64 protein-coding genes and 2 pseudogenes (1 of these 66 only partly in view) are annotated in these 56,342 nt (G+C 46.2%); 12 read left to right on the top strand and 54 right to left on the bottom strand.

Annotated elements, in window-relative coordinates; translation table 11 throughout:
• From KNO66_RS03270 to KNO66_RS03245, 6 genes are all read left to right on the top strand, one after another.
• A protein-coding gene (locus tag KNO66_RS03270) for a DNA topology modulation protein (protein ID WP_214740387.1) crosses the window boundary here: on the top strand, positions 1–228 show its final stretch. 294 nt of this gene lie to the left of the window's left edge; only the last 228 of its 522 coding nucleotides appear in the window; the start codon falls outside the window, past its left edge; its stop codon occupies positions 226–228.
• Complete coding sequence (locus tag KNO66_RS03265; protein WP_214740385.1) at positions 225–575, top strand: VOC family protein; 351 nt, start codon at positions 225–227, stop codon at positions 573–575. Before KNO66_RS03270 ends, KNO66_RS03265 begins: the two co-directional genes overlap by 4 nt.
• A complete protein-coding gene (locus KNO66_RS03260) occupies positions 563–1,126 on the top strand; it encodes a GNAT family N-acetyltransferase (protein ID WP_214740383.1) in 564 nt (187 codons plus the stop codon). The genes KNO66_RS03265 and KNO66_RS03260 overlap by 13 nt, the downstream gene beginning before the upstream one ends.
• A gap of 41 nt (positions 1,127–1,167) precedes the next feature.
• Positions 1,168–1,677, top strand: coding sequence for a P-loop nucleotide/nucleoside kinase family protein (locus tag KNO66_RS03255; RefSeq protein WP_214740381.1), 510 nt, complete (start codon positions 1,168–1,170; stop codon positions 1,675–1,677).
• A 123-nt stretch (positions 1,678–1,800) separates the two neighbouring features.
• Positions 1,801–2,568, top strand: a complete 768-nt coding sequence (locus tag KNO66_RS03250) for a transporter substrate-binding domain-containing protein (RefSeq protein WP_214740379.1) — start codon at positions 1,801–1,803, stop codon at positions 2,566–2,568.
• Positions 2,565–3,578 (top strand): pyridoxal phosphate-dependent aminotransferase, encoded by a 1,014-nt coding sequence (locus tag KNO66_RS03245; protein WP_214740377.1) that lies wholly within the window; start codon positions 2,565–2,567, stop codon positions 3,576–3,578. Before KNO66_RS03250 ends, KNO66_RS03245 begins: the two co-directional genes overlap by 4 nt.
• A 22-nt stretch (positions 3,579–3,600) precedes the next feature.
• On the opposite strand, the gene KNO66_RS03240 is transcribed toward KNO66_RS03245, so the two are convergent.
• Positions 3,601–4,155, bottom strand: a complete 555-nt coding sequence (locus KNO66_RS03240; RefSeq protein ID WP_214740375.1) for a maltose acetyltransferase domain-containing protein — start codon at positions 4,153–4,155, stop codon at positions 3,601–3,603.
• A gap of 86 nt (positions 4,156–4,241) precedes the next feature.
• Here KNO66_RS03240 and KNO66_RS03235 point away from each other — a divergent pair, with 86 nt between their 5' ends.
• Positions 4,242–5,165: a DUF7916 family protein gene (locus KNO66_RS03235; RefSeq protein ID WP_214740373.1), complete on the top strand. Its 924-nt coding sequence runs from the start codon at positions 4,242–4,244 to the stop codon at positions 5,163–5,165.
• A 38-nt stretch (positions 5,166–5,203) separates the two neighbouring features.
• Here the strand turns inward: KNO66_RS03235 and hisIE are convergent.
• The 9 genes and pseudogenes from hisIE to KNO66_RS03185 form a co-directional block, all read right to left on the bottom strand.
• A pseudogene (gene hisIE, locus KNO66_RS14845) lies at positions 5,204–5,841 on the bottom strand (bifunctional phosphoribosyl-AMP cyclohydrolase/phosphoribosyl-ATP diphosphatase HisIE).
• The gene (gene hisF / locus KNO66_RS03220) at positions 5,790–6,557 is read right to left on the bottom strand and encodes an imidazole glycerol phosphate synthase subunit HisF (RefSeq protein WP_214740369.1); all 768 of its coding nucleotides are present in this window, start codon (positions 6,555–6,557) and stop codon (positions 5,790–5,792) included. Before hisF ends, hisIE begins: the two are co-directional and overlap by 52 nt.
• Positions 6,550–7,263 (bottom strand): 1-(5-phosphoribosyl)-5-[(5-phosphoribosylamino)methylideneamino]imidazole-4-carboxamide isomerase, encoded by a 714-nt coding sequence (gene hisA, locus KNO66_RS03215; protein ID WP_214740367.1) that lies wholly within the window; start codon positions 7,261–7,263, stop codon positions 6,550–6,552. The genes hisF and hisA overlap by 8 nt, the downstream gene beginning before the upstream one ends.
• A complete protein-coding gene (gene hisH, locus KNO66_RS03210; RefSeq protein WP_214742365.1) occupies positions 7,241–7,828 on the bottom strand; it encodes an imidazole glycerol phosphate synthase subunit HisH in 588 nt (195 codons plus the stop codon). Before hisH ends, hisA begins: the two co-directional genes overlap by 23 nt.
• Positions 7,825–8,412, bottom strand: a complete 588-nt coding sequence (gene hisB, locus KNO66_RS03205) for an imidazoleglycerol-phosphate dehydratase HisB (protein WP_214740365.1) — start codon at positions 8,410–8,412, stop codon at positions 7,825–7,827. The genes hisH and hisB overlap by 4 nt, the downstream gene beginning before the upstream one ends.
• Complete coding sequence (locus KNO66_RS03200; RefSeq protein ID WP_214740363.1) at positions 8,399–9,415, bottom strand: pyridoxal phosphate-dependent aminotransferase; 1,017 nt, start codon at positions 9,413–9,415, stop codon at positions 8,399–8,401. Before KNO66_RS03200 ends, hisB begins: the two co-directional genes overlap by 14 nt.
• Positions 9,412–10,629 carry a histidinol dehydrogenase gene (gene hisD, locus KNO66_RS03195; protein ID WP_214740360.1) on the bottom strand — a complete coding sequence of 406 codons (1,218 nt, stop codon included), beginning with the start codon at positions 10,627–10,629 and terminating at the stop codon, positions 9,412–9,414. Before hisD ends, KNO66_RS03200 begins: the two co-directional genes overlap by 4 nt.
• Positions 10,626–11,234 (bottom strand): ATP phosphoribosyltransferase, encoded by a 609-nt coding sequence (gene hisG, locus KNO66_RS03190; RefSeq protein WP_214734168.1) that lies wholly within the window; start codon positions 11,232–11,234, stop codon positions 10,626–10,628. Before hisG ends, hisD begins: the two co-directional genes overlap by 4 nt.
• Positions 11,231–12,154, bottom strand: coding sequence for an ATP phosphoribosyltransferase regulatory subunit (locus tag KNO66_RS03185; protein ID WP_214740358.1), 924 nt, complete (start codon positions 12,152–12,154; stop codon positions 11,231–11,233). The genes hisG and KNO66_RS03185 overlap by 4 nt, the downstream gene beginning before the upstream one ends.
• 110 nt (positions 12,155–12,264) lie before the next feature.
• On the opposite strand from KNO66_RS03185, the gene hisJ reads away from it, so the two are divergent.
• Entirely contained in the window at positions 12,265–13,083 is an 819-nt protein-coding gene (gene hisJ / locus KNO66_RS03180) for a histidinol-phosphatase HisJ (protein ID WP_214740356.1), read from the top strand.
• Positions 13,084–13,234: 151 nt separating this feature from the next.
• Here the strand turns inward: hisJ and KNO66_RS03175 are convergent, their stop codons facing one another.
• The 13 genes and pseudogenes from KNO66_RS03175 to KNO66_RS03115 all read right to left on the bottom strand — a co-directional run bounded on the left by KNO66_RS03175 (position 13,235) and on the right by KNO66_RS03115 (position 24,700).
• Positions 13,235–13,585: a hypothetical protein gene (locus tag KNO66_RS03175; protein WP_214740354.1), complete on the bottom strand. Its 351-nt coding sequence runs from the start codon at positions 13,583–13,585 to the stop codon at positions 13,235–13,237.
• 199 nt (positions 13,586–13,784) lie between these two features.
• Positions 13,785–14,360: a deoxycytidylate deaminase gene (locus KNO66_RS03170; protein ID WP_214740352.1), complete on the bottom strand. Its 576-nt coding sequence runs from the start codon at positions 14,358–14,360 to the stop codon at positions 13,785–13,787.
• A 51-nt stretch (positions 14,361–14,411) separates the two neighbouring features.
• The gene (locus tag KNO66_RS03165) at positions 14,412–15,641 is read right to left on the bottom strand and encodes a toxic anion resistance protein (protein ID WP_214740350.1); all 1,230 of its coding nucleotides are present in this window, start codon (positions 15,639–15,641) and stop codon (positions 14,412–14,414) included.
• A complete protein-coding gene (locus KNO66_RS03160) occupies positions 15,625–16,347 on the bottom strand; it encodes a 5-bromo-4-chloroindolyl phosphate hydrolysis family protein (RefSeq protein ID WP_214740348.1) in 723 nt (240 codons plus the stop codon). The genes KNO66_RS03165 and KNO66_RS03160 overlap by 17 nt, the downstream gene beginning before the upstream one ends.
• Positions 16,348–16,544: 197 nt before the next feature.
• Positions 16,545–17,897, bottom strand: a complete 1,353-nt coding sequence (locus tag KNO66_RS03155; RefSeq protein WP_214740346.1) for a sodium-dependent transporter — start codon at positions 17,895–17,897, stop codon at positions 16,545–16,547.
• Between the two features lie 122 nt (positions 17,898–18,019).
• Positions 18,020–18,892, bottom strand: a complete 873-nt coding sequence (locus KNO66_RS03150) for a diacylglycerol/lipid kinase family protein (RefSeq protein WP_214740344.1) — start codon at positions 18,890–18,892, stop codon at positions 18,020–18,022.
• On the bottom strand, positions 18,889–20,394 hold the full coding sequence (locus KNO66_RS03145; RefSeq protein WP_214740342.1) for an ABC transporter permease/substrate-binding protein: 1,506 nt from the start codon (positions 20,392–20,394) through the stop codon (positions 18,889–18,891). The genes KNO66_RS03150 and KNO66_RS03145 overlap by 4 nt, the downstream gene beginning before the upstream one ends.
• A gap of 10 nt (positions 20,395–20,404) precedes the next feature.
• Positions 20,405–21,121 (bottom strand): annotated as a pseudogene (locus KNO66_RS03140) (ABC transporter ATP-binding protein); the annotation flags it as partial.
• Positions 21,122–21,227: 106 nt separating this feature from the next.
• Positions 21,228–21,947 carry a 3D domain-containing protein gene (locus KNO66_RS03135; protein ID WP_251127417.1) on the bottom strand — a complete coding sequence of 240 codons (720 nt, stop codon included), beginning with the start codon at positions 21,945–21,947 and terminating at the stop codon, positions 21,228–21,230.
• A 238-nt stretch (positions 21,948–22,185) separates the two neighbouring features.
• Positions 22,186–22,638 (bottom strand): GDYXXLXY domain-containing protein, encoded by a 453-nt coding sequence (locus KNO66_RS03130; RefSeq protein ID WP_214740340.1) that lies wholly within the window; start codon positions 22,636–22,638, stop codon positions 22,186–22,188.
• Complete coding sequence (locus KNO66_RS03125) at positions 22,635–23,819, bottom strand: DUF2157 domain-containing protein (RefSeq protein WP_214740338.1); 1,185 nt, start codon at positions 23,817–23,819, stop codon at positions 22,635–22,637. The genes KNO66_RS03130 and KNO66_RS03125 overlap by 4 nt, the downstream gene beginning before the upstream one ends.
• Before the next feature lie 16 nt (positions 23,820–23,835).
• Positions 23,836–24,036, bottom strand: coding sequence for a DUF2187 family protein (locus KNO66_RS03120; protein WP_214740336.1), 201 nt, complete (start codon positions 24,034–24,036; stop codon positions 23,836–23,838).
• A 40-nt stretch (positions 24,037–24,076) separates the two neighbouring features.
• Complete coding sequence (locus KNO66_RS03115) at positions 24,077–24,700, bottom strand: NUDIX hydrolase (protein ID WP_251127416.1); 624 nt, start codon at positions 24,698–24,700, stop codon at positions 24,077–24,079.
• 112 nt (positions 24,701–24,812) lie between these two features.
• Between KNO66_RS03115 and KNO66_RS03110 the strand changes: the two genes are divergently transcribed.
• Positions 24,813–26,354: an FAD-dependent monooxygenase gene (locus KNO66_RS03110; protein ID WP_214740332.1), complete on the top strand. Its 1,542-nt coding sequence runs from the start codon at positions 24,813–24,815 to the stop codon at positions 26,352–26,354.
• A 44-nt stretch (positions 26,355–26,398) separates the two neighbouring features.
• Here the strand turns inward: KNO66_RS03110 and KNO66_RS03105 are convergent, their stop codons facing one another.
• Entirely contained in the window at positions 26,399–26,656 is a 258-nt protein-coding gene (locus tag KNO66_RS03105; RefSeq protein WP_214740330.1) for a hypothetical protein, read from the bottom strand.
• Between the two features lie 95 nt (positions 26,657–26,751).
• On the opposite strand from KNO66_RS03105, the gene KNO66_RS03100 reads away from it, so the two are divergent.
• Positions 26,752–27,039, top strand: a complete 288-nt coding sequence (locus KNO66_RS03100; protein WP_214740328.1) for a hypothetical protein — start codon at positions 26,752–26,754, stop codon at positions 27,037–27,039.
• Between the two features lie 32 nt (positions 27,040–27,071).
• Here KNO66_RS03100 and KNO66_RS03095 read toward each other — a convergent pair whose 3' ends face one another.
• The 8 genes from KNO66_RS03095 to recU form a co-directional block, all read right to left on the bottom strand.
• Positions 27,072–27,647 (bottom strand): nuclease-related domain-containing protein, encoded by a 576-nt coding sequence (locus KNO66_RS03095; protein ID WP_214740326.1) that lies wholly within the window; start codon positions 27,645–27,647, stop codon positions 27,072–27,074.
• 19 nt (positions 27,648–27,666) lie between these two features.
• A complete protein-coding gene (gene gpsB, locus KNO66_RS03090; protein ID WP_074034598.1) occupies positions 27,667–27,963 on the bottom strand; it encodes a cell division regulator GpsB in 297 nt (98 codons plus the stop codon).
• Positions 27,964–27,967: 4 nt separating this feature from the next.
• Positions 27,968–28,513 (bottom strand): SLOG family protein, encoded by a 546-nt coding sequence (locus tag KNO66_RS03085; protein WP_214740324.1) that lies wholly within the window; start codon positions 28,511–28,513, stop codon positions 27,968–27,970.
• Positions 28,510–29,673: a ribonuclease H-like domain-containing protein gene (locus KNO66_RS03080; protein WP_214740322.1), complete on the bottom strand. Its 1,164-nt coding sequence runs from the start codon at positions 29,671–29,673 to the stop codon at positions 28,510–28,512. Before KNO66_RS03080 ends, KNO66_RS03085 begins: the two co-directional genes overlap by 4 nt.
• Positions 29,670–31,919: a DEAD/DEAH box helicase gene (locus KNO66_RS03075; RefSeq protein ID WP_214740320.1), complete on the bottom strand. Its 2,250-nt coding sequence runs from the start codon at positions 31,917–31,919 to the stop codon at positions 29,670–29,672. Before KNO66_RS03075 ends, KNO66_RS03080 begins: the two co-directional genes overlap by 4 nt.
• Positions 31,920–31,936: 17 nt before the next feature.
• Complete coding sequence (locus KNO66_RS03070) at positions 31,937–32,497, bottom strand: hypothetical protein (protein ID WP_214740318.1); 561 nt, start codon at positions 32,495–32,497, stop codon at positions 31,937–31,939.
• Between the two features lie 80 nt (positions 32,498–32,577).
• On the bottom strand, positions 32,578–35,199 hold the full coding sequence (locus KNO66_RS03065; protein WP_214740316.1) for a transglycosylase domain-containing protein: 2,622 nt from the start codon (positions 35,197–35,199) through the stop codon (positions 32,578–32,580).
• A gap of 20 nt (positions 35,200–35,219) precedes the next feature.
• On the bottom strand, positions 35,220–35,846 hold the full coding sequence (gene recU / locus KNO66_RS03060) for a Holliday junction resolvase RecU (protein WP_214740314.1): 627 nt from the start codon (positions 35,844–35,846) through the stop codon (positions 35,220–35,222).
• Positions 35,847–36,186: 340 nt separating this feature from the next.
• On the opposite strand from recU, the gene KNO66_RS03055 reads away from it, so the two are divergent.
• Positions 36,187–37,038 (top strand): DUF3800 domain-containing protein, encoded by an 852-nt coding sequence (locus KNO66_RS03055; protein WP_214740312.1) that lies wholly within the window; start codon positions 36,187–36,189, stop codon positions 37,036–37,038.
• A gap of 39 nt (positions 37,039–37,077) precedes the next feature.
• Here KNO66_RS03055 and nth read toward each other — a convergent pair whose 3' ends face one another.
• The 15 genes from nth to bshB1 all read right to left on the bottom strand — a co-directional run bounded on the left by nth (position 37,078) and on the right by bshB1 (position 50,713).
• The gene (gene nth / locus KNO66_RS03050; protein ID WP_214740310.1) at positions 37,078–37,737 is read right to left on the bottom strand and encodes an endonuclease III; all 660 of its coding nucleotides are present in this window, start codon (positions 37,735–37,737) and stop codon (positions 37,078–37,080) included.
• A complete protein-coding gene (locus KNO66_RS03045; RefSeq protein ID WP_214740308.1) occupies positions 37,737–38,321 on the bottom strand; it encodes a DnaD domain-containing protein in 585 nt (194 codons plus the stop codon). Before KNO66_RS03045 ends, nth begins: the two co-directional genes overlap by 1 nt.
• Positions 38,322–38,383: 62 nt before the next feature.
• Positions 38,384–39,685, bottom strand: a complete 1,302-nt coding sequence (asnS, locus tag KNO66_RS03040) for an asparagine--tRNA ligase (RefSeq protein WP_214740306.1) — start codon at positions 39,683–39,685, stop codon at positions 38,384–38,386.
• A 20-nt stretch (positions 39,686–39,705) separates the two neighbouring features.
• Complete coding sequence (locus tag KNO66_RS03035) at positions 39,706–40,893, bottom strand: pyridoxal phosphate-dependent aminotransferase (RefSeq protein WP_214740304.1); 1,188 nt, start codon at positions 40,891–40,893, stop codon at positions 39,706–39,708.
• A 20-nt stretch (positions 40,894–40,913) separates the two neighbouring features.
• Entirely contained in the window at positions 40,914–41,399 is a 486-nt protein-coding gene (locus KNO66_RS03030; protein ID WP_214740302.1) for a hypothetical protein, read from the bottom strand.
• Entirely contained in the window at positions 41,396–41,581 is a 186-nt protein-coding gene (locus KNO66_RS03025) for a YpmA family protein (protein ID WP_015881492.1), read from the bottom strand. Before KNO66_RS03025 ends, KNO66_RS03030 begins: the two co-directional genes overlap by 4 nt.
• 65 nt (positions 41,582–41,646) lie before the next feature.
• A complete protein-coding gene (gene dinG / locus KNO66_RS03020; protein ID WP_214740300.1) occupies positions 41,647–44,457 on the bottom strand; it encodes an ATP-dependent DNA helicase DinG in 2,811 nt (936 codons plus the stop codon).
• 106 nt (positions 44,458–44,563) lie between these two features.
• Positions 44,564–44,947, bottom strand: coding sequence for an aspartate 1-decarboxylase (gene panD / locus KNO66_RS03015; protein WP_214740298.1), 384 nt, complete (start codon positions 44,945–44,947; stop codon positions 44,564–44,566).
• A gap of 5 nt (positions 44,948–44,952) precedes the next feature.
• The gene (gene panC, locus KNO66_RS03010; RefSeq protein ID WP_214740296.1) at positions 44,953–45,783 is read right to left on the bottom strand and encodes a pantoate--beta-alanine ligase; all 831 of its coding nucleotides are present in this window, start codon (positions 45,781–45,783) and stop codon (positions 44,953–44,955) included.
• A complete protein-coding gene (gene panB / locus KNO66_RS03005; protein WP_214740294.1) occupies positions 45,783–46,616 on the bottom strand; it encodes a 3-methyl-2-oxobutanoate hydroxymethyltransferase in 834 nt (277 codons plus the stop codon). Before panB ends, panC begins: the two co-directional genes overlap by 1 nt.
• Before the next feature lie 91 nt (positions 46,617–46,707).
• Complete coding sequence (locus KNO66_RS03000; protein WP_214740292.1) at positions 46,708–46,848, bottom strand: hypothetical protein; 141 nt, start codon at positions 46,846–46,848, stop codon at positions 46,708–46,710.
• Positions 46,841–47,803 (bottom strand): biotin--[acetyl-CoA-carboxylase] ligase, encoded by a 963-nt coding sequence (locus tag KNO66_RS02995; protein ID WP_214740290.1) that lies wholly within the window; start codon positions 47,801–47,803, stop codon positions 46,841–46,843. The genes KNO66_RS03000 and KNO66_RS02995 overlap by 8 nt, the downstream gene beginning before the upstream one ends.
• Positions 47,776–48,915, bottom strand: a complete 1,140-nt coding sequence (locus tag KNO66_RS02990) for a CCA tRNA nucleotidyltransferase (RefSeq protein WP_214740288.1) — start codon at positions 48,913–48,915, stop codon at positions 47,776–47,778. Before KNO66_RS02990 ends, KNO66_RS02995 begins: the two co-directional genes overlap by 28 nt.
• Positions 48,912–50,033 carry an N-acetyl-alpha-D-glucosaminyl L-malate synthase BshA gene (gene bshA, locus KNO66_RS02985; protein WP_214740287.1) on the bottom strand — a complete coding sequence of 374 codons (1,122 nt, stop codon included), beginning with the start codon at positions 50,031–50,033 and terminating at the stop codon, positions 48,912–48,914. The genes KNO66_RS02990 and bshA overlap by 4 nt, the downstream gene beginning before the upstream one ends.
• Entirely contained in the window at positions 50,030–50,713 is a 684-nt protein-coding gene (bshB1, locus tag KNO66_RS02980; RefSeq protein WP_214740285.1) for a bacillithiol biosynthesis deacetylase BshB1, read from the bottom strand. Before bshB1 ends, bshA begins: the two co-directional genes overlap by 4 nt.
• A gap of 112 nt (positions 50,714–50,825) precedes the next feature.
• On the opposite strand from bshB1, the gene KNO66_RS02975 reads away from it, so the two are divergent.
• On the top strand, positions 50,826–51,701 hold the full coding sequence (locus KNO66_RS02975; protein ID WP_214740283.1) for a YitT family protein: 876 nt from the start codon (positions 50,826–50,828) through the stop codon (positions 51,699–51,701).
• A gap of 39 nt (positions 51,702–51,740) precedes the next feature.
• Here KNO66_RS02975 and KNO66_RS02970 read toward each other — a convergent pair whose 3' ends face one another.
• From KNO66_RS02970 to KNO66_RS02940, 7 genes are all read right to left on the bottom strand, one after another.
• Entirely contained in the window at positions 51,741–52,199 is a 459-nt protein-coding gene (locus KNO66_RS02970) for a GreA/GreB family elongation factor (RefSeq protein ID WP_214740280.1), read from the bottom strand.
• Between the two features lie 57 nt (positions 52,200–52,256).
• Positions 52,257–52,940, bottom strand: coding sequence for a zinc metallopeptidase (locus KNO66_RS02965; protein WP_214740278.1), 684 nt, complete (start codon positions 52,938–52,940; stop codon positions 52,257–52,259).
• A gap of 38 nt (positions 52,941–52,978) precedes the next feature.
• Positions 52,979–53,596 carry a DUF1405 domain-containing protein gene (locus KNO66_RS02960; protein ID WP_214740276.1) on the bottom strand — a complete coding sequence of 206 codons (618 nt, stop codon included), beginning with the start codon at positions 53,594–53,596 and terminating at the stop codon, positions 52,979–52,981.
• Between the two features lie 88 nt (positions 53,597–53,684).
• Positions 53,685–54,479, bottom strand: a complete 795-nt coding sequence (locus tag KNO66_RS02955) for a menaquinol-cytochrome c reductase cytochrome b/c subunit (protein ID WP_214740273.1) — start codon at positions 54,477–54,479, stop codon at positions 53,685–53,687.
• Between the two features lie 33 nt (positions 54,480–54,512).
• Entirely contained in the window at positions 54,513–55,184 is a 672-nt protein-coding gene (qcrB, locus tag KNO66_RS02950) for a menaquinol-cytochrome c reductase cytochrome b subunit (protein WP_214740272.1), read from the bottom strand.
• A 15-nt stretch (positions 55,185–55,199) separates the two neighbouring features.
• The gene (locus tag KNO66_RS02945; protein ID WP_214740270.1) at positions 55,200–55,703 is read right to left on the bottom strand and encodes a QcrA and Rieske domain-containing protein; all 504 of its coding nucleotides are present in this window, start codon (positions 55,701–55,703) and stop codon (positions 55,200–55,202) included.
• A 110-nt stretch (positions 55,704–55,813) separates the two neighbouring features.
• Positions 55,814–56,254: a DUF2487 family protein gene (locus tag KNO66_RS02940; protein ID WP_214740268.1), complete on the bottom strand. Its 441-nt coding sequence runs from the start codon at positions 56,252–56,254 to the stop codon at positions 55,814–55,816.
• Positions 56,255–56,342 lie beyond the last annotated feature (88 nt).

Raw genomic sequence — 56,342 nt, 5'->3', positions numbered from 1 at the left:
CGAGTCGTCCGATATCGTGGTACGACACGACCGGATATGGGCGCATCCTGTGAGGAAAAACTCGATTTCGCATTCCTGAAATGGGTTTGGAATTTTCCTGACATTCAAAAGCCAGAGATGGTCAAACGAATCAAACAATATTCTCACGAGAAACAGATCATCGTCTTAAAATCTCGGAAAGATGTTGCAAACTTCATTAATCAAATGAAAAGGCAGGAATTCCTATGAACCCTATCCTTCACAAAATCGGCACCATCTTTATTCCGGTAAGTGATATTCAAAAAGCGCGTGACTGGTATTGTGATTTATTCGATCTTTCAACAAAAAGAGAGATCTTATTCGACCATTTATATGTCATTCCATTAGAGGGTACCAACCTCGTTTTAGATAGCAAAATCTACTCAAAAGATAACATCATCCAGACACCACTGTTTCACTTAAATACGCACGATATTCATCAAGCTTATTCTTATATGATTCAAAGCGATATTAATGTCATTACACCCATTGAGCACGAACATTGGCTCAATTTCAAAGATCTTGACGGGAACGTCATCATGGTATGCAAATGCTAACATCGGACCAAACCTTTAATCAGCGATATCAGGTTATTCAAGTCGATTGTATCGAAGACTATCTTGAGGAAATGAGCCATTTATTGATTCATGTCGTTGAAGGTGGAGCTTCAATAGGGTTTCTTCCAGATATGACGCTTGAAGATGCAATGACTTATTGGTCTAACGTCATTCAACCCGAGATTCAATTATTAATCGCTGTACAAGATGAAATGATCGTCGGCACTATCCAATTACATATGTGTATGAAACCGAACGGCGTTCATCGTGTTGAAATTGCAAAATTAATGGTACATCCAGATTTTCGACGATTAGGAATCGGACGAGCACTTATGCTCTCTGCCGAAAATGTCGTCAGAAACTTAGGAAAAGAAGTAATCATTCTCGATACAAGGAAAGGAGACTCTTCTAATCACCTGTACCTTTCACTCGAGTACATTTTAGCGGGATCAATACCGTACTATACAAAATCTAGTGAGGGATTTGAATCAACGAATATTTACTATAAAGCATTAACAAAGAACACCATGGAATATCAAGATTTAGATTGATTTCTATTTAGTTGGGAGGTGATCATCTGTTTTTTCTTCAAATGTCTGGAACACCTGGATCAGGAAAATCTACATTAGCTAAACGAATCATCCAACACGTACATGCGGTCGTCATCGATCATGATGTTTCAAAGACCGCCTTACTCCATACGCTTCCTATTGGCAACTTCTCAGATGGAGAAATCGGGAAGATGGCTTATGATGTCGATTGGTCCCTCGTCGAGTATCACCTATCACTTGGACAAAACGTCATTCTCGACAGTCCTTGTCTCTATGACGAAATGCTCGATAAAGGGATAGCGATTTCCACCAAGTACGGAGCGACTTATCGTTATATCGAGTGTCGTCATGAAGAATACGAAGAAATTAACGCACGACTTCGAAACCGTGTCAGACGACCGAGTCAAATTGATCAAGTTTCGTATGAGAATTGGTCTAAGATGAATGAACACTGCAAACGGCCTACTAACCATCCTTACTTACAAATTTATACGATGGACAATCGAGAAATTCCGATTGAGCGAATTATGTCGTATCTTTTGAAAAACTAAGAAGAGAACGCTTTCATCTTGAAAGTGTTTCTTTTTTTAATAATTTTGTATATTTATGCTTTACAATTAATAATCATACATTTACACTTAGTCTCATCTACAACAGGGAGGCATTATACACATATGAAAAAATGGTTATTAGCAGGTACACTTATGTTGAGCGCGGCTTTACTCGGTGCATGTAGTCAAGAAACAGAAGGTGAAGCGACAGAACAAAAAACGATCGTCATGGGGACGAGCGCCGATTACTTCCCATATGAATTTGTCGATACGGCAAACGGGGATGCGATTGTCGGATTTGATATTGAAATCGCGGAGACGATTACAGAACGTCTCGGTTACGAATTGAAGATTGAAGATATGGACTTCGGTAGCTTACTTGGGGCCTTGAATAGCGGGCGTGTCGACTTCGTCATGGCCGGGATGACGCCAACAGAAGAGCGTAAAGAGAATGCGGACTTCTCAGACATCTATCTTTCCGCGACAAACTTGATCATGACAAAAGACGAGTCACTTCAAGCGATCGAAGATTTGTCTGGTAAGAAAATCGGTGTCCAAACGGCTTCGATTCAAGAAAATATCGCTAAAGAACAAGCACCTGACGCTGAACTCGTATCGTTGAACAAAATCCCTGAAATCGTTCAAGAGTTGAACACAGGTCGAATCGATGCGATGGTCATCGAAGACACGGTCGCACAGAAATATTTAGACCAAGATGACAGCTTCTATACATTCGCTTTGAAAGAGGATGGCGAAAAAGGCTCAGCTGCTGCCTTCAAATTAGATGATGAGTTACGAGACCAGTTCAACGAAGAGTTGAACAAGATGATGGAGTCAGGTGAAATCGATGAATTGGTGAAAAAATGGTTCTCGATGGAGCCAACTGAATGAGACAAATCGAGCTTCCGATCTATCCCGTCGTTTATCCGACGGGACATCGGTTAAACCAAAATGAAAGTCAGTTCCCATTACCTGACCGAATCAAGAGTCAGCTTGATTCGTTGACGTACCATGACTTACACGAATATCCCGTCGAACCAATCAATGAATTGTTCGAACGATACGCTACATACGCCGGCGTCACACCTGAGCAATTACTCGTCGGTTGTGGGAGTGATGAAATGATTCATGTTGTAACGCAAGCATTGCTCACACCACATGACATCGTCTTGTCCCCGGCACCTGACTTTTCGATGTATCCCATCTTCACGACCATTGCCCACGGGCAACATGTTCAAGCCAATGATTTATCATATGAGGGGATTTTAGAGGCAATCGAGACGCATCATCCGAAGCTTCTTCTCCTTTCGAATCCGAACAATCCAACTGGGAAGCTGTGGACCGTAGAAGAGTTGACGCATCTCGCCTCACTTGTGCCATATATCGTAGTAGATGAGGCGTATATGGACTTCACACCAGATGCAAGCACGATTCCGTTCATTGCCACCCTTCCGAATCTCATCGTGCTTCGCACGATGTCAAAAGCGTTTGGATTGGCAAACGTTCGAATCGGATTCATGGTGACAAACACAGAACTCGCACACTATTTCCGTCAATTCATCCCACCGTTTAACATTAGCGGGGTGAGTGCAAAAATTTGCAACATCTTCTTAAAAGATGCCACTTATCTTCAAGAAACAATTGAATGGCATGACGAGATGCGGCAAAAGTGGGCGCAAGCCTTCGAAACCATCGGTCATGTCATCCCTGCCACGACGAACTTCTTGTATGTCGAGTTAGAGCAACATGAAGAGTTGTGGTCGCACTTGACTGACTTCAACGTACACACGTCGAAACAACAGATGGGGATTCGGGTGACAATCGGGGACGAGATGGCGCTTCATCTTGCACATTCAGCTATTCAGCAATACATGGATACAAGTCACGTAAAAAACTCCTGAACCTCATGTTCAGGAGTTTTTGTCAGTCAATCGTCTTGATCACACGTGCCGGATTTCCTCCAACGACCGTCCGTGGTGGAACATCTTTTGTGACGACGGCACCAGATGCAATGACAGCCTCATCCCCAATCGTCACTCCCGGATTGATGATGGCCCCTCCACCGATCCATACTCGGTCCCCGATGGTCACGGGTTTCCCGAACTCATATCCTGAGATGCGCTCAGTTGGGTCAATCGGGTGTGTCGCCGTGTAAATATGTACGCCCGGTGCAAGCATGCAGTCATCCCCGAACGTGATAGGACAGATGTCTAAAAAGACACAATCAAAATTCGCATAGAATCGTTCTCCCAAGTGAATATTGTACCCGTAATCACATTTGAAGTTCGGTTCGATGTAATACGACTCTTTCGTCGAACCGAGTAACTCACTAAGAATCTCATTTCGTTCTTCCAACTCATCAATCCCAGATCGATTGAATCGTTCAGTCAATCGCCGGGCACGCTTACGGTCTGCGACGAGCGTGTCATCACCCGCTAAATAGAGTTCACCACGAATCATCTTCTCTTTTTCCGTCATTTTTATCCCTCCTTACTCGTTAGTATAGAGGATTTTTTGAAGGTTTAGGGAATAGAGACAAGGATGAGCAGAAGGAGGCAGATGTGATGAAACGGATTTTAGAATGTCGGGCAAGTGATTTTTTAACGTTTAACCGCCAAGATCTAGTCGAATCGATTCGAAAAGCGGAAGGACGAACGGTCATGGCCGAGGTCATCCCGACGGTTCAGCCACTTTACCCAGAAGTGACAAATGCGGAACTCGCGCGAGCATTCGGCGCCGACTTGATTTTATTGAACATGTTGGATGTGTTTCACCCTTACATTAAAGGACTTGAAAGTCATGCGTTGTTCGGCGAGATGCCAGGTGATGAGATGAGTGACCATCCGATTCTGGAACTAAAACGACTGATTGGATTGCCAATTGGAGTCAACTTGGAACCTGTCGATTTTTCAGAGAAGTCGTCTGAAATGAATGACGTGAAACGAGGTAGACTCGCTTCAATGGAAGCGTTCCAAAAAGCGTCTGAGCTCGGGATTGATTTCGTCTGTCTGACAGGCAATCCGAATACCGGAGTTACGAATGAAGCCATCGAACAAGCAATCATCCAAGCGCGTCGTGAATTCGCAGGGGTCATCATTGCTGGAAAGATGCACCAGGCCGGAGTCGGCAATGTGTTGGACCGTGACGCATATATCCGCTTCGTCGAAGCTGGTGCAGACATCATTCTCCTGCCGGCTCCAGGCACCGTACCTGGTGTCCGTGAAGAATCGTTCCACGAACTCGTGCAAGAACTGCAAGCGCTCGGCGCTCTCACATTAGCGGCGATTGGAACGTCACAAGAAGGCGCAGATGTCGCGACCGTTCGGGAGATTGCACTCTCTTCAAAACGAGGCGGCGCAGATATCGTCCATATCGGTGACGCCGGACTGTCCGGGATTGCCGTACCAGAGAACATCCAGGCACTTTCGATTGCCATTCGTGGACGACGCCATACATATATTCGCATGGCTGCTTCGGTGAATCGATAATATAAAAGAGGAAGGAGCGGTTCTCCTTCCTCTTTTCTTTACCATTCCGTTACGTCGCGACGAGGCTTCGCCGGCGTCGTCGTGCCGTGACGTTTGGCGAGTAACGCTTCCACATCCTCTAAGCGCACACCTTTAGCCGCCAATAAGACGAGTAGATGATACAGAAGATCAGCTGATTCTTCGACCAAGTCTTCATCCGTCATGGCAGCAATGACGACCTCGAACGATTCTTCACCGAACTTCTTCGCGATTTTTTCGACGCCTTGTTCAAACAAATACGTCGTATACGAACCTTCTTTTGGTTCATCTTTTCTGGATTGAATCAATTGCTCCAATTCATGAATCATACGTTCACCTCCGTAAAGAAACAACTTCGATTTCCGGTATGACAAGTCGGACCATTCGCATGGACACGAACGAGAAGCGCATCCTGATCACAGTCGACGTGGATACTGACGACGTCAAGTGTGTTGCCGCTCGTCTCCCCTTTCATCCATAGCCTACCTTTTGAACGAGACCAGAACGTCACGACCCGTTCACGTAGCGTTTGACGGATGGCCTCATCATTCATATATCCGAGCATGAGGACGGCCCCGTCTTCTTCTGAGACGATGATGGCGGGAATTAATCCATTTTCGTCGAAACGAACCGCATCGGCAAGTTGTGACTCGTGCATACGTGCTTCACCTCTTCTACTGTCGTTTTTCGGTCATGTAAGATGGAGGCAAGTAGCGCAGCGTCGACCTTTTCAAGCGCTTCGACCACGTGTTCGGCATTCCCTGCCCCACCTGATGCGATAATCGGAATGTCGACGACTTCGCGAAGTTGTTCTAAAATCGCAAGGTCATATCCGCTTTGCTTTCCGTCTTGGTTCATGGACGTCACAAGAAGTTCACCCGCCCCGAGCGCGGCCACTTGTTTCGCCCATTCGACCGCTAACAGGTCTGTCTTCTGTTTACCTCCATATGTGTAAACATAGTACTCCCCATCTTCAAACTTTACGTCGATTGCGACGACGATGCATTGAGAACCGAAACGATCGGCCGCTTCACGGATGAGACTTGGTGATTCGACAGCGAGCGTATTCAACGATACTTTGTCCGCTCCTGCTTTTAATAATGAGGAGATATCCTCGAGTGAACGAATCCCACCACCGACTGTCAGCGGGATGAATACTTTTCGTGCCACAGCGCTGACGACATCGAGCATCGTCTGGCGACGCTCTGTACTTGCCGTGATATCGAGAAAGACAAGTTCATCGGCTCCGGACTCGTCATAATATTTCGCGATTTCGACCGGGTCCCCGATGTCTCTCAATTGAACGAATTCAATCCCTTTGACGACACGGCCATCCTTCACATCGAGACATGGAATAATTCTGCGTTTAAGCATAACGCGCCTCCCACTCAATCAGTTCTTCGATACTCACTTTACCGGACAGAAGTGCTTTCCCGACGACGGCCTCATCAATCTTGGCCATCATTAGTTCCTTCACGTCCTCTTCGGTCGTCACACCGCCTGAGGCAATCAGTGTGACGTTGACGATTTGACGCAGCGCCTTCATGCGAGAAACATTCGGTCCGTTCAATTTCCCATCGGATCCGATATCGGTATACAGAATCGTCTCAATGCCTCGTTTGACGAGATCTTGGGCGACCGAGATGTCATCGAGCTTTGTCGCTTCCTGCCATCCATTGATGGCGACCTTTCCGTCATATGCATCGAGTGCCACAGCAACTCGCTTCCCGTACTTTTCAATCGCCTTGTCCAAAAAGTCAGGATCCGTAAACGCCTTCGTCCCTAAAAGGACGCGGTCCGCACCCGTTTCCATGACCGCATCAAGTGAGGCTTTAGAACGAATCCCACCTCCTGTTTGAACAAGAAATCCAAGAGACTTCGCATAGCGGACAACGTCTAAGTGACGCGGCTCACCTGCCTTGGCCCCTTCTAAATCAATTAAGTGAATCATCGGAACTTTTCCTTGCCACGCTTTTAATAATTCATACGGATCCCCGTATTGTTCTTCCGTGGAAAAATCACCTTCCGTCAAACGGACAATCTTGCCTCCAATCAAATCAATGGCGGGTAGTAATCTCACGTTCGACCGCCTCCTTCCATTCTTGAAGTAAACTGAGACCGAACGTCCCGCTCTTTTCCGGGTGGAACTGCATGCCCGTCACGAGCCCTTTTTGAACGATTGCCGGAACTTTCTCACCCATATAATCAGCTGCCGCCACGATGTAATCGTCGGCCGTCACAGCGTGGTATGAGTGTACAAAATAGACATCCTCATCACGGAGGATCGAGTTCCATCCCACGTGTGGAAGACGCTTCGCTCGCATCCGCTCGACCGTTCCCGGAATCAACCCGAGACCTTTTGTCGGCATACCTTCCGTGCTCGAATCAAACAAGAGCTGCATCCCAAGACAGATTCCTAAAAAAGGTTTCTCCGTCGCCATCTTTTGCAATAAGGGGATGAGCCCCGTCTGTTCGAGTGATTGCATCGCTTGCGGGAAGGCACCGACCCCAGGAAGTAAAATGGCATCCGCCTCTTCAATTTTGCTAGCATCATTCGTGATCACGACGTAGCAACCGATTGCTTGTAACGCACGCTCGACGTTAAATACGTTTCCCATTCCATAATCGATGACGGCTACTTTCATCCTTCGATCCATCCTTTCGTAGAAGGGAGGCGATTCGTCCCATCACTCGAGATCGCCTCAGCAAGTGCTCGTCCGAACGCTTTGAACAACCCTTCAATCATGTGGTGTGAGTTCGACCCATACAGGACAGCTAAGTGCAGTGTGAGTCGACCATTCATGGCAACGGCCCGGAAGAATTCCTCAGCGAGCTCGGTATCAAAATCGCCAAGCTTCGGATTGCGAATATCCGCTTGATAGACGAGGAAGGGACGCCCTGACACATCAATGACCGCTCGTGCTAGCGTTTCATCCATCGGCATGTAACTCGACCCATAGCGGCGAATCCCGACTTTGTCCCCGAGTGACTTGGCGATGAGTTGACCGAGCGCAATCCCCACGTCTTCGACTGTGTGATGAGCATCGACCCACGTATCTCCTTCGACTTTCACCTCTAAGTCCATCTGACTGTGAAAGGCAAGTAACGTCAACATGTGGTCAAAAAAACCGACTCCTGTTTGGATGGTGCTTTCTCCTGTTCCATCTAGATTGACTCGAATCTCAATTTTTGTCTCTTTCGTCTCACGCTTTAGTTCAGCTGTTCTCAACAGAATTCACCTCTTCAATCGTTTGTCGGATATAGGCATACGCCTCATCTGTCCCTGCACTGACACGTAATCCATCCGGAAACGCACGTACATGGACGCCTTTTTCTAGGAAGCGGGATGCCCACCCTTCACTGTCATCGGTTTTGACATAGATAAAGTTGGCACGACTCGGTAAAATCTCACCGATCGGTCGTAACAACTCGGTTAATTTCTCACGTTGCGCCGTGTGGAACTGAATCGACTCTTGGATATATGTCTCATCACGCAATACAACGTTGGCGACTGCGGCACTGAGTCCACTCACATTGAACGGTGAACGGAATCGGTCGATTTGTTCGATGATCTCTTCTGACGCAATCATGAATCCAATTCGAAGGTTCGCAAGACCAAACGCTTTTGATAATGTTCGTAAGATGATGACGTTCGGATGTTCGTTCAAGCGAGATACAAACGAGTCCTCCATCGTGAAATCGATATACGCCTCATCTACGACGAGATAAGGGACGCGTGTCGCAATGTCCGACAATTCTTCAAGTGTCCACATCTTACCGGTCGGGTTATTCGGATTCGAAATCAGAACGAGCTTCGGCTCATTCGTTTGAATGAGTTCGGTTAGGGCATCGTAACTCAATCCAAGCTTATCTGGTTGCATGAAGTGCCCTCTCGCAATCTGTGTGTATATGCCATACATCGAAAAGTCTGGAGCCGGTGCGACCACACGGTCTTCCGTATCTAAAATGGCCTGACTTAAGATGGCTAACAGCTCGTCGCTTCCACTCCCGACCATCAGTTGCGTCGTCTCGACTCCCGCATAATTCGCATAACTCGCTTTTAAGGCAAGCAATTCTTCGACCGGATAACGGCTGAGCGCCTCGAGTGAAACGTCTCGAATAGCTCGTTCAAGCCGCTCTGGTAACGGATATTGACTTTCATTTTGATTCAGCGCGTACCCTGATACGGCGTGAGGCACATATCGCGGGATGTTCTGATAATTTCGTCTCATATGTCCTCCATCCGAACAGCCATCGCACGGGCATGTCCTTCTAATTGTTCTTGTTTGGCGATTCGAATCGCAGCCTTTGTGATCGCCTCATCAAGCTCTGTCATCTCAAGGAATGTCTGACGACGATAAAAGTCGTCGACCGACAGTCCACTAGAGAATCGTGCCGTTCCGCTCGTCGGTAAGACGTGGTTCGGTCCAGCGATATAATCCCCGAACGCTTCCGCCGCCTCGTGACCGAGGAAGAACGACCCGCCGTGACGTATCGCACGCATCAACGTTTCAGGATCTTTGACGGCCAACTGGACGTGCTCCGCAGCCATCGTGTTCGCATAATCGATAGCATCTTCTAGTGATCGAACGATTACTCCGCCACGTTTCAATGATTCCCTGGCGATCTCTTGTCGTGGTAAGAGCGAAAGTTGACGCTCAAGTTCTTGGTCGACTTCATCACGAAGCGCTTCTGTCGTGACGAGTGCGATTGCCGTCGCTTCCACATCATGTTCTGCTTGTGCGAGTAGATCGGCGGCAACCCACTTCGGATTTGCCGTGTCATCGGCAATAATTAATACTTCGGACGGTCCCGCGACGGAGTCGATCCCAACGATATGTGAGACGAGCGCCTTCGCCGTCGCGACATACGCATTTCCGGGTCCGACAATCTTATCGACCGGACGAATTGTTTCTGTCCCATATGCGAGTGCGGCAACGGCTTGGGCACCTCCGATTAGAAAACATTCATCGGCACCTGCGATTTTTGCTGCGATCAAGAGGGAAATGTCAATCCCATCTGCTTTTGGTGGGGTGACCATTACGACACGTTTGACACCGGCCACCTTTGCCGGAATGATGTTCATGAGAACGCTCGATGGATAGACGGCTGTACCCCCGGGAACGTAAACACCGACCGAATCGAGTGGCATATAGCGTCTCCCGAGTCGAAACATCGTATCTTCGAACACGTCGTCTTCTCGTACTTGGCGAGCATGAAACGCACGAATCCGTTCTGCTGCTAACGTCAATGCTTCTGTTAATTCCGCATATGATGTCGGGGGGATAAAGCGAGACAAATCGATGGATTCGATTCGGTCGACCCCGTCAAATTGTTTCGTCCACTCTAGAAGCGCTTCGTCTCCGCGGGCCTCAATCGATTCAACGATTGGTTTCACGGCCTCCGCCCAAGCTTCGCGCCTTGAGCGATTCGTTTCTGTACTCATGCGTTTTCCTCCTGACTCAGCTTTCGAATCCACGCCTTCAATTCGTCAGGCTGTTCCGCTAAAGCTGTCTCACTCGTAATGAATTTTGCATTGATTGAAAAAATCGTCTCGTATTCTTCCAAGTCGTTTGCAGCCAACGTCGCGCCTGTCTCGACGATATCGACGATGCAATCCGCGAGTCCCGTTAACGGAGCAAGTTCGACCGATCCGTTCAATGCGATGACTTCTACGTTTTGTCGCTTTGACGCAAAGTGTGAGATGGCGATGTTCGGATATTTACTCGCCACTTTTAATTTTTTCGTTCCGTTGCGTCGAACTTTTGGACCACATACGGCCATTCGACAGCGCCCAAACGGCAAGTCGACGACTTCGAGCACACCGGGTGTTTTCTCTCGTAAAATATCTCCACCGACAATGCCGACATCTGCTGCTCCATGCATCACATATTTATAGACGTCGTCCCCTTTGACGAAAATAAATTCATGATCTCCTGCTTGTACCGTCAGCTCACGGCCCCGTTTCTCCGGCCATACGGGTAAGTCACGTTCGACAAAAAATTGACGGGCTGCTTTTTCAATTCGACCTTTCGCGACCGCTACTTTCATTTGATCACCTCATCTAACTGTTCTAAATCGAGTGACATCCCGAATGCTCGTCTCGAGTGTCCGAAATGTCCATAGAGTGAATCATATCGTCCTCCTGAAAGGACACGCTTCCCTTCGACACTCCCAGTCACGGTCAAACCTGAATAGTAATCAAAGTCCCCCGTTTGACCGAAATCGTATGATACCTCTAAACCGATGGTACGTAAGTGTTGCACTGCATCGTCCACTTCATCGATGGCATCTTTTAGAGAATCCGGTGCCCCAGCCCGTAATTCTTCGAGTGCAGAATTCCCAATTAGAAACGGTAGCTTCGCAATCAATGGATAGCGATACGTCTCTGCTAATTCACGCAATGACTCTAAGTTTCGAAGTGCTAGGATTTTACGGAATGTCCGTTCCTGAATACCTGTCTCTTTCGCGATGAGCGAGATGACGGCCGCTGACCCAATTTTGATCGTCAAACGTTCAGTAGGCAGGACTCCTTCTGTCATATCGAGAAAGGATTCAATCAGATGACTGTCCTTCTCTTCGCCATCGACCCACTCGAGTCCGAGCTGTTGCCGTTCATGCGGTTGCCCTGAATGTTTGACCGTCCGACGATAGACGGCCCCCGCGTAAGCGACACGCATCGGTTCATGACCGTCTGCTAACTTTCTTGCGATTTGCAGTGTATAGTCAGGGCGCATGACGAGGAGTTCCCCATCATTCCCGAATAAACGATAATAGGCCGACTCGTCAAAGAGTGCCAAGTTTTGATAGTGGGAATAGTATTCAAGTAACGGCGGGTCGATGACGGCATAACCGCTCGACTCTGCCTTCTCTAAAAATGACAACATCCAGCGCTTCGGTCGAATGACATCACCTGACTGTAGTTCATACCATCCTTCTGGAATTGAACCTTTTGAATTTGACCAAATCATGATAATCACCCTTTATCTTATTATCACTTTACCAAACTAAAGTATTGTGTTAAATTTATCAAACAGAGGAACAGCTGTCAACCAATTGAACTGAAAAGGACGTGTAACAGATGATTAACTTTACCCATGATGGCCATGTGCATACCCCATTTTGTCCACACGGTACAAAAGACCCGATTGAACATTATATTCAAGTCGGAATCGAAAAAGACCTGCAAACGATGACGTTCACGGAGCACGCACCGTTCCCACAATCGTTTATCGATCCGGTGCCGAATCAAGACTCGGCGATGTCGATCGACTTACTCCCTGATTATCTCGAAACGTTACGTCAGATGAAAAGGCAGTATGAAGAGGTGATCGATATTAAAATCGGATTAGAAGTCGACTTGTTGCCGCATCTTGAAGAAGAGTCGATTGCTCTGTTGAAACCGTATGCCCCATTACTCGATGAGGTCATCTTGTCACAACACTTCTTATTAATAGATGGTGTATATATGCCGGTCGATTATTCTGCTGAGACGTTTGATGAACTGGTTCGAGCGCTCGGTTCATTCGAGAACGTGATGAGAGCATATTATGAGTCGATTGAACATAGTCTCAAATTTCCATGGGAAACGATTAAGGTCGCTCGGATTGGACACGTCGACTTACCGATTAAGTATCAAAAAAACTATGAGTGGAGTCGTTCAGAAGTAAAAGAGGAAGAAAGACGTTTACTACAGATGATTGCTGACCGGGGGTTCGGACTTGATTTCAATACCGCCGGACTTAGAAAACCAGATTGTGGTGAACCATACGTAGCAGGACTTGCAAAAGTTGCAAACGACTTACACATCCCTTTCACGTTAGGTTCGGATGCCCATCTCGCTCAAGACGTGGCGGCAGGATTCGATATGATTGCACAAAAAAAAGCCACGTTCCTATGAACGTGGCTTTTTGACAGCGATCTAGCTATCTAGATCCCCATGCTTATGGTTGACAACGATATGGCGTTCCATTTCTTCATCTGTAAATATCATACCATATTAAATAATAGATGCAACAAAAAATTGGGTGAATTGATTCACCCAATTGAAATCACATCGCTGCGTATAACGTTTTCAAGTCGTTTGTTGCTGCCTCGTCCATTTGAATAGCCACGAGCTCAACGTATTGGAGCGCTGGATCTTGATCTTTTGACAACGCGACAATTTCAGCGGCTGCTTTGTCTAAAGCCAATAAGATTCCGGATACTCCGAGTGTCGGATAATAACGAAGGAGCGCACGGACATGTTTAATCTCTGACACTTCATTTCCATTTATCGTCAACGATTTGACTGCCAGCTCCTGATGCATGCCAATCGCAAATTTATCTTCCCACACTTCTTCGAGTGTGATTAACGCCTCTACATCATATGCACCATCTGTAAAGCGAACGAGTTTTTCCATGAGTAAATTCCCCTCTCTTGAATCTACTTTTATTATATAAAAGATTTTAAAGAGTATATTGTGAAATATTGAACATTATGTGTAAAGTTTGTCTCACTTCATTTTGAACAAAAAAAAGGCCCCTCCGAGGAGGGGCAAATAATGGAAGAGTAAAACACCATTGGCAGTACATTAATAATATATCATCTAATGAAAACGTTTACAATAAATTTTTGTACATTTTCTCAAGTGGCATATGTAACACTTCAATCCCGCTCTCGCGCATCAATTCCAACCCATCCCCATGTTCATAACCGACGGCATATACGACTCGTGCGACACGTGCCGCAATCAAGGCAAGCGAACAGGCATGACATGGCGAATGCGTCACATACGCTGTCGCACCAAATGCATTCGTCGAATCGGCAGCTAACTTTCCAATCGCATTGATTTCCGCATGAATTTCATGTTGTTTCGACCAGTGATGATGATCATAAGGGTCCGTACACTTGATATATGTCACACCATTCCGGATGAGTCGTGCCGGTTCATTGACCATATCGAGGTCCGTCGATGTAACATAGTCAGCATGTTTATAGAACCCATCTTCTTGCTTGATATAGATTTCATTACAATTCGTATGACCAGATGGGGTACCATTCAAGCCGATTGAAATCGGTTTTTCATCTTTTACAATGACACAGGCCACGCTCTTCGAGGCACACTTCGAGTGCCGCTCGGCCATCATATCAGCGAATAGTAACCACGTCTCATCCCATTGTCGTTGTTTCTCCACGCAAGTCCCTCCTCGTAGAAAAGGAAAGTCTGATTGCTCAGACTTCCCCCTTTAATATCCAGTGTTCTTTGGTAGCTCTTTATTTTTCGAGGCAATCTCGATGACTTTCTCTTTCAACTCGTGCTCCATGCGATCGAGTTCACGTTCAGCGTCACGACGCTTTTGCTTTCCTTCTTGTTGGATTCGTAATGTCTCATCTAATGTAGAAAGTAAATTCTCGTGAGCGACTTTCAGTGACTCAACAGAGACAATCCCTTTTTCATTTTCTTGTGCGATTTCAATCGATGAGTCTTTAAGCATTTTCGAGTTCTGCTCAAGCAGCTGGTTTGTCGTCTTCGTCACATCCTGTTGCATACGAAGTGCCGTTTTCTGACGCGTCAAACTGAGCGCGAGAACGACTTGGTTCTTCCATAGCGGAATCGTGTTGACGACCGCCGACTCGATCTTTTCAGCAAGAATTTGGTTATTCTGTTGGATGACCCGAATTTGCGGTGCCATTTGGAGGCTGATTGTACGACTCAATTTTAAATCGTGCAACTTCTTCTCAAAACGATCTGCCAGTTGAATCATATCGTTCAATTGTTGAAGCTTTGTTTGATCTTTAGAAATTTCCACTTCTTGACGTAACGGGGCAATCTCATGCTCCCGTACGTGGTCAAGCTTTGTCTCACCCGCAGCGATATAAACGTTCAACTCTTCGAAATACCGCTTGTTCTTGTCATACATTTGATCGAGCATCGTGATGTCTTTCATGAGACCGAACTTCGCACGGTCGAGATTATGAATGACTTCTTCCAAATAGACGTTCATTTTTTCGAATTGAAGTTTATAGTTTTCTGCTTTCTTCTTCGCGCGACCGATCAGTGGGATGTTATCCATGAAACTTTTCTTCTCCGGTTGAAGCATATCTGGATCCATCTTGCGGACGTTTTGCATCAAGTCAGACAACAGTTTCCCAGCTTCTCCTCCATCTTTCATCCGCACTTCTGTCAAAATTTGATCAGAGAATTGTGAAAGTTCACGTTGGACATTCGAACCGAATAACATAACAGAATCTGTTTTCTTAATGTCAATGGATTCAGCCAATCGTGTGATACGCTCACGATGTTCTTGAGGCACGTCCGGTTTCGCTTGGATGGCTGGTACTTCATGTGTCTGGGAAACGGATGACCATTCAACAGATGGATCGCTGAACCCCTCCGTCTCAGTTTTTGTTTTCGTATCAGAAGTTAGTTCTTCTTCCGGCCATGACTGCCAGTTCGTTTCATTCGATGAAGTCATGTTTCTTTCTCCCTTCCGGCTGATCAGACAAGACGCGCTCCATCATGATCAGTTCACGTTCAAAGTCTACGGCATCATCTTCGAGAAGACGTCCGCGTTGCTCTTTAAATTTATCGACAATTAGTCGCATATTTGTGATTAATTGTTCTCGAGTCTCTTCTTGAATGACGACTCGTTTTCCTTCAAGTTCTTTAAATTTCAAGACGACCGAGACGAGGGAATCTAAATAGAATGTGAACAGGTCTCGAACATGTTTTGCATCTTGCGGATTTTCAAAAAGCTCTTCGAATAATTCGTGCGCTTCTTTTGAGACAGCCTTCATTTCACGTCTTACTTCTACATCCTTAATTTCAGGAAGCACGCGGTCGATTTGTTGCAATTTCTCATATCCTTGTTCGATTGTCCGTTGCAAGAATTGAAGTTCCAAATCATCTGTTGCCTCAAATTGACGTGTCGGCATCGGTTCTTCAATCGGTTTCAAAATTCTAGAACCGGTAAAGGATTCTTCCTCATCCAGCAATAGTTTCTTTTTGGCACGTTTCGCTACGGGAGTCGGTGTTCGTTGTCGATTTCTGCGTTTGTTCGTTGACCAAACTTCGTTCAAAACGAGCGCCCCTACTATAATGAATAACCAGGAGAAATCGAATACGTTAATGGCAAAGTATATGACTGCCCCAGTCAGGGCCCATTTCATCCATGTTTTCATTCTTTTCACCTCATCTCATGTTACTTCTATTGTACATTACGAAACCTGTCAAAAAAAGTTTCGTCATCCCTATCATTCTACCATAATAAAATTTGTTTTATCTCCGTCGCTAGGCGTAGAAACACCGCCTATATCGACTTCATTCCCGTTGCGCTATGAAAAAAACCGTAGACCTTTAAGCGTCTACGGTTTGTCGATTAAGTTGTCATCCACGTTGATACCATGACAATTGCGACTGTCACCGGAATCACGTAACGAATGAGCGCATGCCAGATCGGATAAAGTTTCTTACCTGGTTCTGAGGTTTGAATCTCATCCTTTAAAATACGTTGATCGACGACGTAACCTACAAAGATCGATGTCAAAAGCGCACCTGTTGGCATCAAAATATAGCTAACAAGGTAATCCATCGTATCGAAGAACGTCCGACCATTCCAGATATGCAAATCACTTAATAATCCGAACGACAATGCAGATGGAACGCCTACCACAAATACAAGGATGGCAGCCGATACCGTAACTTGCTTTTTCGTCCAAGTCGATTTCTTTTCGTTCAGACGGTCCGTTACACCAGCGACGACTACCTCTAACATGGCAATCGATGATGTGATGGATGCGAAAGCGAACAATAAGAAGAATAAGACCATGAAGAACCCACCGAGTGGTACTTGGTTGAAAACTGCCGGTAATACGACGAAGAGTAACGCCGGTCCCTCGGCCGGATCAAGTCCCGATGCAAATACTGCTGGGAAGATGGCTAGTCCAGCTAATAGCGAAACCGCAATGTTCAACAAGACAATCATGTTGGCTGAACGATTCAACGTTCCTTTCGTTTTAATATAGGACGCATACGTCAGCATGGCCGCTACCCCTAACGATAAGGAGAAGAATGCCTGCCCAAGGGCGAACAGCACGGATTCTCCAGTCAAGGCAGAGAAGTCAGGTTGTAAGAAGAAGCGAACACCTTCCATCGCACCGTCAAGAGTCAACGAACGAACGACGAGAACGATGAAACTGATGAATAAGAGCGGCATCAAGATTTTGCTCATACGCTCAATTCCCGCTTCAACGCCACGTAAGACAATCAAAAGTGTAATCAAAAGGAATAAAAATTGTCCGAGTACAGCAATTCCAGGTGTAGAGACAACGTTCCCGAATACGTCTCCAAATTCGTCAGCGGTACGTCCGCTTAAAGTTCCACTTAAACCGAGACCGATATAAATGAGGACCCATCCTCCAATGACACTATAGAAGGAAAGTAACAAGAAACATGCGATGACGCCTAAGTAACCAATAATGGTCCAACGACCGTGCCCCAATTTTTTGAAGGCAAGAAGTGCCGTCTTTTGAGTTGAACGTCCAACGATGAATTCACCAATCAATAATGGCAGACCGAGTAATAAGGTGAACGCCAAAAACATGAGTAAAAAGGCACCGCCTCCGCTAGTTCCGGTTACATATGGAAACTTCCATATCGCACCTAAACCGATTGCCGACCCTGCGGCAGCTAGAATGAATCCAATTTTTGAGGCGAATGAATTTTGCGCCATGATTACCCCTACTTCCTGTTTTTCATTTCATTTTCATAATAATAGTGAAATACTAACATGGTTCTAGAGTGAGAACAACAAAAAAACAGAGAAAAGTCTGAATACTTTTCTCTGTTGATGCTTTATGGTGTTAAAAATGTTAGGGCTCTCTCTAGAATCCGAATTGCCAACCGATCGGTTTCAAAGTGTTCACCATCGACATCGATGATTTGAGACGTACTCAATTCTACTTCGAGATGTGTTGCCTGAAAGTGATTCCATTCCGTCGATTTTTGATCGAGACCAAATTGTTGGGCTAATAATTGTCGAATCATCGGAAACCCGATTGCAGAACTATGAACGACTTCTAACAGTCCGTCTGAAAAAGATTGCGTCTCGAGTTTAGTTGGAACCGTACCGAGATAACTTCCGTTTCCTACATATAGAAAACTTACATCTCCTTCAAACAGAATTTTCTCACCTTGACATAATCGAATCGCAAACGGGTCTGCTTCACGGAATTGGCGGATGGTCGCTAAAAAATATCCGATGGAGCCTAGTGATTCTTTTTCATCCGGATCGATTTGTCGTGATGTATCGGCAATCAAGCCGACGCCGACAAAGTTAAGTGCGTACATCTCATCGACTTGAATGACATCCACATGCTGCTCGTGATTTGATTTGATGATGCTCGCGGCTTGCGTCGGTTGTATAGGAAGCTCAAGAGCCCGAGCGAAATCATTGCACGTCCCTGCAGGAATGATTCCTACGGTCGGACGTTTTTCCCGCTCTAAAGTCATCAATCCATTCACGACTTCATTTAACGTCCCGTCTCCCCCAATGACAATCAGGTGGTCGAACGATTCGCTTACTTCCGCAAATCGGAGGGCGTCCCCAATCTCTTGTGTTTTCTTAATGATGATTTCTTCATAGAGCGATTCAATCGTTCCGATGACCTCGCCGAGCATCGTCTCACTCGTTCCAGACTTCGGATTCGAAATAATCAAAGCTCTCATAGTAACCCTTCCTGTTCTAAGAAGTCTTTTGCTACATCGTAAGCACGTTCATTGCCGTACGCGACACGTCGGTTTAATTCAGACATCTGTTCATCTGTAATCTTACCAGCGAGTTGATTGAGCGCATCCTCAATTTCTGGATATTCTTCGAGCGTTTCTTCTTTCAAGAGTGGGGCTCCTTGATATGGCGGGAAGAATTGGCGATCGTCTTCTAAAACGACAAGGTCGTTCTCAGCAATATCAGGGTCTGTCGCGTAAGCGTCCACTAAATTCACATCGCCTCGTGAGATGGCACGATAACGTAATTTTTGCTCCATCGAGACAACAGATGGGAAGTCAAACCCATACTCATTTTGGAGTCCCGGATATCCATCTTCACGGTCCGTAAATTCAAGTGTAAAGCCGGCTTTTATATCGGATTCGACATTTCGTAAATCTGAAATGGCTGTGACATCTTCCGCCTCCGCATACTCACGAGGAATGGCGAGTGCGTACGTATTGTTAAATTGCATCGGTTCGAGCATCACGTATCCGTCTTCCGCAAGGGCGTCCCTTGCTTGTTCATATACTTCACGGGCATCGTTAGAATTCGGTGTCTCTTTGACGAGACTCGCAAGGGCCGTTCCCGTAAACTCAGGGTAAATATCGACGTCACCCGATTGAAGGGCTCCCCATACAAATGTCGTCTCCCCAAAGTTCGGTTTGACGGATACTGTCAAATCAGTCTGATCCTCAATTAATAATTTATACATATTCATCAGAATTTCCGGTTCTGGACCGAGTTTACCGGCCACGACTAAATCGGTCTCTTGTGAGCGTCCGAACGCGAGGGGTGTCACAATAATGAGAGCGAGAACGGTAGACACGGCAATCAACTTCGTCTTGTTGCGCGTGGCAGTCGCACCTTCCATCTGACGTAACAAGAAATCAAATAGTAGTGCTAAAATGGCAGCCGGGATGGCGCCAAGTAAAATTAAGTAATTATCGTTACGGTTGATCCCAAGTAAGATTAACGTACCAAGCCCACCTGCTCCGACGAGAGCTGCGAGCGTTGCCGTACCGACAATCAGGACCATCGCCGTACGGATACCGGCCATGATGACCGGGAGCGCGAGAGGGAGTTCAACTTTCATCAAACTTTGATTCGGTTTCATCCCACAAGCTCGAGCAGCTTCTAGTAACGATTTATCTACTTCGTTCAACCCGGTGAACGTGTTTCGTAAAATAGGGAGGAGCGCATATAAGACGAGCGCAATGATAGCAGGTAATGCCCCGATTCCAACGAGTGGAATCATTAATCCGAGTAAGGCAAGAGACGGAATCGTTTGAATAATCGCAGTGACGCCAATGGCGGTTTCGGCGATTTTCTTACGGCGCGTCAACCAGATTCCCAATGGCACGGCAATTAAGACGGCAATCAAAAGCGATACGACAGAGAGCTGTAAGTGCTCAATCAGTGCCTCGACAAGCTGTCCTTGTCTATTTTGGAACGTCTCAAGCATCCAGCTCACCTCTTCCACGTTGTGTAAATTCTAAGACGAATGGATCTTCACTCGCTAATATTTCCTCTGGTGTACCGACCAACATGAGTTCGCCGTCACGCATCAATGCGATACGATCTCCAAGCTTCATTGCTTCTTGCATATCATGTGTGACAAACAAAATCGTTTTTCCGAGTTCGTCATTTAGTCGTTTAATGTCATCTTGTAATTGACCACGACTGATTGGGTCAAGTGCAGAGAACGGTTCATCCATAAGAATGACGTCGGGGTCTGCGGCCAAGGCGCGCAATACACCCACACGTTGCTGTTGACCTCCAGAAAGTTCCGAAGGTTTCTTTGAGCGCAATTTCGGATCAAGACCAGCAATTTTCATCAATTCCGTCACTCGGTCTTTTGTTCGTTCTTTTTTCCATTTCAGTAGCTCGGGTACGACAGAAATGTTTTCTTCCACCGTCAAATGCGGGAATAATGCAATCTGTTGTAAGACGTATCCGATGTTACGACGTAATTCAAAAATATTGAACTGGTAGATTTCTTTGCCATCGATTAGAATCTTGCCATCCGTATGATCGATTAAACGATTCACCATTTTCATAGTTGTGGTCTTCCCGCAACCAGATGGCCCGATTAATACAAAGATTTCTCCCTTTTCTACTGTTAAGCTTAATTCTTTAACGGCTAACGTTCCGTCCTCGTAACGTTTTGATACATCCCGAAACTCAATCAACTTAATCCCTCCTCGACTATTTCCAAAATGGAAATTCAAATAATAATTTGCCCTTTTCTCTGCTTTGTTAAACAAAAAAAGGTTCCCCATTCGGAGAACCTCATCATTAATACAACGTCACTTGAATATGTCGACGCCCCCATTGGATGGCATCTTCTTTTGAATCGACGAGTAAATCAACGATATGACCTTTGATTCGGCCACCTGTATCAAGGGCGATCGCATCGCCAAGTCCTTCGATATGGACTTTCGACCCTAATGGAATGACAGAAGGGTCAACCGCAATGATTCGCATCCCATTGTAGTAAATGGAATCAGTCACATCATGACCAGTCGCTGTCAAGACACGCCCACCATACGCCTTATTGTCAGCTATATCATTTGAATATGCTGTCGATTCGACCGTAATGACTTTCCTGTTTGTTGAGGTAGACACCGGTGTTGTCTCGACCATATTACTCGAAGAAGCTGTTGCTTGTTCTGCCGCTGCTCGTTTTGCTTCCTGACGCTCTTCTTCCGCCTTACGCTCTGCTTCAAGTTTAGCAAGTCTTGCCTGTTCGGCAGCTTCTTTCGCCTTTTCTTCCGCAAGACGTTCCGCTTCTAAGCGTTTTTCTTCAGCTAGACGTTTCTCTTCGGCAATTTTCTTTTGACGAGCGACTTCTTTCTTTCGTTCAACTTCCATCGCTTGGCGTTCCAACTCAAGTGGATTTTGTACGATTTTTTGTTCTGTCCCAATTCCGATCTGAGCAGCATCTGCCCGATCCATGAATACGAACATACCTGTCATCGCAACCACGGATAATACCATATATTTAATCAATTTCATCGTAGTAAGGTCATCACCTTTCTCGTTATGTAACGAACAGATGTTAATTTACCACGATGCAACATATTGGAGTAGCCATTTTATCGAAGTGAAACATTCCTGACATATGACGAAAAAAGTGGTTACAGATTGTAACAATTAAAAGAAACGTTGCTACACCTAGTGTTCATAAAAAAATTACAGATTCGTTACAATAAGTTGTGTAACAAACCTGTAATCTTCCTGTCATGATGATTTCTTATTTATTTGGCACCAAATCATGCATTCGAAGCATTCCCCAAGGGGCGACATCGACTTGAACGATGAACGATTTCTCCCCTTTCACCTGATCGACCTCCTCTTCAGAGACACGATAGGACCCCATTTCTTCTATATAAAGAAGTCGATCATAATAGTTTGCCCGAACCCCTCCAAAGAATGGTTTAGATTCAATCCGATCGATTTCGGCAAAACCATCTTCACCTTCTTTAAAGGTAACGTATACGGTTCCTGTATCGACCTCTCGCCGTCCATCAAACGCATCATATTCGAGATAGATGGAATCACCGAAATACGGGTCATAAGGCTCGTATGAGGTCCCTTTAAACGTATATGTCTCACCTGCCCATGAGATGGCATATACGAGGAAAACGAATAGTAAAGCAATGATCACTTGAACAGCAGGAATGATCCATTTTGAAACGTGGTTCATGTCGTCACATCCCCTCTTGTGCGATTACGCCACCATAGACCGAGTGATAACGCAAAGACAATCAATGCACCAATCAGGAAGAAGAGTGAAATATCAAGACGATCCCAAACGTAAATAAAATAGATGGTCATTTGCACGATTAGGAAATAAATAAATGCATAGATGGTTCGTTGTCTCGTCACGTCTTGACGAACAAGGTATGCGAGTGACACGACTTCAATCAGCACTGCCAGCAATACCCCTGTGTCCTCAAATAATGCGAACGGTATGACGGCGAGAAGACTCACCCAGAGAAGGTCGCTTCTGCGGTGAATCAAATATACGGCCACGAGTGCAATAGATAGAACGGTAGCCTCTACAATCGATGGTGGTCTTTGTGATAGCCATCGTTCAGTGACATTTACTAAATAACCGATTGAAAGGACGGCGGCTACAAAGAGATATGTCGCCTGCCATGTATCCCGCTTCCGGTAAAAGAGTAATAAGGCATGTAGGATTACTAGTGACCAAAGTGGCCATAGTCTTCCTTCATAGTCGACATACTGCCCAATGATATTGAGTAACCCATAAAATGTGAACCAAGCGAATATTCGATCTAGCGATTCATCGACAAAATGGAACCACACCCACGTTACGGCGAGACCAAGAATAATCAACGTCAGTCCGATTCCTTCAAAACTATTTGTGATCGCCATAAACGCCGTGATGGCAGAGATAATCGAAAAGATCATATGCTCATATATTATTCGGTGTAGTACTGCCATCGTGAAGAAAATCCAAAAGAGGATCGTCAACTGTCCTGACAGATTATACGTCGTAAAGATGACGGCCATAGTCGCAATAAAGAAGACGAACCCTAATACGCGTAACAACGTCACATAGCGAGGCGTTTTTAGTCGGACTCGTTCGGCAAAGACATAAAATCCAATCATACACGCTAAAAAAAGTCCGATTTTTAATAGATCAGGTATCACTTGCCAATTGGCTGCGACGAAACTAAACAGGCTAAGTGCCAATAAAATCGATCCCACAATAACTAAAACGGGCGGCTTGTGGTCTTGTCGATCACTAGTCGCCCGTTTTTTATGTTCGTAGTCGACTAGTTTCATCCCCGTCGCTTCGTCTAACAAACCCGCCTCTTGCCATTCACGTACTTTTTTGTCAATGGACACCTCAATCATCCCTTTCAGAAAAAGGTTAGCTGGCGCGTTCAATCAACTCTAATTCTGATTTCAGTAGAACTTGTTTTTCAAACTCGAGACCGAGTTCTTGGAATTCTTCCATGATGGATACGTCTCCAATCACAGTATTGGTCAGTACGGCGGTCACTTCTGCGACCCATCCTTCACGAGTCGACTTCACGATATCACCTACGAGGAATTCTTCAGACACACCCATTCACTTCCAATCTAAATTTGTTTCTATCATTATAACGAAATTATATCCGTTTGAATACGTTTTCTTTTACCCGTTGAATAAATTGCGTTAAAAATTTTCCAGTTAACCCCCAAATGATGTAGTCTTCATGTTCATAAAAAGGCTCTTTCATTTTAATTACCCGTTTTTTATATGCTTTAGCATTCGCTAATCGATCGAGCGGAATATTTTGATCTGGATTCATCGTCCACTCCATCTCTCCGTGAAATGGATCAATCATGAGTAGTGTAGATAGAGGCACTTTAAATATATGATCGACTTCATCCGTCTTTTGTACATTCGGGTATTCCGACAGCATTCCGACAAACGGATAAATCAATTGACGATGGGGTGTGGCTAGTGGTCGCAATTTTCCGATGACTTCAATCTGTTCTGAAGTGATTTCTAGTTCCTCGCACGTTTCTCGGACAGCGGCTTCAATCGGTGTCTCCCCTTTTTCAAGTCTTCCCCCCGGAAATGAAATCTCTCCTGGTTGCTGTCGCATCGTATGGGCACGCACTTCAAAGATGACATGCCATTCACCGTCTATTTCAATGAGCGGAATGAGCACCGCTGCCGTTTGTTCATAATCTTCCTCCATTGAAAAACTGTTTCGGATTTGATCTTCTGTAATCCATGGCTCCAAAACCTTCACTCACCTTCCATCATCGAATATCTTATACGGTTCTATACCCTACTTTTCGTTTAAGCGGTGCCAATGTCGGAAATATCAATATTAATGATAGGAGTTGATCACCGTGGACGAACAAGTAGATGTATTAATCGTCGGCGCCGGACCAACCGGCCTGACGCTCGGACTCACTTTAGCCAGATATGGCGTTTCATTTCAAATCATCGACCGTAAGACGACCCCGTCGGACAATTCCCGTGCTATCGGGATTCAACCGCGGACAATCGAGGTATTCTCTCGTTTAGATGTTGCTAAAGAAGTGCTCGAACGAGCTCGAACGATAGAACGGGGTAATCTATATTTTTCTGGTCAATGGACAGCCAAACTCGAGTTTTCAAAACTCGTCACTCCTTATCCATTCGTGACGTTACTTCGTCAAAATGAAACAGAAGACATTTTAGAACGCGCTTTACAAAAGCATGGGCATGCTGTAAAGCGTGGAGAAACACTCTCATCCATCACCCAATATCCTTCTCGGTCGATCGCTCATTTGACCGAAGCAGATGGTGCCAACCGTTCGGTCGAAGCGAAATACGTCGTTGCCGCAGATGGTGCGAATAGTTCAATCCGTCGGATGCTCGCTCTCCCGTTCAGCGGAAAGTCTTTCAAAGAAGCATGGGTGCTCGCGGATTTAAAGGCGAATTGGCCTATTTCCCGGGAAGAGGTTCATATATTCTTCTCAGACCGAGGCGTTCTAGAAGTATTCCCGCTTACGGACGAAACCATTCGAATCACAGGGAACTTAAGAACAGATGAATCGTTTGAAGAATCTGATTTGCAAGAATTAGTAGAACAGCGCAGTCACATGCCAGTTGAGATTAAGGAGGTCGAATGGTTCTCCTTGTTCCGCGTCCATAACCGCATGGTCGATTCGTTCATTCACAATCGAATCATTTTAATGGGGGATGCGGCCCATATCAATTCTCCTGTCGGTGGACAGGGGATGAACACCGGGATTGCCGATGCCTTCAACCTAGGCTGGAAGCTTTGGCTCCATTTAAAAACCGGTGCTCCCCACCATGTAGTTTCCACGTATCGGGATGAGCGCCAGCACGTAGCTCGCAATGTCTTACAAACAACAAATATTGCGACCGAAATGCTACAGACGACACTTCCCATGTTATTACCGTTCCAAGCAATCGGCGCCGATGTCTTCACACGCGTGAATCTCGTGAATCAAAAAATCACTGAACGGATTTCACAACTTCACTTATCTTATCCAAAAGGATTACGTATGCCGTTTCGTCGTGTCGCCGAAGGCAAGATTTTCCCAGAAACCGAGATTTTACGAACGGATGACGGGTTTCGGACAAAAATATCTGAAATTGCAGATGGGCGGTTTCAAGTGCTATTGCTCGATGATGGGAAACGAGATTTAACGTCCATCTATGCATACTTAAACGAGCATCAGGCGTTTATACAAACGATCACATTGTCAAAAACGAGTCGACCTTTTTTTGACCAAGGTAACGAACTTGCCAAATCGTTGTTCATGAAGCGAGGTATCCTCGTCATTCGACCAGATGGCTATTTATTGCATAAACAACATCATGTCCGTCTTAAACCATTGAAAGACAAGCTGGCCGCATGGTTCCCATCGTCTTCATGATTTTGAAATGGAGAGCTCCACCGTTCTCGGTGAAGCTCTCCATGTTATTGACCTTCTTCAACATTTACATATAAAATACCTGGTTTTGAAAGAGTTAAGTCATAGAACGCTTCAAATGCCTCGATATCTTCTAACTTTCGAAAATCGATTTTTTCAGTCTCTTCATTCGGAATGGCAACAATAATCCCTTCATCGGTCGACTTGATCATCCCTGTTTGTCCATTGTGAATGCGAATGTAGAGTACTTGTTGGTTTTCTAGAAGCGAAATAGCCTCTCTTCTCGATTGCACTGGTTTTTTCATGTGATCCCCTCTTTTCCATTTTAGTATAACGTTCGCTTCATATTGCTTTCAACTCGTGACACCATTAAACTTGTGTAAAGAAGGGGTTGAAGGCATTGGAAACAGTATTCATCATCATACTCGCCGTTCTGTTCATCATCCTAGTTACGATTCGAACGATTCGCAACTTAAAATGGGTTCGTTTCGGTGAAGCATTCGGAAAACAGGGTGAAGAACTGTTAGGTGATTATCATTACCTGACAGAGCATGGAATCAATTGTCGTGTGGAACAAGGACTCCCGACCGGCAAATTATTAAAACCGCTCGCAAAGAACTTAGATGATCGTGTTGCACTGTTCGTTCATCGTGAGGATGCGACAAAAGCGAAAGAACTCTTAAAATAGAAAGAAGGCCGAACGTATTTTCGGCCTTCTTTCTATTTATGTATTTGTCTTTCCGAGCAATAGTAAGCAATTTGTTTAACAAGTGGCTCTGTCAACGTCTCAAGATTCGTTTTACTGATGACCTGATTGACAAATTCGAAAGAATCCCCACAATTCGCCTTGACTCGCTTGAGCTTCAACTGTTCCGTTTCCGGAAAAATCAATAGAGAGTAGACAGGGATGGCTTGCCCACATTCTTTCTTCAATCGTGCCCGAACTTGTTTCGTCATTCGCTCTAACTCTGTGACAGGATGAGGATAGATATGTTTCCATCCCATCGATGTCTCCGTCCGACACTCACGATTCGTCAAATGGACAGGGGCTGAAGTTCGATTTAATTGAATCAAGAATACACCTTTCGGTCCGACAAGTACGTAATGAACGAGATCCTCGCCAAATTCGACTTGTTCAATCATCATCCAGTCAAATCGACATGTTTGTCTAATGTTATCGACAAGACGATCGGTATAGCATGTTGGTGCTTTCATCACTTCTTCTTTTATACGAAACAGTTTTTTGGTCTGTTGTTTGACCGGTTGCTTTTCCGTAGCCGATAACACTTGCAACATCGACTCCACCCCCTATTCTTTATTCGCTTGGCCCTACTTGCTTTCCAAAGACTGCTTTTTCGAGATTTGAAATACGGCGCAACATATCATAGTTTGAGGCAACCGGTTGTGCCGGTTTAGTAGGTTCAGCTACTGGCGTTGACTCTCGGCGCAACGAGTCATTCTCTTTTTGAAGACGCTCAATTTCTTTCGCCATCTTTTCATAATCACGAATGACCACATCAAGAAATTGATCCACTTCTTCTTGTGAGTAACCTCGTAGTGCAGTTTTAAATTCTTGTTTATAAATGGCTTCTGCTGTTAATTCGGTTTGCATCGTATCACTCCCATTGTTGTTCCCATTGTTTTTCTTCCTCGATGACACGTAAATCTTCTTGTGTAATGAGGAAGACCTCCATATTCGGCTTTCGCCGGGCCCCATTGACCAGAAAACGGGGACTTCCTTCCGTTTCTTCGTCATATAAGGTAATCAATCCTTCTGCTTTATCTAAAAAGAATGCCGTTTTCGCACGAAGTTGACTCGGATCTTCATATGGACGCTGTGTCAGCGGTTCAAAAAAGTCTGCTTCTAGCTGCAGTTGGACAAATATTTCTTGTTCAAACGGTTTATAGCGTTCATCCATATTCAAGAACGGTGGAAATACCGCAATTTTAATCGGATATGTTTCTCTTACCTCTAACAATACTTGTCCTGCCCACAATTCACAACCATTCGTTCCACTTAGAATAAACCATTCTGCACCTAATTCGATCAGTTCGAGAATCTTTTTCCGGTAAGCTTCCTGAATAATTTCGATTCCAGGATGATCTGCTTTGAAGATTCCGAGTTCGTGTGGACGATATCCTGTGATCGCTACTACTTTCATCGTCGCTTCCTTTCTAGACGAGCCCGTCGATGTTCTAACGCATCCTTCTCGCGTTGCATCGTTTGACGTAACACTGTCCGCTTTTGATCAAGAATCTCTAACGCTCGCTCTGTGTATTCCATCGCAAGATCTACATCTTTCTTTTTGTGCTCGGCGTATTTAGCGAGTTCGACATACCCATCTATCGAGTGAAGCGACTCAAAAAGTGGTAGCGCTTGATCGATTCGACCCGTTCGTTTTAATAACATCGCTTGCCGCATGACGGCACGTTTCGACGGACTTGGTAGTTGCTCAAATTCTTTCAGCGCTTGCTCCTGTTCACCAAGATCATGGAGCCAATGTGCCCGTTCTTCTCCAAAATCCGTGACCGGGGTCGCGACGAGTTGACAGAGGCGCGTATACAAGGAAACAAGGCTTAGACAATCCGCATGATGGTGCTCAAGGACCGGCAACAAAATTTCTGGATTCCGTTCTTTAACGTATTGGAAATAGTGCATCGGTGCCAAAAATCCAGGAAGGTCATCTGTACGACCATGCCCAAAATACGACTCGACCGCTTTTAGGGACACCGATTCAAGTCTCGGTTTTAACAATCGTCTCGCTGCGTGCAGTAAATCTACATGCCCGACAGAAGGTAACTGTTTCACCCGGGATTTGACGAACGTATGTCTCGTCTTGATTTGGGGCCAGTCAAATGACTTCCCGTTATATGTGACAAATCGTACCTCATCCCCGATATCTTGTAAGAAATAATAGTAAAAAGCCGTCTCAAACGCCGGATGAGGTAACACGTACTGAATCATTTCAAGTTGTTCCGCTTGAATTCTAGCGAACCCAATTAAAAAGATAGACGTTCCCGAACCGCGTAAACCGGTCGTTTCCGTGTCCATGAACAGGACTTGGTGAGGTTCTAAATCGACGGCGAAAAATGGATGATCCGTTTGTCCCATCATCTGTCTCGCTTCTCCGAACATGAAATCGTGATACACTTCGTCGAGCGGATATGTCTTTCGAATCCGTACGCACCATTCCCCTTCCAACGTTAAAATCTCGCCTCCATGCGCCATCCACTTTTGTTGCTCCACTTCATCAGGAGTTGCTACGTTAGTTTTTGGGGCTGTCTCGTTCGTTTTAATTAATCTAGATAGTTTTGCTTTCATATCGTTCCTTTCAAGGCTTGCAATTGACGAATGACTTGCTGTTTAAAGTCTCCATATCCAATCATTCCGACACAACGTGGGCAACCGCTCTCACACGGACAATCCGTCACCGTCTTCTCGGCTGCCTCAAGCACAACGTCCGCATCTTTATAAAGTGCCTCACTGAGACCGATGCCACCTGGATAACGGTCGTATAAATAAACGGTCGGCTTGTTCGTATGGGTCGACTTCATTTGAATCGTTGTAAATAAATCGAGCGTATCACACATGAGATAAAGCGGCGCCAACCGTCTCATTAAATCACTGACCGCTTCCAACTGGTCCTCTAAGTCTGCCTCAGAGTATGCAAACCGTTCATCCAATGTGAACCATGTTGCTGTCGTATGCAATTCTCGCTCTGGAAGATGAATCGGTCCCGAACCGATATTTTCATGTGTACCAAATTTAATTTTTTTGAACAAGGTGGCCATCGCGATGACCGAGACTTCGCCAAACGTCTTCGCCCCATCAGTCTTATTCTCTTCTAGCACTTTTAATTCGACGGCCAAATTCGCATCCGTATAGTAATCGACATCGACTCGACGAACGAACGCTTTCTTTTCTTCAAAATCGAGTTTTTCAACCTGATATTGTTCGGCTCCGTGCAAGTAAATCGCTTCGTCATGTAGCAACGTCATGGCACTGAACGTGTCCATTTCACCGATGACTTGATGTTTCGCTGTCTGATCGACGATGACGACATTTTCTTGATCACTCGTCCGGAGGGAAATATCGTGCGCCGGGAATGAGTCTGTCATCCAGTAGTATTTATCAGCTCGTTCGTGTAGTACTTGGGCATCTGTGAGGAATTCTAAAATATCCTCCGTATCGACCGTTCCGAATCGCTCTCCTTTTTGAAATGGCAATTCGAAAGCGGCGCATTTCATATGGTCGACTAAAATAATCAGGTTGTTCGGATCGAGACGCGCCGCTTCCGGCGAACGGTCTAAAATTAAATCCGGTTGTTCGACGACGAGCTGATCGAGTGAAGAGGAAGAGGCCACAAACACGACGAGTGACTCCGAATGACGTCGGCCGGCCCGACCCGCCTGTTGCCATAGCGATGCGACCGTTCCAGGATAGCCGTTGAGTACACAGGCCTGCAGTTGGCCGATATCCACACCAAGTTCTAGCGCGTTTGTCGAGACGACCGCTTTGATTTCTCCGTTACGTAATCGGCGTTCAATCTCACGTCGTTCAGAAGGAAGATAACCTCCTCGATAGCCAACAATCGATTTTGGACCTAGCTCACGCCGCGTCAGTTCTTGTAAATACGTCAACAACACTTCGACTCGTACACGTGACCTCGCGAACACAATCGTTTGAATGTTCGCCTCCACGAGTCTTGAAGCAATCCGTTTCGTCTCGAGCGTTGCACTCCGACGGATTCCGAGCGCTTCATTGACGACAGGCGGATTGTAAAAAACGAGATGTTTCTTTCCTTGTGGTGCCCCGTTTCGGTCGATTAGTACGACTTCCTCTTCGGTCAACAACTCGGCGAGTTCACGCGGATTCGCGATGGTTGCGGATGTCATAATCCATTTCGGATGACTGCCATAATAGGCACAAATTCGTTTTAACCGTCGAAATACGTTCGCCACATGACTGCCAAACACGCCACGATACGTGTGCAATTCATCGACGACGATATATTCTAAATTTTCGAATAGTCGAATCCATTTCGTATGGTGCGGTAAGATGCCTGAATGAAGCATATCCGGATTCGTGATGACAATATTTCCCGCATCGCGGACTTTTGTTCGTGCAGCGGGTGACGTGTCACCATCATACGTAAAGCATCGCAGATTCCCTTCAAGGGCCTCGACCATTTCCATCAAGTCACTGTTTTGGTCTTGCGCGAGGGCTTTTGTCGGATACAGATAGAGCGCACGAGCAGTCGGTTTCTCAATCATTCTCGACAAGACAGGTAAGTTATAACAAAGTGTCTTCCCGGACGCAGTCGGTGTTACGATGACGGTCGAATGTCCGGCTGCCGTTTGCTTTACTGCTTCAGCTTGATGCGTATACAATTGCTCGATTCCACGATTGTTAAGGACTGTCGCCAACTGTTCAGGCACTTGATCAGGGATTGGAGCATATTGGGCCGGTCTTGCATCGACCGTGTGCCAATGGCGGACGTGACTTGAAAAACCAGGGTCTTCTTTTAGTTCATTTATGATTTCTTCAACAGAACGCGATTTCCGCATCAGTTCACCTTCTTTTATTAGGAATTCGAAGGTGCAAGTTCCACTACGACTTGCTGGATGTGAGTCATCCTCTCATCTCGTACCATTCTCGATACGGCGGGCATTTTTAATATGGTCATATGTTGAAAGGTAGAGGCGACATGTTCATTCTCTTCTTCAAGACGGTTGAGTGCGTCTGAGAATAGACGCTGTGTCGAGCGTCCGAACAAGACAATGGTATGTAGCTTCGTACATTTCGAATGAACCGCTAATAGATGTTTGGCGTAGCGCTGCACCGTTTTATAATAATCCTCATCTGTCGATAACGCTTGACGGCTCCCTCGAAGGAGGTCCGGATAGTACGGTTCCTCACCTGTGAACATCGTTTCGACACCGATTCGTTTTAAATAAGAGTGTCCAATCGCCTCAGCGACAGTTTGATCCTGGATGAGACGTCCGAGTGGAATCGACTCCTTTAATAGCAGATGTGAAAGCTTTAATCCGAGATGTCCGCCCAGAGGTACGCCGAAATCGTCGTCTTGCAATCGATCAATGACAAGTAATACCTTCATCTTACGCTTTAAAGAGAGTTGAACCATGTGTCACCATCCTGTTCCCTTTCTTTTTATTATAACAAAGTCACACGAAAAACAGGGCGCACAATGTCGCCCTGTCTTCGTTAGTTGTTTCCGTTATTCGAATTGCCATTACCACGATTCGTGTCGGATGATCCATTATTCGACTGCCCGTCTATAGGAGTTCCCGTTCCTTCTCCATCAGTCGGTTGATCGGTGCCTTCATCTGTAGTACCTTCATCAGTCGCTGGCTCATCAGGATTTTGTTCGTCTGTTGTACCGTCATCGGTTCCGTTACCGTTTCCGTTTCCGTTACCATTGTTATTTTCATTCCCGTTGCCGTTGTTCTCATCCGATGGGTTATCTTCAGAATCACCATCTTCGGACGTGTTCTCTTCTTCATCCTTTGGTTCTTCTTTTGGTTCGATCGAGTAACTTGCCTGTGCCGGGGCAGACTGCTGTTCACCCGTCAATGGGTTAGTCGCCTTGGCGACGATGGTGAACGTTGTATCCCCTTCAGGTAAGTTCGAGATATCGATACTTGTTTCACCGGTCGTTCCTACAACTTTTTCTCCACCATCAGCAGAGTTCTGCGTAACCGTAAACGTGACGTCATTATAACCATCCGCCTTCACAGCATCGAAATCATATGACCATGAGACAGAACCTGCTTTTGACTCTTCATCGTAGTTGACGCTTGCGCCTGTTGGAGCGGCCAATTTCTCAGGTTGAAGATCTTTTGGCTTCGTCCCTTTGACATAAAGTTCACTTCCAAGTGACAAGACGGAGTCTGGACGTTGGAATCGATCCGGTTGTCCCGTCGCATTCGTCACTTGTTGCATCATATACTCGAAGTAGTATTGGGCATAGTTCGGTTTATTGGCAGTTTCACTAGCACCGCTGACTTTACCCGTCCAAACGGAAATCGAGTAATCTGTCGTGTAACCCGTAAACCATTTGTCCTGCTCATCGTTGGTCGTTCCGGTCTTACCTGCTACGTCCCAAGGGAATGCACCAGGTTCATACGTCCCGTTCGAACCACTCACGACGTCACGGAGCATGTCTGTCAGCATGTATGCCGTATAGTCTTCCATCGCCTGTTTCGCTTTAATTGGCGAATTGATACTCGAGCCATCGTTAAATTCAATTTTTTGAATCACGTGAGGCTTCGTATACATCCCGTTCGTACCAAAGGCAGCATACGCGGCAGCCATTTGAGTTGTGCTTGCTTCAGCGGCACCTAAGGCGTTCGCTTCCAACAATTCATCCCCAGCATACATTGGTTCGATTCCCACATTTTTTGCGAAGGATTCGATGGCGCCCTGACCAAATTCATCGCGTACTTCTTGGAAAGCACGAACCGCTGGCGTGTTCCCTGAAATCGTCAAGAAATACCGCATCGTGTTCTGACCACGATATTCCTGATAATAGTTGTTCGGTTTGTAAGACCCTTCGAGCGGTGCATCGAGTAAGATCTTCCCTGTAGACCATTGACCGTTCTCGATTCCCGGACCGTAATCAAAGATTGGTTTGGCCGTCGAACCGATTTGACGCTTCTCATTCGAGTAATCACGATACGACTTGTCACCTTGTTTTGCCTGTTGGCTATCGATGATGGCAACTATTTCACCAGTCTTCGTATTCAGCACGGTTGCACCCATACGAAGTTCGTCAGCCGGGAAACTTCCACCCGGAATGTTGACATTATCCGACTTGATATCACTGTTGAATTTAGTGTGTAACTCTTTATTGATTGACGTATAGACTTTTAATCCTGTTCCATAGATATCCGATTGTTCAAGTCCATAGTCTTCCTCAAGCTCGGCTTGGACACGTGAATAAATCGCACGTGTGAATGCTTCCTCTTCCGTCTCTTCTCCAGGCGAAATCACATCGGCAATCTCGACATCCAACGCTTCATTATATTGTTCTTCCGTGATGTGCCCATCCCGTTTCATCGCAGACAACACCTGTTCCTGACGGTAACGTGTCAATTCTTGATCACCGTTGATTGGGTCATATGCGCTCGGTCGTTGCGGAAGACCGGCGAGAATTGCGGCTTCTTGGTAATTCACTTCTGATACCGGTTTGTTGAAGTAGCGTTTTGAAGCAGTTTGCACACCATATCCACCGCTACCATAGTAGTTTTTGTTCAAGTACATCTCTAAAATCTGTTCTTTCGTATACTCACGTTCGAGTTTAAGGGCGAGCCATTGCTCCTGAAGCTTACGCTTCAATTTTTTATCTGTCGAAAGGAACGATTGTTTGACTAACTGTTGCGTGATGGTCGACCCACCTTCTGCCCCGAATCCATCAGTCAAGTTGGCAAGAACAGCGCCGCCGATACGTCGTAAATCGATTCCATTGTGTTCATAGAAACGACGGTCTTCAATCGAAACGACTGCTTGTTGCATCACTTCTGAAATATCGTCAATCGAAACGTACTCCCGTATTTGACCTGCTCCTTCGAGCGGCTCTCCTTCAGCAGAAAGCAATTGAATCGGATACGTATCCACAAGCTTTTCTTCATCAAGTTCTGGTGCTGTCGCAATCGCATACACCGTGTAGGCACCGAGCGCGATGACCGCTGCCACAAATAACATGAATCCTAATAAAAAGATGCGTTTCCACATCGGTTTCTTACTCTTCGTCTTTGGTTGTTTCCCAGTTTTTTTGCGTTTATTCGTCGTCGAATCTTGTCGACGTGCGACCCTACTTCGCTCCATTCATGGTTCACTCCTTCTATTCAATCGAGCCATTGATCAAGCACCGTCAAATAATCAATCGACGGTAAGGCTCTCGTCGGAACTTCAATCGCTTCCTGTTCGATAAAGCTGAGCGGAATCGATTTTCGTCCCGTCAAACGTTGTTCCCACCACTGCACCAGTTGCTCCGTGGTCAATACATATTGCGTATTATAGCGACTAAAACGAATGATGACAAAACAAATTCCTCCATGTCGCTCGCACTCGCGCATATGTTCAATCTGGTGTTCATGAAAATTGCCTAGCGGAAACGATGTCTTATTATTCGTTTCTTTTGCTTCAAAGTCAACGTACTTGCCGCGATACACTCCGTTATAGTCCGTCGTAGACGCCTGTTTAAAGTAAGCTTCTGTCACTTTAGCGGCACTTCGCTTCGGATAATCTACTTTGACGATTTGTAGCGGTGTCGGTTTTTTATGGATGACGGCTCGGTGATGAATACGATAAAATTCATTTGTCTCATTTAACAACGTCTCCAAGTTCATTCCGCGGTTCGCATAGGTTTCAGAATTCGATGATCGTTTAGAATTTCCTTCTCCTATAGATGTCTTTGTCGTGTTTGCTTTCTTACCGTTTGGATAATGGAACAATGTCGTCACCCCATACATACATATTAACAGGTCGGTCCACTCGTTCCTTCAGTCTCAGGTCTGATTGTCGACTTATGTCGGTCGACACTTGTGTGGATTTACCGCAACACATATCGTACCAAACTCCCGTATGTTAAACTAGTATGTAAGCGATTGTGTATCCAAATTGAAAAGCTCTCGTTATGTATGTCCCGATTGTTTTTCTATGATAATAGCACCCTTAGTGTTTATCCAAGTTAATCGATTGATAAACCTAATTGATGTCATTCGTAAAAAAGGGTGCAATAGTTGTCTAGTCAAGATACAGTGGAAATAAAATAGGTGATTTAAAAACGTTAAGCCGTTTTGGAGGGATTGGATGGAAAGTGGAAAGAAGTATGTCATGTTCGTTGACGAAACTGGGACACCTAAAGGGAATACACAGTTCAATTTGACGGGCGTCCTCATGGAATATAAGTATTCAATCGATGCGGACGAAACCGGATTACCTTGTGAACTGAAACGGAGGCTACATGCGTTTAAACGAGATGTGTTTAATACGGAGCAAATCCCTCTACATTTAAAAGAAATTTTAAAAGCAGAACATCCTTATGGAAAAGAGGATGGAATCACAATTGATATGTTACGCGATTTTTGGGATAAACTCCCTGAGTTTTTACAAGGAATCGATTGCACGATTGTCAGTGTCGAGGTGGATAAGCAAAAATTGCATGATTTCTACTCGACGCCAAAAGACCCATATGTCGTCGCCTTCGCTCACTTGATGAAGTCATTCTACGCATTTTTAGAAGAGACGGAAGCGGTCAGTGCTCGTGTCGTCCTTGAATCACGGGATGATTATCAAAACCTGTTAATCCAAAAAGCATTTTTCGATATTTTCAATTCAGGTACGGTTCACCTCGATGTCGAAAAGAGTCGCCAAAAAATTAAAGGCTTCATCTTTTCTGAGAAGCAGAACACGATGTATCAATCGGGGCTCGAAATCGCCGACCTCGTTTGTCTACCACTCTCTCGTGTCCGTCGCGGCGTGATTGAAGTGAAACCACGGTTCGTCCATTATGGGGACGAGAACCGGATCTTTAAAGCAATCAAGGACAAAATTTACATCCGTAAAGAAAGTCCAGACCAAGATTTTCGCAACTGGGGCTTCAAAAAAGTGCCGATCACAAAAAAACGTCGCGAATGGAGCGACCACCCTTGGAACCATTAATCAAAAACGCACCGACACGAATCGTGTCGATGCGTTTTTTTAAGTCGTGACTTTCTGTGACTTCATTCGTTTCTTTCCTTCTCGGCACATATGAAGTAGTGGACATGCCTCACAGCCTGGACGTTGTGCCTTACAATGATAACGTCCGAAAAAAATGAATTGATGATGAAGTTGAGACCATTCCTCGCGTGGAAACTTTTTCATCAACGTATCCTCGACTTGACGGACATTGTCTTTCCAGCGACAGATGCCGAGACGTTTCGATACTCGCTCTACATGGGTGTCAACCGCAAACGCAGGTTCATGAAATGCGACAGATAGGACGACATTGGCCGTTTTACGACCGACCCCAGGAAGCGCCTCAAGTGAAGCCCGATCGGTCGGTACAATCCCTCCGTGTTCGTTGACGATTTTTTCAGAGAGTGCTTTTACATTCTTCGCCTTGTTTCGATAAAGACCTATTCGTTTAATCAATGACTCAATCTCAGACACATCAGCCGCGGCCATCGACTCGACCGTCGGAAACGCTTCAAACAAACCCGGCGTCACCTTGTTGACGAGTGCATCCGTCGCTTGTGCGGAGAGCGCGACGGCGACCACCAATTCGAATGGATTTTGATGCGTCAACTCACAATGAGCATCCGGAAACATTTGCTTCATCGTATCTGACACTTCCTGTAATTGTGCTCTCGTCAACATCACTTATTCCTCCGTTGATATTCTACGACATCCTCGAGCGATTCGACATGGTGGTCTTGCCAAACACGCAGGATTTTGTCCATGTATTTGAAGTTTCGCACGTTTCTAAGTTTCGCTTCCCGAAGCGCGGCCATGATGAGTTCCTCACTGAAGCCATCTTCTGTCATCCACCCTACGATTTGTTCGATTTCGAACGGGGTAATGGTTCCAAATTCACGTTCGAACGTATGAATGATATTTTCACTTAGCGTCTGCTGCGGCGCTGATTTTTCTTCTCCTTGTAACGCCTTGAAAAGAGGCAAAAGGCTGTATCGCTCGCCCGCAGTGGACGCGTCAATCGCAATCAATTCCTTTTGCAATAGACCGAGTAACACAGATCGCGCCTCATTCTCCGAGATGTTCAATCGTTTCCCTAATTCACTTGGGAGCGGCATGACAATCCCTTCTCCGGTCATTTCAAGAAGATGAACGATGAGACTGAATTCGACGGGTGATAAATCAAGTCGTCTTGCATCAGTAAACAATTTTCGCGGAATGACGACCGGACTTTGCTCGAATAATTGAATTAATTGATGTGCATCCATGTCGCACTTCCTTTCTAAGACACATCAATCGGGGAGGACATAATGTCTTCCCCGATTAATCGTTAAGGGTGAATTCGGTTTAATAAACGTGGGAACGGGATGGCTTCACGAATATGTTCAATACCGCTGATCCAAGCGACCGTACGCTCAAGTCCGAGTCCAAATCCAGAGTGTGGGACCGAACCATATTGACGAAGTTCGAGATACCAGTCATACGCATCTGTTTCGTCGAGACCTTCTTTAATGATTTCTTCTTTTAGACGATCGTAATCGTCCTCACGTTGTGATCCTCCGATGATTTCTCCATATCCTTCTGGTGCAATCAAGTCAGCACAGAGAACGAGTTCTGGATTCTCAGGATCCACTTTCATATAGAATGGTTTGATTTCTTTTGGCCAGTGCGTGATGAAGACCGGCTTATCATGTGCATTAGCAATCGCTGTCTCATGCGGCGCACCGAAATCATCACCATACTCGATATCGTCGAATCCTTCTGCCTTCAAGAATTTGATGGCATCTTCATAACGAACACGCGGGAACGGCGCTTGTACTTGTGCCAATTTCTCAAGGTCACGTCCGAGAAGTTCAAGCTCATCTTTGCAGTTTTCAAGCGCTGATTGCGCGATGTATGACACGTATTGCTCTTGAATCTCGAGGTTCATGTCATGATCGACGAATGCCATCTCCGGCTCGATCATCCAGAACTCAATCAAGTGACGACGTGTTTTTGATTTCTCCGCACGGAACGTCGGACCGAATGAGAATACTTTTCCGAGGGCCATCGCAGCGGCTTCCATGTACAATTGACCCGTCTGAGAAAGGTAGGCTGATTGACCGAAATAGTCTGTCTCGAACAATTCTGTCGTTCCTTCCGGTGCACTGCTCGTAAGGATTGGCGGATCGATTTTGACGAATCCTTCTTTGTTGAAGAACTCATATGTCGCACGAATGATTTCGTTACGAACTTTCATAATCGCGTGTTGGCGACGTGAACGGAGCCATAAGTGACGATTGTCCATCAAGAATTCCGTTCCGTGCTCTTTTGGTGTGATTGGATAATCCACCGATTCCGCAATCACTTCTAAATCAGACACTTCTAATTCAAAGCCAAGTGGTGTACGTCCGCCATCTGACTTGACGTTCCCTGTGACCCAAACCGACGTTTCTTGCGTCACACCTTTGGCAAGGGTGAATAGTTCTTCCGCCACATCAGCTTTTACAACGACCGCTTGAGCAAATCCGCTCCCGTCACGTAATTGAAGGAAGGCAATCTTCCCACTCGAACGTTTGTTGGCAATCCAAGCGCCGACGCGGACCGTTTGGCCTTCATAATCTTTAAATTGGTTAATCGAAATTGTTGTCATGTCCATTTCCATCCTTTCGCTTATCGAGCGCGCTTCGTAACGAAGTCTTCTACTCGATCGAGCGCCTCTAGTACGCGTTTTAATTCTGTTGCATAGGATAATCGTACGTAATCGTCTTGTCCGAATCCTGAACCCGGAACGAGTGCCACGTTTGCCTCTTCAAGTACCGCTTCGCACCATGCATCGACTGATTCATAGCCGCTCTCTGTCGCGGCAACTTTTGCGTTGGCATATAAGTAAAATGCACCTTGTGGCTTCAAGCATGTGATACCTGGGATTTGAATAAGGCGGTCATAAACGATATCGAGTCGTTCTTCAAATGATTGTCGCATCATTTCTACGTCATCTTGTGGTCCATTGTACGCTTCCACGGAAGCCGCTTGAGCAACGGACGTCGGGTTTGATGTCGAGTGAGACGCTAAGTTCGTCATCGCACCGATCACTTTTGCATCCCCAACGGCATAACCGATGCGCCATCCCGTCATGGCATGTGATTTTGAGACACCATTGATGATGATTGTCCGTTCTCGCATATTCGGGAGTGTTGCAATCGAGATGAACGTCGCATCACCGTAAATCAATTTTTCATAGATTTCATCGCTCACGACGAGTAAATCGTGACGAAGAACGACGTCAGCAAGTGCCTGTAGCTCTTCTTTCGTGTAAATCATCCCAGTCGGATTCGAAGGGCTGTTTAAAATCACCGCTTTCGTTCGATCCGTGATTGCACGTTCCAATTGTTCCGGCGTCAATTTGAAAGACGTCGATTCGTCTGTATCAACCAAAACAGGTTCTCCGTCTGCTAATTTGATTTGCTCTGGATAACTGACCCAGTACGGAGTCGGGACAATCACTTCGTCCCCCTCATCTAAAATCGCTTGGAACAATGCATAAAGGGCATGTTTCGCACCTGAAGCGACCATCACCTCGTTGCGCTCGAACACTAATCCGCTGTCGCGTTTCGTTTTCTCAATAATGGCATCTTTCAAGGCGACGGTACCACCAGATGGTGTATACTTCGTATCGCCATCTCGAGCCGCTTGACACGCGGCATCAATGATTCGTTCCGGTGTATTAAAATCAGGTTCGCCTGCTCCGAGACCAATGACATCTTTACCTGAAGCCTTAAGAGCCTTTGCTTTAGCCGTGATTGCCAATGTTGTCGATGGTGTAAGTTGTTTTACACGTTTCGCTAGTAGATGTTCCATCCATATCCCCCTCTAATTCGTCACATTTGATCCGTCAATTGGACGCGTCGAATAAACTCTCCGGTCTGAAGCGTGTAATACGAATACGTATAGGAAGCATTCGCTTTCGTAACCACTTCAATGAGTGCACGCTCATCAAATCCAATCTTACAGCTGACGAGTTGTCCACCCGTTTCCTCGACAGAACGCGCGCAGACATCGGTCGCTTCCACTTCATCGATTTCGCGTTGCTCAATCTCCAACTTATCATTAAGAGGCACAAACCAAATCGACTTCCCGTCTTCTTCAGAGAAGACGACATACGCCTGTGTCCCATTGAACAGTTCTCCCTGACCTACTTTCACGTTTGGAGATTCGTCAGTCAGCCGTATCATTGCCTGTTCGACCAGTTTCTCTTTTTGATTCTCTGTATGCCCGATGGTGAATCGATACATCACGCTAAAGACAAGAACGACACCAATCAGAGCCACTAAAAACGAAACGATCCATTTAGCTTTTCTGGTCATTCTGTACGATAGATGGTAAAGACCATCTCTTCCTTTTTCGGATCGTTTACTTTCTTCTCAAGTGACAAACCGAACATCAAATCTTGACTTTTCAAAGTCCGATTCAATAAGTCGACAATCTTATACACGTCCGCGGTCGGTTCAATCCGAACGCTTGCGAGCGTTTCAATATTCGAGTTCATATTGACTCCTCCTCCAAAAACACTATACGTATCATTATAAAGCGATAATATCACGATGCCTAGCGTTATCTATCATTTCGTGACACTGACTTTTCCTTCTTATCTAAGAATAATTCCAACTCGGACAAGGATGTTTCTAACGTCCCCTCGATGCGGTCGACTTTAGGCAAACTGTTGATGAATTGTTTGCCGTAACGCGTCGTCTCGACTCGGCGATCGAATACAAAGATGGCACCATAGTCCCCTTTTGATCGAATCAAGCGCCCGACCCCTTGTTTGAAGCGAATGACCGCTTGCGGAAGCGATAATTCGAAAAATGGTGATTTTCCAAGCGATTCAATTTTTTCTGAGCGCGCCTGCATGATCGGTTGGTCAGGGGGTGCGAACGGGAGACGAACGATGACGAGGCACGTCAACGCCTCACCTGGAATATCGACACCTTCCCAAAAGCTGGCCGTTCCAAAGAGAATCGACTGCTCCATGCGTTTGAACTGTTTCGTCAAACGACTACGCGAACCACCACTCACCCCTTGTGCGAGAAGCGTATAGGACGGATCAAGGTGATCTTTCACTTGTTCGTAAGTAAGTCGGAGCAATTCGTTCGATGTGAACAAGACGAGCATTCGTCCTTTCGTCACATTCGCAATTTGAACAATCGATTGGGCCGTTTGATCGACGAACTGAGGAAGCGGGACATCATTGATCAATGGGAAGTCTGACGGAACAAACAGTTTGGCCTGCTCTCTAAAGTTGAACGGAGAAGGCAATACGACTCGTCTGACCGGTTCTCCTTCAAGTCCGAGTCGCCGTTCCATAAAACTGAACTTGCCCGATACCGTCATCGTCGCCGAGGTTAAAATGGTCGGTCTCTTCTTGAAGAGTCGCTCGTGCAACAACGGACCGATCTCAACCGGTTGGGTGTACACCGAAGTCAGTTTGCGGTTGCCTAAATTCAATTCGACCCAACTGACCGCATCGTCGTCTCGGGTCAGCATCGTCTCATAAATGACGCTCTCGAGCTCACGAACGTCGCCAATTAACGTTTTCAAATCGCTAATGAGTGCCCGCTGCTTAAACGTCATATGTTCTTTACGCTCATCGAGCAGACGATGTAGATGACGAAGTGACGTGCGTAATGTACGGAGTTTGTTCTCAAGTCGATTCGCCACTTCTCGAATCGGTCTGAACGTTGCCCCTTCCCGCTCGAAACGAACTGTTTGTCTCGGCTCTTTTTTCTTGCTCAACGATTGAAGGGCAGTCAAGAGATCCTCAAGTTCTTCCTCAACTTGTGCGAGCGCACCGTCAATCTGCTGACTAAATGCTTCTGCCTCTTCGGTGACGGACGTTAAATCAGCTAGCTGAATGATACGCGAATGGAATTTTCCGTCTGCCCCATAGCCGAACCATTTAAATAATCGGTCAAATTGAATCGCATCAAACGTCACACCGAAGTGATGGGAAGCCACTTCTTCGACTTGATGCGCCTCGTCTAAGACGAGTGGTGTGTCGGTCGGTAAAATGCCTGCCTGATGTTGTAAATCAGAGAACAAGAGCGCATGGTTTGTCACAATCAGATCCGCTTCTTTTGAGCGAAGGACGGCTTTTGTGAAGAAGTCACGGCTATACCATGGATCGAATCGTCCAAATTCACTCGAGGCATCTGCCTGAATCAAGCGTTTAAATGAGGCAGGTCCTTGGGTCGCAGAACCCGGGAATGAGAGTTCTTCTAAATCACCCGTCTCTGTCTCCGTCAACCAGACGAGTACCATCGCCTTACACATCGATACCAACACGCCGTCATTCGACTCATCAAGTACCATCTCAAATTTTCTTAAGTCGATATAGTTTCGTCTTCCCTTTAATAAGGTAAATTCGATTTCTGGAAAAATCTGACGCAACACAGGTAAGTCACGATTGAGTAATTGCTCCTGTAATTGGATCGTATGCGTGCTGATGACAACCGGTCGTTTCGTCTCAAGTGCATGATGTGCACTTGGAATCAAGTAGGCAAGCGTCTTCCCAGTGCCTGTTCCTGCTTCCACTAGCAACGTCTCTTCGTCATCTAGCGCTTTATAGACGTGCCGCATCATTTCAAATTGACTTTGTCTTGGTTCAAACTGTTCAAAAATTGATGGGAGCGTCTCTTCAATCGTTCGAAGCAGAAACGGTTCAAACGGCTCACGCTCTACTGCCGGAACGAATGAGTCGCTAGGACGATATAATGCAATCTTACGATGAATATCAAAACGTGTTTCGTCGTCTGGGCGAATTCCAACCTCGAGTATGATGTCATCAAGTAACGGTTCGACATGGCTCGTCCACGATTCAGACAGCTCGCGAAGTCGTTTCAACGTCACAATCGGCAAGTCGCGTAGGCGGTCGAGCATTCTTATGAAAAGTTCGGCAGTCGCCTCTGCGTCACTTAGCGCCCGGTGTGCATCTGTATGTAAGAGGTCAAACGTATCAGAAAGGGCTTCTAATGCGTGGCTTTCTAATGTCGGATAAAGAATTCGAGCCAACTCGACTGTATCGATAGCTCTCCCTTGAAACGGAAGGTATCCTGCCTGTTCAAGACTCTCATTTAAAAAAGTTAAATCAAATGTGACATTGTGCGCGACAAATACCCGACCATCTAACATTTTCCAAATGTCGGGAATCACCTCTTCAAATAGGGGTGCATCACTCACGTCAGCATCACTAATCGTTGTCAATTGCGTGATAAAAGGGGGGATTGGTCGACTCGGTCGAATCAAGGTGCTGTAGCGCTCAATCACTTCACCCTCTTGTACGACGACCGCCGCAAACTCAATCAGTTCATCACCGGACTTTACGGAATGACCGGTTGTCTCTAAATCCACAATCACATACGTGTCCATAACATCCATCCCATCTTTGGCACGCTCGTGCTTTCTGTCTGTCTCATCTTACCATAGAACGTATGACGAAAAAACGGGGATGCCTCTGACGACACCCCCGAACTCTTTATAAAATCGTATGGGCGATTTCTTCATAAAGAAGTTGATCGACCTCGTTCTGTCCGTTCAAGACGGCAACTTTTGGACGATGCGTTTTCGCTTCTTCCGCAGTCATTTGACCGTATGCCATGATGATGACAACATCGCCTACTTGGAAATGACGTGCCGCTGCGCCGTTCAAACAAATCACACCAGAACCACGTTCCCCTTTAATGACGTATGTTTCGATGCGTGCGCCATTATGGTTGTTCGTAATGTGAACATGTTCATTCTCCATAATACCGACCGCGTCCATCAAATCCTCATCGATTGTGATTGAACCGACATAGTGTAAGTTTGCTTCAGTCACTGTTGCTTTGTGAAGTTTCGCGTGCATAAATGTACGAATCATTGGATTCATCCCTTCTTCCAAATCACATTATCAATCAATCGGGCGCGTTCAAATTGAACGGCCACTGCTAATAAAATTTCAGTTGAGTCGTACGTGACGGAGCCGAGTGTCGGATAATCGACGAGTTCGACATAATCGATTTGACTATTCGGAATCTCGCTCAATCGTTCCGTCAATTGACGTTTGACCGCTCCAGCACCTTGCCCTGTTTCTAATTCTTCTCTCGCCAACGTCAGCGCCTTGAAAATTTGACTCGCTTCTCTTTTTTCAACTTCTGACAGATATACGTTTCGAGAAGATTTGGCCAGTCCTGTCTCCTCACGTATAATCGGGCAGCGTCGAATCTCGACTGGTACGAAATAATCTCGGACATATCCTTCAATGAGCGCGACTTGCTGGGCATCTTTCAGCCCAAAATAAGCACGTGTTGGTTGAACAAGATTAAATAATTTCGAGACGATTGTCAACACACCATCAAAGTGACCTGGTCGACTCGCCCCACATAATACGTCTGCACCTTGACGGACGGTCACACGAGCCATATCGAGTGGATACATCGTCTCAGTCGTCGGATAGAACAGGTAGTCAACACCCGCCTCACGTGCCAACTTCTCATCTCGATCAAAGTCTCGCGGATATCGGTCGAGGTCTTCATTTGGTCCGAACTGTGTCGGATTCACAAAAATACTCATCACGACGATATCATTTTCCCGTCGTGCGCTTTCAACGAGGCTCATATGTCCCTCATGCAAATAACCCATTGTCGGAACGAACCCAATCGTTTGCCCAGACGGTAACGCGTGACGTAATTCTTCAACGGTCGATATAATTTTCATCATTTTCCTCCGTACAACGAATCTAGTAACGACTCGTCCATCGTAAAAGTATGACGTTCAAGCGGAAACTGACCGTTTTTCGTTTCTTCGACGAAAGATTGAATCGCATGTGTCGCCACATCATTCACATCCGCGTATGCTTGAACAAATTTCGGCAAGCGGTCCACCCCATATTTTAAAACGTCATGGTAGACAAGCACTTGGCCGTCGACTTCTGCCCCGGCCCCGATTCCGATGACTGGGATAGTCAACGCCTCAGCGATTCGTTTCGCTAGTTGATGAGGCACACATTCGAGAACGAGCATTTTCGCACCCGCTCGTTCGGCAGACAGACTATCTTGAAGAAGTGCCTCAGCGGCTTCAAGGGATTTTCCTTGAACTTTATATCCCTCTAACACACCAACTGATTGAGGCGTCAATCCTAAATGGGCGACACATGGCATTCCGACTTGTGTCAAGCGTTCAATCGTTCGGAGAACTTCCCCTGAACCTTCAAGTTTGATGGCATCCGCCTGTCCTTCTTGGAACATACGTGCCGCCGCCTGTAGCGTACGGTCGAAATCTCCGTGGTACGTCGCAAATGGCATATCTACTACTACGAACGTCTGTTGTGCTCCTCGTCGCACGGCTTTTGCGTGATGGAGCATATCTTCCATCGTCACAGGGATGGTCGAATCATAACCGAGTACGACCATTCCAAGTGAATCCCCGACGAGAATCAAATCGACCCCTGCCGCCTCGGCAAGTTTCGCTGACGGATAATCATACGCCGTCAACATGACGAGCTTTTCTTGTTCATTCATCTTTTTCAATAACGAAGTCATCGTGTTCATCTGTTTCTCCTCCTAAACGTGGAGACAGGAAAGAATAAACGCCTTCTTACACAATAGGCAAGAAGGCGCACGAAAAACAATTTCATGGTTTTCATGAGTAGTGTCCTTCTGTCCCTGTCAAAATGATCAAGGCAGACAACTGATTGTGACAGTCTGCAAGCGTGGTACACTTCAAAAATCGATAGCGTCCGACACATTCAGTATAGTCGATGGTGTCGTTTTCATCAATCATTCCACACTGCAATCTCAGCAGAATAGACCGGTTCGACTTTCCCATCTACTTCGAGTAACAGGGCACCTTCATCAGAGATTCCTCGCATGACGCCTGTTCTTGACGCCCGGGACCCACTCAGCGTGACCGATTCATTCAGATAAGCGGCATGTTTCGTCCAATTCAAGCGTACCGGTGCGAACCCATCTTCGAGGAAACGGTCGTACTCGGTTTCGAGTTCGACTAGTAGCTCTGCTAGTAACTCACTGCGATGATAACGTGTTCCCGTTTCAAGATAGAGCGATGTAGCCCGGTGAGCCAAGTCCGGTGGAATAGTTTCACCATTGACGTTTATACCGAATCCTAAAATGACAGCCTGGATACGATCTCCCTCCGTTTGCATTTCTGTCAGAATGCCTCCGATTTTCTTTCCATTTAAGAGTAAATCATTCGGCCATTTGATTGACACGTCGAGATTTCTCGCATTCAACGCCGTCGCAAACGCACTGGCTGTCATCAAAGTCAGCTTCGAAGCCTCCCGAATCGGTAAATCGGGTCTTAAAATGACACTTGCCGCAATATTGACATGCTTCGGATTATGCCAGTTACGTCCTAGCTGCCCACGCCCCGCCGTCTGTTCTTCACTGATGATGAGCGTTCCTTCGGGTGCATGTTGTTGTGCAAGTTCGTGTGCGATGCGTTGTGTCGTATCGACTTGATCAAACGCATGTACGACTTGACCAAAACGCCCCTTCCGAAACGAGACAAAAGCCGGTTCATCGAATCGGTCGCTTTGTTCGAGTAGTTGATAACCTTTTCGTGGAATAGTATGAATCGCGTACCCGTCTTGTTTAAGTGTCTCGATATGTTTCCAAATTGCGGTACGTGAAATATTCAATTGACGTGCCAGCTCTTGACCGCTCCATACTTCACCATTTTGTAATAGCGTCAGGACACGCCCGCGCGTTGAAGCCATCGTTTCGCCTCCTCTTTCAATACAGTCTCATGGTTCGGCATCTCTTGTAGGACGACCCGTCGTTCCAAGTCGGCCAACATATGTTTAATGACCTCTCCTTTTGCTCCGAGCTCGAGCGCATCTCGTCCATCAAATTGTAGTTCTTTTCGTGACTGAATGGGGAGTGACTGCTTCAATTCACGACTCCGGTCTCTCTCACCGTTCATCCGAAAATACGTAGATAGCGTGGTCTCCTCTGTCTGATAGATCGTCATCTCATCTAATCCCGTCTCACACAATTTAGCTAGCGTACGAGCCTCGCGCTTTATGGCATTTGAGCGTTTCCATGGCAAGAGCCACGATTCATCGTTCGAATGATACAAAAAGAGTGCCCAACCGCTAGCCGCGTTTACAGGCGTACGCTCATCTTCCTGCACACGATTCATCAGATCCGACGTGACGCCCGGTAGGTGACGGTGAATGCCAAGAGCCACCATCTCATTGAGCGCTCTCTTATACGCAGGTCCAACCAATAGTTTTTCAAATTCGATTGCAATGCGTTCCATCGCAATTTGCTCGAGCTTATGGCCGAGCACACTCGCTGCATCACGTAACTCTTCATGTAAGGTGAAGTCGAGTTGAGACATGAAACGAAGGGCGCGCATGATGCGAAGAGCATCTTCACCGAAACGTTCGAATGGGCTACCGACCGTACGGATGATCCGCTCTTCAAGGTCATGTTGACCACCGAACAAGTCGACGACTTGTCCATCATGAAACGCCATCGCATTCATTGTGAAATCACGGCGCAATAAATCTTCTTCGAGCGACACACCGAGCGCGACATGGTCTGGTCTTCTTGAATCCGAATATGCCCCTTCTGAACGGAATGTCGTCACCTCGAACGGATGATGGTCGATGATGACCGTGACCGTCCCATGCTCGATGCCGGTCGGGACGGATTTTGGAAAGAGAGCCATCACTTCTTCAGGGAAGAGCGACGTCGCCAAATCAATGTCATCCGGTAAGCTTCCGAGGACATAGTCACGAACGGCCCCACCGACGATATAAGCCTCACCACCATGCCGTTCAATCGTTTCAATGATTTGTTTCGCATACTCCCATTCTGTCATGATTTCACCACCTGTTCATACAAGCGCTCATATTCAGTCACGATGTCTTGTGAGGCGAAGCGTTTAGACTTCTCTAATCCGTTACGTCTGAATCGTTCCTGTAACGAGGCATCTGTCAGTACACGTTGCATCGCATGAGCGGCAAGACTTGCGTCGCCTCTCGATACGACAAACCCGTCCTCGCCATCCGTGATGACTTCCGGTAAACCACCTGCATCACTCACGACTGAAGGTACCCCTGTCGCCATCGCTTCGAGGGCGACGAGTCCGAACGCCTCTTTGTCCGATAACAAGACATGAACATCGCTAATTGAAAGGAGCGCTGCGACTTGTTCTTGTTTCCCGGCAAAGATGACATCGTCTTCAAGTTCCATTTCGGTCACGAGTCGACGCATCGCCCCCATGAGAGGTCCATCGCCGACGAGCAAAAGTTTTTTGTTTGGGACGTCCATTTGGTCGAACGCCTCTAAAACGAGATCGACACGCTTCACCGGTCGAAAGTTCGAGATGTGGATGACGACTCGGTCCTCATCTGACAATCCATACCGTTCCCGAAGCGTCGGGTCAATTTGTGGCGTATATACCGATTCATCGATAAAGTTGTGAATGACTTGAATGGGCAAATCACTCGCAATGCGGTCTTCCGTCTCTCGTTTTAGACTATGCGAAACGGCCGTGATGGCATTCGATTGGCGTAGTCCGTATAGAATGGCCGGTTTCAATTCCTCATCCTCTCCGAGCACCGTGATATCGGTCCCGTGTAACGTCGAGACGATGGGTGTCTTCACTCCTGCCATCTCACGACCAAGTGCCGCACATACGGCATGAGGGACCGCATAATGGGCATGAATGACGTCAAGCCCGAACGATTGGATGACGCTCGCGATTTTCGCCGACAACGTCATATCGTAAGGTGGGTATCGGAAGACCGAGTATTGGTTGATTTCGACTTGATGGAACGTGATATTCGGATGATAGGCGTTCAATCGAAACGGCATGCTACTTGTGATGAAATGGACGTCATGACCACGATCCGCAAGCTTCATCCCGAGTTCTGTTGCCAAAATCCCAGAGCCACCTACCGATGGATAACACAAAATGCCGATACGATATGTCATGCGAGTTCACCTGCCTGTCTCACAACGTATGGTCGGACTTGTTTCAAGCCTTCTGCGTATGACGTACCGATCAAGCTCCCGAAATGTCGTTCCCGTGCGACGACCCGCTCCACATATGCATCGGTGAGTGGTGTCTTTACTCCGTTCATCGGTGTGAACTGACTGGCATAACATTGTAAGGCTTGGGTTTTCACGTCGATGGTGTCACTGATATCGACGCAGACGTCTGGTTCGACATGCGCATTGATCATATATTGGTACACACTTTGCGGACGGTATGCATCAAGTTCAGGTAAGTATTTTCGAATGCCGGCATTAAACAGCGCCTCTGTCACAAGATGTGCACAAGCGGCATGGTCTGGATGACGGTCGACCTCATATGGATATAGGACATGAGTTGGGCGCTCGTGACGAATCAACGATACGATTGCTTCTAGTTGGTCGGCACTTCCGTCAATCCCGCGGTCACTGAATCCGAGATTCAGGCGGCGTACACCGAGCACCGCATCCGCTGCACTTGCTTCTTTTTGTCTTGTTTCGACGTCTCCATTTGAAGACAGCTCGGCTTTCGTCAAATCGACGTAGACGACTTCAATCTTCTGTTTCGTCCATTGGGCGGTCATTCCGGCAATCCCGATTTCAATATCGTCCGGATGTGCCCCGATGGCTACTACTTTCATCTAAATCACCTCTTCTTTGAAAAGTATAGCCGACTCGATTCTGAATGTCATATGTTCAGGGTAGTCAATCGAGTTGTTTTTCGAGTACTCTATCTAAGGGGAGGTGAACCTAATGACGGTACAGTTACCGATTCGTGTTCGAAATATTATCTTTATCTTAATAGGTTCTTTTATTTTTGCATTCGGTGTTTATCACTTCAACGTTCAAAACAACTTGGCCGAAGGTGGATTCACTGGCATCACATTGATTCTACGTGGTCTATTTGATATTTCACCTTCGATCACGAACTTGGCATTAAATATCCCGCTCTTTTTCATGAGTTACAAGTTGTTAGGTCGCACGACCTTCATCTATACGCTCATCGGGACGTTCTCATTTTCACTTTGGTATGCATTCATCGCCAAATATTCGACGCTTGTCATCGATTTGACGAATGATATGGTGCTAGCCAGTTTGTTTGCCGGACTCTTCATCGGCATCGGGCTCGGCATCATCTTCAACAATGGGGGTACGACGGGCGGCGTCGATATCATCGCACGACTCGTACAACGCTATTTCGGTTGGTCAATTGGCAAGACGTTTCTCATCTTTGACTTTTTCGTCATCATCCTCAGTTTGACGTATCTCGATCCTCGTGAGGCGATGTATACCCTACTCGCTGTCTATATCGGGGCACGAGTCATTGATTCGATGCAAGAAGGGACGTATGCCGGTAAAGCGGCGATGATTATCAGTGATCACCGCACTGCCATCGCGGACGGGATTCATGCGACGATGAACCGGGGGACGACAAGACTGCTCGCAAAAGGCGGCTACTCGAACCGAGAACTCGAGGTGTTATATGTCGTCGTCGGACGAAACGAAGTGAATCGTTTGAAGACCATCGTCAAACAAATCGATCCCCACGCCTTTGTCACCTTCCATCATGTGTACGAGGTTGGAGGGGAAGGCTTTACGTTCGACGAGAATCGAATGCCTCTGAAATAATCAAAAAATCGCCTCGTTCACGATTGAACAGGCGATTTTTTATGGTTCAATATGAAGCACTTCCAATTCAATGACCCCTGCTGGTGAGGTCACCTTTATCAGTTGACCGACTTTTGCGCCGAGGAGTGTGCGACCGATCGGCGAAGTGATCGAGATGGTCCCTTGATCGATGTCCGCCTCGGCCTCGCCTACGATTCGACAGCTCTCCAACTCTTTTTGATGCAATTCTCGAACGACGACCCGGTTCCCGAATGTGACGACATCTGAATGGTCCGATTCGACAATCTCAGCTTCATTGAAGAGGTGTTCGAGTTCTAAAATTTCCGCTTCTAACCGTTCATAATCACGTACTTCTTCTGTATACGTAACATCCTCTCTAAAATCACAAAACTTCCGCGCTACTCGAATGCGTTCACGCGCATCCGTCCGGGCTCTTTTTAACGTCGTTAATCGATGAGTCAATCGCTCATGGCCAGCCGCTGTCATTTGTGGTTTCATCAAAACATGTCCTTTCTTAAATAATGAAAAAACCCCGCCATTCGACGGGATTTCATTCTATTCCTCACGTGGCATGAACACAATAAGTGCCAAACGAATAAGCTCGGCAACCGCAACAAGCGTTGCAGCCACATACGTCCAAGCCGCAGCGTTGAGGACTTTTCGTGCCCCTGTCTCTTCTGTCGCTGTCACGATACCATGTGATGTCAATTGTGCCATCGCACGTTTCGAAGCATCAAACTCGACCGGTAACGTGATCAATTGGAACACGACCGCCCCGAGCATCATAATGACACCGAGTTGTGCCAATCCGAGTGCACCGAACAAGAAGCCACCGAGTAATAACGGGAACGACAAGTTCGACGTGATGTTGACGACGGGAACGAGACTATGACGCACGCGCATCATCTTGTAATCCGTCGCATCCTGGATGACGTGACCGATCTCGTGCGCCGCAATCGCAGCCGACGAAATGGTCGACCCTTGATATACTTCACGAGATAGACGGACGACTTTGTTGACCGGGTCATAATGGTCGCTCATGAGTCCATCGACCATTTCAATTCGAACATTATGCACCCCGTTCTGTTTCATGATGAAATCAGCGACTTGCGCACCTGTGACACCACTTTGGAGTGGTTGTTGTAAAAACTGCTTGTACGTACTTTTCACTCGCATCTGGGCCCATAAAGGGATGAGCATAATCAGTGCAAGATAGAAAATATAGCCACCTAATGACATTTTCTATTTCACCTCTGCGTGTATTTGATAATTTGATTTTACATTCTTATGAACTTATTTTCAAGCGATGAACGCAGAACGAATGCATATCCCATCAAAAAACACAATCCTGTCAGCCAAAACGAACCGTATCCGATCCATATGATGTACTCCGCAAGTGATGGATAACGCGGCCATTGTCCAAGAACGTAATCGACTACATCGTTATGAATCACCCAGATGAGTGAACATACAAACGAGGTCATCGTCCACTTCATGAACGGCGCATAAATCAGCGCTTGGATCGCCATCGCGCCATGCGAAACCATCAACATGACCGCCATCAGTATGGTAATCGTAGGCGCATCATCCGGTAACGTGCGTAGGAACAATAGATTCATAACGACAGCCCACACGCCATATTTGATCAACGTGATGAACGCGAGCGTCTCGAAGATTGAAGAACGTTTTTTAAATATCCACAGTCCGAGAACGATCGTAAAGAAAAGTGAAGCCGTAGGGCTATCTGGAACGAACGGCCAATACAGATAAGGGGTGTCACGCAATTGAGGCTCATACCAAATATAACCGTAAATCGTACCTCCCAAGTTGATGACGAACAGGAGGCTTAACGTGATTCGATGCATCAAGAACGGTTTTAAAAACATCGGGTTCATTGTCTCAATCCTTTTTCTTCAGTTTATCGTCAATAAAGCAATGAAGTAAAAAAGTGTAGCCTAGTAAACTTAGGCTACACTTGATGACTTACTCGTTATTTTCGCCGCCTTCACCGTATGAAGCGATGAATTCAGCCAATACTTGAAGATCTTCGTCAGAACCATCCCACTGTCCGGCAGGCATTGTACCAATACCGTTTACAGCGATGTCTGCGATTTCTTCAGCAGTCTTCGTCGTCCCTACAAGTGCAGGTGCAGCTGCCCCACCCTCAAGGTTTTGACCATGACAGTTGACACAAGACTGTGCTGAATAGATTTCATACCCTGGTGCTGCCGTATCAATCTCAGGACCTTCGCCTGGAATTTGAAGCTCACCTTGTGCGTGTACTTGATCCCAGTGTGTCGTTTGAACAGATTGCCACGTCAAGTAGAAGACAGACAAAATACCAAGCAACATAAAGCTGATGGCCACTGGTCGTTTCGCAGGTCGACGCTCTAGGCCTTGGTCGAGCCAAGGAGCTAACATAAGCGCCGTAAATGCCAATCCAGGAATGATGATCGTACCGAGTACAATCCAATCCCCTGCAGCGAATTGGTATTTAAGAAGTTGATACAAGAACAAGAAATACCAGTCCGGTAACGGAATATATGACGTGTTCGTTGGATCGGCGATGTTTTGAAGCGGTGCAGCTTCAACGATTGTGAGTGCGATGAACCCGATCAAGAAGACCGACCCTACCATCCACTCTTTAAGCAAGAAGTTCGGCCAAAACGCTTCAGTGCGTCCTGGATATTCTGAATAGTCTTTTGCAATGTTTTGTTTCCGATTCGAGATTCCTACTCGAGAGTCGGTTACAAATTTCATCCCTTTACCGCGATGCATATCGTTTCTCCTCCTTTTTCTTCTCGAATCGGCTTATAGCGGTCCAGAAACCCCTTGTTTACGAATCATCAAGAAGTGGGCTCCTAATAGTACGAACAACGCCGCCGGTAAGAAGAAGACGTGAATCGCGAAGAATCGTGCGAGTGTACTCGCTCCGACAATCTCACCACCAGCGAGGAGTGTCTTCGCAATACCACCGATAACCGGTACACTTTCAGCGATTTGAAGCGTAACTTTCGTTGCGAACAATGCTTTCATATCCCATGGAAGCAAGTATCCTGTAAGTCCGAGCGCCAAGACGACGAAGAACAAGAGAACACCGACAACCCAGTTAAGTTCACGTGGTTTTTTATACGATCCAGTGAAGAATACGCGGAGCGTATGTAAGAACAACATGACGATCGCGACAGAAGCTCCCCAGTGGTGCATCCCACGTACGATTTGACCGTGTGCGATTTCATTTTGTAAATAGTATACCGATGCGTGCGCATTGATGATATCCGGTACATAATACATCGTCAAGAACATCCCAGAAAGGATTTGAATGACGATTGTAAAGAATGTCAATCCTCCAAAACAATAGACGAATGCAGAGAAGTGATGGGCAGGGTTGACGTGTTCTGGTACTTCATGGTCAGCGATATCGCGCCAGAGCGGTGTGATGTCTACGCGCTCATCGACCCAATCATAAATTTTTTGTAACATCGACTAGTCCCCCTCTCACTTCTGTGAAATCGGGCTACCCAAATAAAGGAAGCCGTCTTTTTCTTCTTTTTCGTAACGTGCAAGTGGTGCCGTAGGAGGCGTACCTGGAATGTTTGTTCCGTCTTTTTCATAACGGCCAAAGTGACATGGGCAGAAATACTCGTTCGGACGAGTCGGGTCTGCTCCATATGATACTTGGCATCCTAGGTGTGTACAGATTGGAGACAAGGCAACAATCTCGCCACTATCCGTTTTGTACACCCATGCAGAGAGTGTTTCTTCAAATTCGTACCATGCATCTTGTGTTTGTTTCTTAAAGTCGACACGTTGCGGCTCAGTCGTGATGTCATCAAGACTCATTACTTTTACTTTGTCGCCCGCTCCTGATTTTTTCAAAACCGGATCGATCGCAAAGTTGACCATCGGACTGATCAATGTTGCCGCCATAAAGCCACCTACTCCAGTCAGTGTGTACGTTAAGAACTGACGGCGCGTGACTTTTGACCCATTTTGAGCCATTTCGTTCCCCCCTCATTCGTGTGCATAACCCCATAATTCTTTATGCATTCTTCACAAAAATTTCTCACTCAACAAAATAGTATATCAATAAAACCTCTACGTCAACCGCTTCATGTCGCCATCCAACGGCTCGAAAGTTCCGTGATGACTTGTGTCGCAAAATTTTGAACCATCGTATGCGCCTGATCGCTCGACATCGATCCGAGCGCAAGTGGCGGTACGAACAAAATTGGCAAATCAAACGATTTAAAACGGACGTCTGACGCAATAAATAAAACGTGAGAAAATCCAGATGAATCTGCTTTTGCCACTACATCCTGCGCCAATTCCACACCAGCTTCCACATCGGTGTAACTGATCGTCGGGCTGAGCATCGTTCGACCAGATAATTGACGTTCTGTTTCGGCCGTGACGGCTTGGATCACTTCATAACCTTCAGCTTTGCGAACCATATCCTCACCAAACGCCAATTCTGCGAGCGGAACGATGAGCGTATCGACGTATTGTCTTTCGGCAATCGAGCGGAGTGCCCCTTGACTATCGAACCTCATCTTTTCCCTCCTCTCCTTCATATCTCATCATGTCTATTGTAGCGTACATGACTTCGTTCACGTTTCAAACTTATGAACGAACTGTGAA

Source organism: Exiguobacterium sp. s48 (assembly GCF_018617395.1).
Lineage (GTDB): Bacteria > Bacillota > Bacilli > Exiguobacteriales > Exiguobacteriaceae > Exiguobacterium.
This window is presented reverse-complemented; position numbering and strand designations above follow the sequence as displayed.

What these genes read in the sequence shown, in the direction of transcription:
- KNO66_RS03030 (WP_214740302.1), bottom strand. Translation starts at nt 41,399, where the DNA reads ATGACCAGAAAAGCTAAATGGATCGTTTCGTTTTTAGTGGCTCTGATT.
- KNO66_RS03185 (WP_214740358.1), bottom strand. Translation starts at nt 12,154, where the DNA reads ATGATTTGGTCAAATTCAAAAGGTTCAATTCCAGAAGGATGGTATGAA.
- nth (WP_214740310.1), bottom strand. Translation starts at nt 37,737, where the DNA reads ATGTTGACGAGAGCACAATTACAGGAAGTGTCAGATACGATGAAGCAA.
- bshA (WP_214740287.1), bottom strand. Translation starts at nt 50,033, where the DNA reads ATGACATATCGTATCGGCATTTTGTGTTATCCATCGGTAGGTGGCTCT.
- KNO66_RS02995 (WP_214740290.1), bottom strand. Translation starts at nt 47,803, where the DNA reads ATGGCTTCAACGCGCGGGCGTGTCCTGACGCTATTACAAAATGGTGAA.
- hisD (WP_214740360.1), bottom strand. Translation starts at nt 10,629, where the DNA reads ATGAGTACAGAAACGAATCGCTCAAGGCGCGAAGCTTGGGCGGAGGCC.
- KNO66_RS03155 (WP_214740346.1), bottom strand. Translation starts at nt 17,897, where the DNA reads ATGGCGCAAAATTCATTCGCCTCAAAAATTGGATTCATTCTAGCTGCC.
- KNO66_RS03175 (WP_214740354.1), bottom strand. Translation starts at nt 13,585, where the DNA reads ATGGAAAAACTCGTTCGCTTTACAGATGGTGCATATGATGTAGAGGCG.
- bshB1 (WP_214740285.1), bottom strand. Translation starts at nt 50,713, where the DNA reads ATGAAAGTAGTAGCCATCGGGGCACATCCGGACGATATTGAAATCGGG.
- KNO66_RS03065 (WP_214740316.1), bottom strand. Translation starts at nt 35,199, where the DNA reads ATGGAGCGAAGTAGGGTCGCACGTCGACAAGATTCGACGACGAATAAA.
- KNO66_RS03150 (WP_214740344.1), bottom strand. Translation starts at nt 18,892, where the DNA reads ATGAGAGCTTTGATTATTTCGAATCCGAAGTCTGGAACGAGTGAGACG.
- KNO66_RS03025 (WP_015881492.1), bottom strand. Translation starts at nt 41,581, where the DNA reads ATGAACTCGAATATTGAAACGCTCGCAAGCGTTCGGATTGAACCGACC.
- KNO66_RS03085 (WP_214740324.1), bottom strand. Translation starts at nt 28,513, where the DNA reads ATGAAAGTAGTAGCGATCACAGGATATCGTCCACACGAACTCGGAATC.
- KNO66_RS03125 (WP_214740338.1), bottom strand. Translation starts at nt 23,819, where the DNA reads ATGATTGAGGTGTCCATTGACAAAAAAGTACGTGAATGGCAAGAGGCG.
- KNO66_RS03095 (WP_214740326.1), bottom strand. Translation starts at nt 27,647, where the DNA reads ATGTTGCAAGTGTTATCGGCTACGGAAAAGCAACCGGTCAAACAACAG.
- KNO66_RS02955 (WP_214740273.1), bottom strand. Translation starts at nt 54,479, where the DNA reads ATGCATCGCGGTAAAGGGATGAAATTTGTAACCGACTCTCGAGTAGGA.
- KNO66_RS03235 (WP_214740373.1), top strand. Translation starts at nt 4,242, where the DNA reads ATGAAACGGATTTTAGAATGTCGGGCAAGTGATTTTTTAACGTTTAAC.
- KNO66_RS03000 (WP_214740292.1), bottom strand. Translation starts at nt 46,848, where the DNA reads ATGATTGATGAAAACGACACCATCGACTATACTGAATGTGTCGGACGC.
- KNO66_RS03245 (WP_214740377.1), top strand. Translation starts at nt 2,565, where the DNA reads ATGAGACAAATCGAGCTTCCGATCTATCCCGTCGTTTATCCGACGGGA.
- panC (WP_214740296.1), bottom strand. Translation starts at nt 45,783, where the DNA reads ATGAAAATTATATCGACCGTTGAAGAATTACGTCACGCGTTACCGTCT.
- KNO66_RS03160 (WP_214740348.1), bottom strand. Translation starts at nt 16,347, where the DNA reads ATGAAAACATGGATGAAATGGGCCCTGACTGGGGCAGTCATATACTTT.
- KNO66_RS03105 (WP_214740330.1), bottom strand. Translation starts at nt 26,656, where the DNA reads ATGAAAAAACCAGTGCAATCGAGAAGAGAGGCTATTTCGCTTCTAGAA.
- hisH (WP_214742365.1), bottom strand. Translation starts at nt 7,828, where the DNA reads ATGAAAGTAGCCGTCATCGATTATGGAATGGGAAACGTATTTAACGTC.
- KNO66_RS03145 (WP_214740342.1), bottom strand. Translation starts at nt 20,394, where the DNA reads ATGCTTGAGACGTTCCAAAATAGACAAGGACAGCTTGTCGAGGCACTG.
- panB (WP_214740294.1), bottom strand. Translation starts at nt 46,616, where the DNA reads ATGAACACGATGACTTCGTTATTGAAAAAGATGAATGAACAAGAAAAG.
- KNO66_RS03075 (WP_214740320.1), bottom strand. Translation starts at nt 31,919, where the DNA reads ATGCGGAAATCGCGTTCTGTTGAAGAAATCATAAATGAACTAAAAGAA.
- KNO66_RS03080 (WP_214740322.1), bottom strand. Translation starts at nt 29,673, where the DNA reads ATGAAAGCAAAACTATCTAGATTAATTAAAACGAACGAGACAGCCCCA.
- KNO66_RS03130 (WP_214740340.1), bottom strand. Translation starts at nt 22,638, where the DNA reads ATGAACCACGTTTCAAAATGGATCATTCCTGCTGTTCAAGTGATCATT.
- KNO66_RS03200 (WP_214740363.1), bottom strand. Translation starts at nt 9,415, where the DNA reads ATGAGACGAAATTATCAGAACATCCCGCGATATGTGCCTCACGCCGTA.
- KNO66_RS03165 (WP_214740350.1), bottom strand. Translation starts at nt 15,641, where the DNA reads ATGACTTCATCGAATGAAACGAACTGGCAGTCATGGCCGGAAGAAGAA.
- KNO66_RS03255 (WP_214740381.1), top strand. Translation starts at nt 1,168, where the DNA reads ATGTCTGGAACACCTGGATCAGGAAAATCTACATTAGCTAAACGAATC.
- KNO66_RS03240 (WP_214740375.1), bottom strand. Translation starts at nt 4,155, where the DNA reads ATGACGGAAAAAGAGAAGATGATTCGTGGTGAACTCTATTTAGCGGGT.
- gpsB (WP_074034598.1), bottom strand. Translation starts at nt 27,963, where the DNA reads ATGCAAACCGAATTAACAGCAGAAGCCATTTATAAACAAGAATTTAAA.
- KNO66_RS03250 (WP_214740379.1), top strand. Translation starts at nt 1,801, where the DNA reads ATGAAAAAATGGTTATTAGCAGGTACACTTATGTTGAGCGCGGCTTTA.
- recU (WP_214740314.1), bottom strand. Translation starts at nt 35,846, where the DNA reads ATGTATGGGGTGACGACATTGTTCCATTATCCAAACGGTAAGAAAGCA.
- KNO66_RS02960 (WP_214740276.1), bottom strand. Translation starts at nt 53,596, where the DNA reads ATGAACCCGATGTTTTTAAAACCGTTCTTGATGCATCGAATCACGTTA.
- KNO66_RS03035 (WP_214740304.1), bottom strand. Translation starts at nt 40,893, where the DNA reads ATGGAACATCTACTAGCGAAACGTGTAAAACAACTTACACCATCGACA.
- hisJ (WP_214740356.1), top strand. Translation starts at nt 12,265, where the DNA reads ATGATTAACTTTACCCATGATGGCCATGTGCATACCCCATTTTGTCCA.
- KNO66_RS03265 (WP_214740385.1), top strand. Translation starts at nt 225, where the DNA reads ATGAACCCTATCCTTCACAAAATCGGCACCATCTTTATTCCGGTAAGT.
- KNO66_RS03070 (WP_214740318.1), bottom strand. Translation starts at nt 32,497, where the DNA reads ATGGTTCAACTCTCTTTAAAGCGTAAGATGAAGGTATTACTTGTCATT.
- KNO66_RS03135 (WP_251127417.1), bottom strand. Translation starts at nt 21,947, where the DNA reads ATGAAATTGATTAAATATATGGTATTATCCGTGGTTGCGATGACAGGT.
- KNO66_RS03045 (WP_214740308.1), bottom strand. Translation starts at nt 38,321, where the DNA reads ATGGATGCACATCAATTAATTCAATTATTCGAGCAAAGTCCGGTCGTC.
- KNO66_RS03055 (WP_214740312.1), top strand. Translation starts at nt 36,187, where the DNA reads ATGGAAAGTGGAAAGAAGTATGTCATGTTCGTTGACGAAACTGGGACA.
- asnS (WP_214740306.1), bottom strand. Translation starts at nt 39,685, where the DNA reads ATGACAACAATTTCGATTAACCAATTTAAAGATTATGAAGGCCAAACG.
- KNO66_RS03120 (WP_214740336.1), bottom strand. Translation starts at nt 24,036, where the DNA reads ATGGGTGTGTCTGAAGAATTCCTCGTAGGTGATATCGTGAAGTCGACT.
- hisF (WP_214740369.1), bottom strand. Translation starts at nt 6,557, where the DNA reads ATGCTTAAACGCAGAATTATTCCATGTCTCGATGTGAAGGATGGCCGT.
- KNO66_RS02945 (WP_214740270.1), bottom strand. Translation starts at nt 55,703, where the DNA reads ATGGCTCAAAATGGGTCAAAAGTCACGCGCCGTCAGTTCTTAACGTAC.
- KNO66_RS02970 (WP_214740280.1), bottom strand. Translation starts at nt 52,199, where the DNA reads ATGAAACCACAAATGACAGCGGCTGGCCATGAGCGATTGACTCATCGA.
- panD (WP_214740298.1), bottom strand. Translation starts at nt 44,947, where the DNA reads ATGATTCGTACATTTATGCACGCGAAACTTCACAAAGCAACAGTGACT.
- KNO66_RS02990 (WP_214740288.1), bottom strand. Translation starts at nt 48,915, where the DNA reads ATGACAGAATGGGAGTATGCGAAACAAATCATTGAAACGATTGAACGG.
- dinG (WP_214740300.1), bottom strand. Translation starts at nt 44,457, where the DNA reads ATGGACACGTATGTGATTGTGGATTTAGAGACAACCGGTCATTCCGTA.
- KNO66_RS02975 (WP_214740283.1), top strand. Translation starts at nt 50,826, where the DNA reads ATGACGGTACAGTTACCGATTCGTGTTCGAAATATTATCTTTATCTTA.
- hisG (WP_214734168.1), bottom strand. Translation starts at nt 11,234, where the DNA reads ATGAAAGTAGCGGTCGCGAAAGGTCGAATTGAAAAAGCAGCCCGTCAA.
- KNO66_RS02965 (WP_214740278.1), bottom strand. Translation starts at nt 52,940, where the DNA reads ATGTCATTAGGTGGCTATATTTTCTATCTTGCACTGATTATGCTCATC.
- KNO66_RS03260 (WP_214740383.1), top strand. Translation starts at nt 563, where the DNA reads ATGCAAATGCTAACATCGGACCAAACCTTTAATCAGCGATATCAGGTT.
- qcrB (WP_214740272.1), bottom strand. Translation starts at nt 55,184, where the DNA reads ATGTTACAAAAAATTTATGATTGGGTCGATGAGCGCGTAGACATCACA.
- KNO66_RS02940 (WP_214740268.1), bottom strand. Translation starts at nt 56,254, where the DNA reads ATGAGGTTCGATAGTCAAGGGGCACTCCGCTCGATTGCCGAAAGACAA.